The sequence below is a fragment of the Rhodococcus sp. IEGM 1370 genome (assembly GCF_033142325.1).
Classification (GTDB): domain Bacteria; phylum Actinomycetota; class Actinomycetes; order Mycobacteriales; family Mycobacteriaceae; genus Rhodococcoides.
Genome location: NZ_JAWLRY010000026.1, coordinates 1 through 56,382, shown reverse-complemented (window position 1 = coordinate 56,382; position 56,382 = coordinate 1). Strand labels below are relative to the sequence as shown.

Here is a 56,382-nt window from a genome sequence, read left to right as displayed (position 1 = left end):
CGCCAGAGCGCATCGATGGGAACGCGAACCTCTCCCATGGTGTCGTGCTCGATCCGGAACTGCTGTTCGTTCTCTGTCATTGACCTCTTGCCTCGGTAGGGGAGCGGAAACTTCGTCGAGCGGACGGTCAGAAGGACGGGATGGCGCCGGAGGTGTCGCCGTCGAAGTCGATGGTCGAGTACTCCTTGAGCTTGTTGAGCTGGTGGTACGCGTCGATCATGCGGACGGTGCCGGACTTCGAGCGCATCACGATGGACTGCGTGTGCGCGCCGCCGCCCGAGTATCGGACGCCCTGGAGCAGGTCGCCGTCGGTGACGCCGGTGGCGGTGAAGAAGACGTTCTCTCCCGAGACCAGGTCTTCGGTGGACAGGACGCGATCGAGATCGTGTCCTGCGTCGATCGCCTTCTGGCGTTCGTCGTCGTCGGTCGGAGCCAGCATGCCCTGGTGCGCGCCACCCATGCAGCGCATGGCGGCCGCGGCGATGATGCCCTCGGGAGTTCCACCGGTACCCATGAGGATGTCGATGGGGGAGGTGGGACGCGCGGCGGCGATGGCACCGGCGACGTCGCCGTCGGAGATCAGTCGAATGCGAGCGCCGGTGTCGCGCACCTGCTGGATCAGCTCGGCGTGACGGGGGCGGTCGAGGATGCACACCGTGACGTCGGAGGTGGATCCCTTCTTGATCTTGGCGACGCGGGCGATGTTCTCCGCGACCGGTGCGGTGATGTCGATGACGTCGGCGAAGTCGGGTCCGACGGCGATCTTCTTCATGTAGAAGACGGCGGACGGATCGAACATCGCGCCGCGCTCGGCGACGGCGAGAACCGAGATGGCGTTGGGCATGCCCTTGGCCATCAACGTGGTGCCGTCGACGGGGTCGACGGCGAAGTCGACCTCGGGGCCGTTGCCGTTGCCGACCTGTTCGCCGTTGTAGAGCATCGGCGCTTCGTCCTTCTCGCCCTCGCCGATGACGACGACGCCGCGCATCGAGACCGAGCTGACCAACTGACGCATGGCGTCGACTGCTGCTCCGTCGCCACCTTCCTTGTCGCCGCGACCGACCCAGCGACCCGAGGCGAGCGCACCGGCCTCGGTGACGCGTACGAGTTCGAGTGCGAGGTTGCGATCTGGCGCCATGGCGCGAGTGGACTCGGTGCTGGCCGTCATCGGTTTGTAGCCTCCTGGTTGGTGGGGTGTTACCCAGGCGCGATTATCTCACTTCTGTGATGCCTGCCGTGGGGTCGGGTGGTCTGTGAGGCACGCGCCGACCGAGCACTGCTGCGCAGAGGGGATACTGGTGGGGTGGCGAACAGCAAACCTCGGATTCTCAACAACAGTCGCGACATGGTGTGGTCGCTCATTCCGCTGGTCATCGCGTGTTTGTTGATTGCGGGCATCGCCAGTCAGTGCTCGCTGAGCCCCGGCGGGCCCCAGCAGGGGCCCATCCCCAACTTCGACGTGGACACCGCGTTGCAGTACGACGCGTCGGAAATCGGCTTTCCGGTGCGTAATCCGGCTGTTCCTGAGGATTGGACGCCCAACTCGGGCAGTCGTCCGACGATCTCCGGCGACAACGGCGGACCTGTGTCGACTGTCGGGTACATCACCGGATCGGGTGCGTATCTGCAGCTGACCCAGACCAGCGCCGTCGAGGAAGTGTTGGTTCCCTTCGTGGCCGGCGACGAGACGGTGTACGCGTCGGGCGCGCAGAACGTGTCGGGTCGAGATTGGGTCGTCTACGGCGAGGAAGGTTCGCGGAAGTACTGGGTCTCGGACTTCGGCGATGTGCGAATCCTGCTGGGCGGTACCGCGAACGACGCAGACTTCACCACGCTCGCCGAGGCCCTCGAGGTCGCCGAACCGCTGGAGCCCTAGCTGTCCTTCTCGGTGCTCGCGAGCGCGGTCTCGATCCGCTTGCGGGCTCCGGCGAGCTGCTCCTCACAGCGGGTGGCCAGCTGCTCTCCGCGCTCCCACAGGGCCAGGGAGGCGTCGAGATCGAGTCCGCCCTGCTCGAGGATCTTCACCACGCCCACCAGTTCGTCCCTGGCCTCTTCGTAGCCCAGTTCCGATACCGGCTTGTCTTCGTTCTCGCTCATACGTACTCCTTCTGTCATTTGACTCGCCCCATGACTGCGGCGGTGACGGCACCGTCGGCCACGCGCACTCTGATCTGTGTACCCGGTGGCGCGTCCTCGACCGAACGCAGAACCTCGGGATCCGAACCCGCAACCACCCGCTGTACGACGGCATAGCCCCGAGCAAGTGTGGCAGCAGGCCCCAGCGTCGACAGCCTGGCCCGCAGATGTTCGACGAGCGTGTCCTGGGTGGTGAGTTCGCGTTGCACGTCGCGTCGCGCCGCCTCCAGCAGACGTCGAACCTCCTCGCGGCGTTGCTCGAGCGAGGCCAACGGGTCCGCCAGTACCGGCCGGTGTCGGAGCATGTCCAGTCCGCGTGCCTCGCGCTCGACCCAATTGCGCAGCGCTGCAGCACTTCTCGACTTCAACTCCGAGACCAGAGCTTGTTCGGCGACGGCGTCGGGCACCACGAGTTTGGCGGCGTCGGTTGGGGTTGCGGCGCGCAGGTCCGCGACGTGATCGCTCAGTGGGCTGTCGGGCTCGTGGCCGATGGCACTGACGATCGGCGTGGTGGCGCGCGAGATGGCGCGGCACAGGGCCTCGTCCGAGAACGGCAGCAGATCCTCGACGCTTCCGCCGCCGCGGGCGAGGATGATGACATCGACGCTGGGGTCGTCGTCCAGATCTCTCAGCGCATCCAGAATCGCCGGCACCGACTGCGGCCCCTGGACCGGAGTGTTGCGAACCTCGAATCGCACCGCGGGCCAACGCCTCTGCGCGACGGTGAGCACGTCCTTCTCGGCTGCGCTGGCGCGCGCAGTGATCAGGCCGATGGTGCCCGGCAGAAACGGCAACGGGCGCTTGAGGCGTGGGTCGAACAACCCCTCCGCGGCGAGCAGCGCTCTGAGCCGCTCGATGCGGGCCAACAGTTCGCCGACGCCCACCGCGCGAATGTCCGTGGCGCGCAACGAAATGGTTCCGCGGCCGGTGAAGAACGACAGCTTGCCGTAGAGGATGACGCGCGCACCCTCGGTCAACGGAACCGGAGAGCGGTCGAGCAATTGCGGCGAGCACGTCACCGACAACGACATGTCGGCCGACGGATCACGCAGCGTCAGAAACGCCGTCCTCGTGCCGGGACGCGCATTGATCTGCGTGAGCTGGCCCTCCACCCAGATGGAGCCGAGCTTGTCGATCCAGCCCGCCACCTTCATGGCGACGGTACGCACCGGCCACGGCTGTTCGGCGGTGCTCGAGCCTGGCTGGGTGGGACCGGACTGGGTTGAGGGAGTGCTCACTTGGCCTTGGCGGTGGTGATGCGGTTGGCCAACATGGTCTGGAACGGTGCGCGGGCGAGCGTGTCGTTCTCGTAGTCCAGCAGAGTTTCGAGGTCTTCGATCGAGAGCGTGCGCAGGCGTGCGCGCAGCTGGGCAAGGGCGAGGGTGTCGAAGTCGATCATCTCGACGATCTCGGGCTTGTCGACGGAGGGGGCGCGCTTGGCCGAGGTGTCCTGCACCGGCTCGTCCAGCGGAGGCGTCGAGTACAGCGCGAAGCGGCCGTTCGCCGCGACCGGCTCGGCCACGGGGGCGTCGGGCACGTCGACGTCGTCGGTGACGACCGGGGCGTCGAAGACGTCGTCTTCGTCCTCGTCGAAGCTGGCCCAGGAGGGCTGCTCCTCGGTCGGGGTCCCGATCACCGGCAAGCTCGCGATGATCAGATCGCCCTTGATGGCCAACGCCGTCACCTGCTGCTGAAATCGCATCCCGCGGGCCAGCGCTTCGCTGACGACCGTCATCGGCAGCATCAGAGCGGAACCGGGAAGCTTGCGAGCCTCTTCCACGACGGTCACGGCGACGCCTGCAGCCACACGCGCTGCGAAGGGGACTCGAGTCATGCCCACCAGACTGCCCGAAACGGTGAACTTTGGGTAGCCGACAGGCTGTACGACCCGTTGCAGCCGGGGCCGGAGGACATGGAAACGAGGCAGGCGAGCTCGGTGCACGTATCCTGGGAGGTATGTCTTCGGCTGTTCCACTGAATCTTGGTATTGCACAGTCCGCCGGTACGGGTAAGTCCTCGTACGCGGGGGGTAAGCGAGTGCTGCTCGCGGAGCCGCGGGGCTATTGCGCGGGTGTCGATCGCGCGGTCGAGACCGTCGAGAAAGCGCTGGAGCAGCACGGTGCGCCGGTGTACGTGCGCAAGGAGATCGTGCACAACAAGCACGTGGTCGAGACGTTGTCCGATCGCGGCGCGGTGTTCGTGGAAGAGACCGACGAGGTGCCCGAGGGATCGCTGCTCGTGTTCTCCGCGCACGGCGTCTCACCCGCCGTGCACACTTCCGCGGCCGAGCGGAACCTGCGCACGATCGACGCCACCTGCCCGTTGGTGACCAAGGTGCACCAGGAAGCCAAGCGCTTCGCTCGCGACGACTACGACATCCTGCTCATCGGCCACGAGGGCCACGAGGAGGTCGAGGGCACCGCGGGCGAGGCACCCGAGCACATTCAGCTGGTGGACGGCCCCGACTCGGTCGCCAACGTCACCGTCCGTGACGAGAGCAAGGTCATCTGGCTGTCCCAGACCACGCTGAGCGTCGACGAGACCATGATGACGGTCGCCAAGTTGCGCGAGCGCTTCCCGACACTCCAGGACCCGCCGAGCGACGACATCTGCTACGCCACGCAGAACCGTCAGGTCGCGGTGAAGGCGATGGCACCGGAATGCGATCTGGTGATCGTCGTCGGTTCGAGGAACTCCTCTAACTCGGTGCGGTTGGTCGAGGTTGCCCTGGGCGCGGGTGCGCGGGCGAGCTACCTCGTCGACTACGCCAAGGAAATCGACCTGGCCTGGCTCGACGGGGTCGAGACGATCGGCATCACCTCGGGTGCATCCGTACCGGAGATCCTGGTGCAGGGCGTCATCGAACTGTTCGCCGAGCACGGCTACGCCGACGTACAGCCGGTCACCACGGCCAACGAGACCCTGGTGTTCTCCCTGCCTCGCGAGCTGCGCCCAGCCCGCTAGCAGCGGGAAAAGAGTTCACGCCCCGTACAGGAATTCCTGTACGGGGCGTTTCTCGTTCGGGCTAGTCGCTGTGACGGTCGCGGTAGCGAACCTTCGGCACCGGGTGCGGGGGAATGTCGTCCCGGCGCGGGTCAGGCAGAGAATGGCTGCCCTGGCTGTTTCCGGCGGTGTAGTCGGTGGCAGCGGGGCCGGCGGGGGCGCTCGTCCGAGGAGTCACGACCGGCCGAGCTCCGGTGCCGTACGGATCGGCAGCCTCTCGCGGAGCGTTGACCCGAGTCGATCGTTCGCGACGAGGTTCGGTCGAATACCGCGGCTCTGCCGAGTAGCGAGGCTCCGGCGCGTAACGCGACTCGGACGGTTGCGGCCGCCGGGCATCACGTGACTCTGCCTGCGGATACTGCGTTCGTGGATATTCGGGCTTCTGGTGCTCTGGCTTGTGGTCCTGACGCGGGGCGTCGGCGGAGTATCGAGTCTGCGGTGCCGAGGTCGGGGTAGCCGATCGCCGGGGGCTCACGGTGGGATCTGCCGCAGCACGAGAGCCGGTGCGAGGGGTCGAACGCGGGCGAGGATCAGTGCTTCTGCGACCGACGTACGGCCCGGGCACGATGTCGGTCGCCTCGGCCGCGGAGTCGGTGCTGCGATCGGCTGCGGCTGCTCGCCTGCGGGAGCGTTCGGGGCGCTCTTCCTGTGCCCGACGCTGTGCTCTGGTGGGCTTGTCGTCGCTGGGCTTCGGGCTGCGTCGCACAGCGGGGGCATGCGTGTTCTGCCGTTTGAGCACGATGCGCAAAACTCCGAGTCCGACGGCGACCAGGGTGCCGAGTAACATCAGCGGAAACCGGTTGACCAGCGGAATGGCCACGTTGAGGATGATGTCCTTGAGGCTGGTGCCTGCGTTGTCGGTGAAGTACTGGTACGACAGCGGCACGGCCACGAACAGGATCAGCGGGGCTTGCACCATCGCGGTGAACAGTCCGCGGAAGCGGACCAGGAGGACGCCGGCGATGCAGCCGAGGACGTACATGAACGCGAACGCACCGGTCAGTTCGGTACCGCGTGCGGCATCGATCAGGAATCCGAGAAAGGTCAGTCCCGCGGCGATCGCGACGGCACCCCATGCGGGAACGCCGGGCAGGGTCGCGAGGATGGATCGGTGATCCAGCGGTACCCCGGAGCGGGCACGTTGGGAGGTAGACACCCCCCGAGGTTAGCCGTTGTTCAGCCCACTGCATCGCTGACATGACCGAAGTCGTGCCGGTAGCGGGACGAATCGGACAGTTTGGGTCGCTCGTCCACTCGGGCGATGTCCACCGGATCGGCGTCGAACAGCTTGAGCTCGTGCAGCTTTCTCGCCGTCACGCTCACCCGGGTATCGACGGACCCGACGGTGGAATTGAAGGATTCCACGGCTTTGCCGAGGTGGGCACCGAGCTTGTCCAGGTGTGTCGAGACGACACCGATGCGCGTGTACAGCTCGCGTCCCAGTTGCTGGATGCGCGCAGCGTCCTCGGCCAGTGACTCCTGCTTCCACGTGTAGGCAACGGTTCGAAGTAGCGCGACCAGGGTGGTCGGGGTGGCCAGGATCACGTTCCGGCCGAAGGCGTACTCGAGCAGGCCAGTGTCCGAGGTCAGGGCCGCGTCGAGAAACGGGTCGCCGGGAACGAACAGCACGACGAACTCCGGCGTCGGCTCGAACGCCTGCCAGTACGCCTTGTCGGCCAGTTGGTCGATGTGGGTGCGCAGTTGCTTGGCGTGGCGTCGCAGATTCTTCTCCCGCGCGGCGGGATCCTCGTCCTGGGCGGCATCGAGGTACGCCGCGAACGGCACTTTGGCGTCGACGACGATCTGTCGACCGCCGGCGAGACGGACGATCATGTCGGGTCGGATGCCGTCCTTGCTCACCTGCGTGTCGAAATCGCAGTGCTTGACCATGCCCGCGAGCTCGACGACCCGCTCGAGCTGGATCTCGCCCCACCGGCCCCGGATCTGCGGTGCACGCAATGCCGTGACCAGCTGACCGGTCTGGGTGGACAGATGCATCGACGCCCGATGCATCCCGGTGACCTGCTCGGACAATCCCGCGTACGCCCGAATGCGATTGTGCTCGACCTGGCGCACGTGCTCGGAAAGCGCATCGACGGCGTCGTGCAGCGGCTCGACCAGGTGTGAGACCTGCTGGCCGATCACGGTCGAATTGCGTCGCGCAGAATCCTCGTTGACCGCGCTCAACGACTGCCGAAGCATGCCCTCGTGCTCGCGGAGCGCGGCCAGTTGGGCTTCGGCTCGAACGGCACGATCGCCCACCCGCGAGGCGTGCAACAACCAGCCGACGACCGCACCGATACCGAGAGCGACGAGCAGGCCGAACGCGGTGAGAATGTTCATGGACCAGATGATGCAGGACGGCACCGACAACTTCGGTTCGCGACGGCGTGCACCGCAGCTCACGTCCGACAGGCCGAGGCACCTCGAGGAGTTTGTCGGTGGTTCCCGATAGCGTCGAACGCATGAGAATTCTGCACACCTCGGACTGGCACATCGGTCGCACCTTTCACGGTGTCGACCTGTTGGCCGATCAGGGCGCTGTGCTGGAGTCCATCGCGGAACTGGTTGCGGCGCAATCGATCGATGTGGTGGTGGTGCCGGGCGATATCTACGATCGCGCTGTTCCCAGTGCCGATGCCGTCCTGGTCTGCAACCGCGGACTCGAGGCGATCAGAGCGGCAGGCGCGGTGATCGTCGCGACGTCGGGAAACCACGATTCACCCGCGCGGCTGGGCGCGGGTGCCGCGTTCGCCTCGGCGGGAGGGTTGCATCTGATGACGCGGGTGGGCGATGTCGCCACCCCGGTCGTCATCGAGGACGAGCACGGCTGCGTTGCGTTCTACGGCATTCCCTACCTCGAGCCCGAGACGACGCGGGCCGAGCTCGACGTTCCCACCGCGCGGACGCACGCAGAGGTTCTCAGCGCTGCCATGGATCGGATCCGGGGTGATCTCGCGACGAGAAACGAAGCGGGACAACATCATCGCTCGGTCGTACTCGCGCACGCGTTCATCGTCGGCGGTGAGGCGACCGGCTCGGAGCGGTCGATTTCCTCCGGCGGTATCGAAACTGCGCCTGCGTCGGCGTTCGACGGGGTCGACTACGTGGCGCTCGGGCACCTGCATTCGCCCCAGACCCTCACCGATCGAGTGCGGTACTCCGGTTCCCCTCTGCCCTATTCCTTCGGTGAGCGGTCGCATCGCAAGGCGGTATGGATTCTCGATCTCGACGCGAACGGGCTCGGCACCGTCGAGCGAGTCGACCTGCCGGTGGTACGCGGACTCGCCCGCATCGAAGGCACGGTCGAGCAATTGACAACGGACACAGCGCATTGCGAGTTCGAGGATCATTACGTCTCCGCCGTGCTCACCGACGAGGTACGCCCGGTCGACGCAATGCGCTTGTTGCAGCAGCGTTTCCCGCACGCGATCCACTTGGAATGGCGTCGCCCGGAGGGATCCGGCGAGCTTCGTTACCGCGACCGTGTGCGCGGCCGTAGCGATCTCGACATCGCCACCTCGTTCGTGACGGACATGCGCAGCGTGCCGACGGCAGCGGAGTCCGCACTCCTGGCTCGCGCGCTGGCCTCCGTGCATCGCGAGACCGAGGCCATCCGCGGGACGGCCACCACCGCCGACCGCGGTGCTGCATGAGACTGCATTCACTCGAGATCACCGCCTTCGGCCCCTTCGCGGGCACCGAGACGGTGGACTTCGACGCACTGGGAGCCGACGGGCTCTTCCTGTTGCACGGACAGACCGGAGCAGGCAAGACGACGGTGCTCGATGCCGTGGCGTTCGCGCTGTACGGAACAGTGCCCGGAGCTCGTCGCGAGGGCAAGCGATTGCTGTCCGATCACGCAGCCAAAGGCGCGGTGCCACAGGTCACGTTGGAGGCGACACTCGCTGGGCGACGCATCAGAATAGTGCGCAGTCCGGAGTTCCTGCGGCCCAAGCTCCGCAGCACGGGCACCACCAAGCAGCACGCCAAAGCCAGTCTCACCTGGCTCGACGGCCGCGGGCAGAACCTCACCCGGCTCAACGAGATCGGTGACGCCGTCAACGCGCTGCTCGGAATGAGTGCCGACCAGTTCTTCCAGGTGGTGCTGTTGCCGCAGGGTGAATTCGCGCGATTCCTCCGAGCCGACAGCGACGAACGCGGCAATCTGCTCGAAAGGCTCTTCGACACAGGCCGATTCGGAGATGTCGAAGAATGGTTCGCGCAGCGCCGCCGGGAGCTGGCCGCCGAACTCGCCGACGCTCACCACGCCATCGACATCATGCTCGGCCGGGTGTCGCAGGCATCGGGGATACCCGAGCCCGCGGGCGAGGACGGCGAGCAGCCGGACCCGCTCGAGTGGGCGGCCGACGTCCTGGCCGATGCCCGGCAGAATCGGACTCTCGCACAAGGTCGGGCGGTGCTGATCGACGCGGCAGCTCGGCGTGCGTCGGCAGCTCTGACGAAGGCCACCACCGTTCTCGATCTGCAGCGTCGTCGGGCTCTCGCCGAGGCGCAGCTCGTGCAGTATCGGGAGGGCGACACGGCGCGAGCTGCGCGCAGAACCGAGCTCGCCGATTCCGCTGCCGCCGGACCGATCGCGGCCACTGCCGCAGACCTCCGTCTCGCCCGCCGGACCACCGAGGCCGCGACCTCCTCACTCGCGGCGGCGGAGCGTGCGCTGCCGGCAACGGCGGAGGGGCGACGCTTTCACGCTGCGTTGCACTGGCCACCCGCGCCGGCGGATCCGTCGGACGAGCGCACGGTCGTTGCACAGTTCGTGCGTGACTGGACCACCGACGTCGCGCGGTTGCAGTCGCTGCTCGGTCTCGCTCGCGAGGCCGACCGACTCGACGGCACCCTCGTCGAATATCGTGCGCAGCAACGTACTACCGCAGCGGCGATCGAACGCACCGTGCAATCGCAGGCCTCGATGCCCGAGAAGATCGCAGCTGTCGAATCACGGATGGCACGAGCCGCCTCGGCTGTGGCGGAGTTGCCGGGCCTAGAGGAGCGCTGCAGTCGGGCCCGCGCGGCAGCCGAGTCCGCTCTCGAACTGGTACGCACACGCGCGACTCTGGCCGAGGCCGAACGTGCCCGCGACAGCGCTCGGGCAGCGCACAACACCGCCCGGGAGCACCTGCTCGATCTCCGTGAGAGACGCCTCGACGGGATGGCCGCCGAGCTGGCGGCCCGTCTGGAGGCGGGCGAGCCGTGCGTCGTGTGCGGATCGGAGGTGCACCCGCATCCTGCTGCAGCGTCGACGTCGACGGTGACCAAGGCACAGGAAGACAAGGCCGCTGCCGCAGAACGCAAGGCCGCTGGCGTGCTCGATCAGGCGGTCGCGGTTGTTGCTCGAGCGCAACGGGACGTGGATCTGCTGCACGACCGCACCGGTGGGGCCTCCGCTGCAGAGCTGGCCCAGACGCTCGATGCCGCAACCACCGCAGTGCAGGACGCCCGTGCGCGTGCCGCCGATGTAAAACCGGCATCCGCAGAGCTCGATCGCCTGCGGAGCGAGTCGGACGCGCTGACGGTCACGCTCCACGACCTGGTTGCCTCGCGGAGTGCCGTGGACGAGCGCATCGCGGCCACCGAGGAATCGCTGACGCAGATGCGTGCGTCGGTGGCCGAGGAAGTGGACGAGGGTGCGTCGCTGGCAGACCGAATCGCGGAGCGAGAAGCGTTGATCGACGGTGCCCGGCGTATTCAGGAAGCGCGCATCGCCTGGCTCGACGCCACTGCGCGGGCCGATGCGCTGGCAGCAGAACTGGACCGTGGGGTGGAGGCGTCGAACTTCGAGTCCGTCGACGCCGCCGCCGGGGCAGTGCTGACCGCAGACCGCGTCGAGCAGATCGAGACCGAGCTGCGTATCGCCGAGGAGACGCGTGCGCATGCCGAGCACGTGCTGCGCGAGCCCACCATCGTGGACGTGGCCGGTCGGCCGCCGGTGGATCTGGCCCCGCTGGAGCAGGCGTGCGCCGAGATGGACGACGAAGTCAGGGTCGCCGCTGCGGCGGTGGCGGAATGTCGAAGGCGCGCAGACGATCTGGAACGGTTGATCGCCGAATTGTTCACCGCGGCCCAGGCCATCGCGCCGCAACGTGCGGAATTCGACGAGCTCGCCAACCTGGCGGACGTGGTGGCAGGCCGGGGACAGAATGCACGCAAGATGTCGTTGCGTTCGTACGTCCTCGCGTCTCGACTCGAGGATGTCGCCGAGTCCGCATCCGCGCGGCTGCGTCGAATGTCTTCGGGACGATACGAATTCGTGCACTCCGACGAGGCAGGCGTCCGCGGCAAACGGGGCGGTCTCGGACTGGACATCAGGGACGACTACACCGGTGTGGTGCGCTCGGCCAAGACACTGTCGGGCGGTGAGGCATTTCTCGCGTCGCTCTCGCTCGCGTTGGGCCTCGCCGATGTCGTGGCTGCCGAATCCGGTGGCGTCGTCCTCGACACCATGTTCATCGACGAAGGATTCGGCACGCTCGACGCCGACACCCTCGAATCGGTGATGGCGGTTCTCGACGAACTACGTGCGGGCGGACGCGTCGTCGGCGTCGTCAGTCACGTCGACGAGATGCGTCAGCGCATTCCCAGTCGCCTCTACGTCAAGCGGGAGCGCACCGGATCCACGCTTCAGGTAGTGGCTTCCTGACCCGAGTCCTTCTTGTCGGAGTTCTTCTCCTCGTCGAGGCCGGCCTGCTCCTCGGTCAACCCGTCGGGCGGCGGGATTCTGTCCTCTAGCTCGTCCTGGTCCGGTTCGTTCGAGCGCGCATCGATCTGCTCGGACAGGTACCGGATCAGCACGGCCGCAACCGCCGCGGCCGGGACGGCCAGGAACGCGCCGATGATGCCGAACAGTGAGCTGCCTGCCGTCACGGCGAGCAGCACGATCGCCGGATGCAGGTTCATGCTGCGGCTCTGCAGAATGGGCTGCAGCACATTGCCTTCCAACTGCTGTACCGCGACGATGATGGCGAGCACGATCAGTGCAGTGGTCAGCCCGTTCGCAACCAGGGCCACCAGCACAGCGAGTGCGCCGGCGACGAACGCTCCGACGATCGGAATGAAGCCACCGATGAACGTCAGGGTCGCCAGCACCAGCGCCAGCGGAACGCCGAGAATGACCAGTCCGAGACCGATGAAGAATGCGTCGATGAAACTGACGATGGCCTGAGTTCGGATGAATCCGCCGAGGGTCGCCCACATCCGTGAGAGCACCTCGCCCAGATGAGTTCCGGCGCGGCCACCGGAGAACCCGTGCAACCACGGCAGGAACTTCGGTCCATCCTTGACGAAGAAGAACGTCAACACCAACACCAACGCCAGAGTGACCAACAGCGAGCCGGCGGCGGACACGCCGGTGAACACGCCGGTGGCGATGACCTCCCCGCTGTCCTGTAGCCGCGACACGATCGCCGACACGGCCGAGTCGATCTGGTCGTCGCCGATGTTCAGCGGCGGCCCCTTCAACCAGTCCTGAACCTGCGCGATACCGCCCGATGCCTGGTCGACCAACTCGGGAGCCTGCTCGGCGACCGACGGAACGATCAAGGTGATGATGCCGCCGATGACGACGAAGAACACCACGAGCGATACCGACGAGGCCAGGGCCGGAGGAAATCCCAGACGCATCATCAGCTTCGCCGGCGGCCACAGCACCGTCGCGACGATCACGGCGAGCAGGACCGGCAGCAGGATCACCCAGAACTGCCCGATCAGCCAACCCAACACCCACGCACCGGCTGCGATCGCAATGAGGATCAGCGACCACTTGGCCAGCCACATGCCACCGACCCCGATGAGGTCACCGCGATCATTGCCGGACGTCTTGGACTTCGACGGACTGCCGGGCACTGCCGATTCGGTCACTGTGGCTTCCTCACATTCGGCGGATGGCGGATCGTGAAGAACCATAACGTCTCGGTATGCCCAGCTGTATGTCACCGCCGTCCAAGGCGAGGCCTTTCAGGCCGCCTCGTGTGCCAACAGCCATTCCTTGACGGGCAGGCCCCAGCGAAAACCGCCGAGGGCCCCGCCGATTCGAACCACCCGATGGCACGGCACGAACAGTGCGGCAGCATTGCGAGCGCATGCCGACGCAGCACCACGGATGGCTGCCGGTCTACCCGACAGTTCTGCGAACTCGGAGTAGGTCACCGGCGCACCGGGTTCGACGGTGCGCAGAACTCCCCAGGCGTGCATGAGAAATTCGCCGGATCGTTGCGCGACGGCAACGGAGTCGATGACGGTCAGCTCACCGCGGTGATAGCTCTCGACGGCGCGCGTCACATCGCCGAGATCGGCCGCCGTGCGCACGCTGTCGGGGCGCATCGTCGGGTGGATCAGGACGCGGAGTTCTTCGACATCGGCGGTCCACCCGGATGCCAGGACGCGCTGATCGGCGTCGACGATGGCGCTGAACGGCCCGATCGGGGTGTCCTGGGTGGCGGCGGTGGCAGTCATGGCTGTCTTCTTTCCAATGCGGTGATCCACAGGTGCATCGAGACGTACGAACGCCACGGAGCCCAGCGGCCAGAATCGTTCAACGAGATGTCGAGTGCCTGAGCACCTTGTCTGACGACGAGATCGGTATCGAGCAGAACATCGGGATCGCCGAGCAGCCGCATCACGACGTATCGGGCGGTCCAGGGTCCGATTCCTTTGAGTGCGAGCAGTTCTCGCTCCAGTTCCGGGCCTTCTCGCGCGGGATGGAGCACGACGGTTCCCGACGCGATGGCGTCGGCGACGCGGATGACGGTCTGGACCCGGGCGGCAGGTCCGGTGAGTACCTCGTGGCCTCGTTCGGCGATGACGGCAGGTTCGGGAAACAGCCTGGTGACGGAGTCGTTGCCGAGATCGAGTGGTGCGCCGAGAGCGTCGACGAGTCTAGCGGTGTGAGTGGCCGCAGCCTTCAGCGAAATCTGTTGTCCGATCACGGTTCGCAGCAACATCTCTGCGCCGTCGACCACTCCCAGGGCGCGAATGCCCGGGTGGGCGTCGACGCTCGGTGCCAACTGTGGGTCTGCGCTCAGTGCGTCGTCGACGGCGAGTGGATCGGCATCGAGATCGAGCAGGTGTCGGATTCGGGCGACGGCAGGGGCGAGGTCTCGCATGTCCTGCAATGTTACTGCGGCGCTGACGAATCCATCCATCATCCGCAACGCCACGAGCCCGGCGGCGTGCGGCAGGCTCAGGGATCGCACGTATTCGCCGTCCTCGGCGAACGATTCGATGCCCTCGACCACGTGGCCACGCAGGAACCACTCGATCCAGCCGCGGTCCAGCGGCGGGCGGTACGGCAAGCGCAGGGTGACGGTTCCACCCGCGGTCGGTACGGCAGTGCGGTGCGCTTCTCGACGCAACGTCGACGGGTCGACGGCGAAGACTTCCCTGATGGTGTCGTTGAACTGCCGGACGCTGGAGAAGCCGGCCGCGAAGGCGACGTCGGCCATCGACATGTCGGTGGTCTGAATCAACGTGCGGGCGGTGTGGGCGCGGTGCGCGCGGGCAAGCGCGAGCGGTCCTGCACCGACCTCGGCCGTGAGCACGCGGGTCAGCTGCCGGGTCGAGTAGCCGAGTGTGCTGGCGAGGCCGTCGACGCCACCGCGTTCGACGGCTCCGTCGGAGATCAGCCGCATGGCGCGAGAACTGAGGTCCGAGTGGATGTTCCAGCGTGGGGAACCGGGGCTGGCGTCGGGCTGGCAGCGGCGGCAGGCGCGGTAGCCGGATTGTTGAGCCGCCGCTGCGGTGGCCAGGAACGAGACGTTGCCGGGCTTGGGTGTGCGGGCCGGGCAGGATGGTCGGCAGTAGATGCCGGTGGTGGAGACGGCGGTGAAGAACTGGCCGTCGAACCGTGCGTCACGCGAGGAGACCGCGCGATAGCACCGATCGAAGTCCAGTTCTTGCACCTGCCGTTCACTGCTCATGCACCTACTGTGTCAGCGCGGACGCGTCGGTGCTAGCGGAAATCGGACATCACCGTGTCAGCAGCATCGAGCTCCCGGGTTCCGGTCCGCCTCCGCGTGCCTGTCCTTCCAGTACTGCCGCACGGTCGGCGGTTCCTGATCCGGATGGTGGCGAGCCAGATGGGCGACGTAGCGGTCGTAATCGTGATCGCCCATCACCGAGGTGATCCACCACCACAGCCCGCGCATCTAGTGCGCCGATCCGGGTCGACGGACGGTGCCCGCCTCGATCAGCTCGTCCCATTCGGCCTGGATCTTCTTCTCGGCCGGGGTGAGCACGAAGCCGGTGGGGCCGAAGATCTTCGACGGCACCTCGGGCTCCTCGTTGTCGGGCAGATTGTCTCCTCGAACTGCCTTGATGCACACCCATACTCCGGCGATCACGACGACCAGGACCAATACCGCGAAGATGATCGACAGCGTGCCCTGAATGAAGGTGTTGCGGATGACGGCGTCGATCGCCTCGGGTGTCTTGGCGCTGCCGAACTCGCTCAGGCCCTGCGCCTTGGCGTCGCGAAACTGGGAATGCTGCGTCCAGTAGCCGATGGCCGGGACGGAGGAGAAGATCTTCTGGTACGACGCGGTCATCGTGACGATGAGGTCCCACGCCAGCGGAACCCCGGGAATCCAGGCCCACTTGTAGAGGCCGCGCTTGACGACGATGACCATCACCACCGTCAACGCGATGGCGGCAAGGAGCTGGTTGGCGATACCGAACAGCGGGAACAGGGTGTTGATGCCGCCCAGTGGATCGGTGACGCCCATGAGAAGGATTGCGCCCCAGGCCGCGACGACGATCAGCGAGCAGATCCAGGCACCGGGGCGCCAGGACGGATCCTTGAACTTCTTGGCCGAGGCTCCGGGCAGGTTGCCGATGCTGTCGGAGAGCATGAAGCGTGCGACGCGGGTGCCTGCATCGACCGTGGTGAGGATGAACAGTGCCTCGAACATGATCGCGAAGTGGTACCAGAACGACTTGAGCGATTCGCCGCCGAACACCTGGTGCAGTACCTCCGACATGCCGAACGCGAGAGTCGGTGCGCCGCCGGTGCGGGAGATGATCGACTCCTCGCCCACATCGGTTGCCGCCTGGCTCAATTCGGCCGGGGTGATGTCGCCGCCACTGAGCCCCAGTCCGTTGACGTACGTCGCCGCAGTTTCCGGAGTGCCACCGGTCAGCGTTGCCGGAGCATTCAACGCGAAGTAGATGTGCTGATCGAGAACACATGCGGTGATCAGCGCCATGATGGCGACGAACGACTCGGTGAGCATGCCGCCGTAGCCGATCATGCGCATCTGCTTTTCCTTCTCCAGCAGCTTCGGCGTGGTGCCGGAGGAGATCAGAGCGTGGAAGCCGGACAGCGCGCCGCAGGCGATGGTGATGAACAGGAACGGGAACAGCGAGCCCGCGAACGCCGGGCCGTTGCCCTCGGTGGCGAAGCTCGTCATCGCGGGCATCTGGATCTCGGGGCGCGCGATGAGGATGCCGACGGCCAGCAAGGCGATGGTGCCGACCTTCATGAACGTCGACAGGTAGTCGCGCGGGGCGAGTAGCAACCACACCGGCAGGATGCAGGCGAGCAGGCCGTAGCCGATCAGCAGCCAGGCGACGGTCACCTTGGAGAGGGTGAACCAGTCGGTGCCCCAGTCGGTCTCGGCAACCCAGCCGCCGGCGACGATGGCGAGTAGCAGCAGTACGACGCCGATGAGTGAGACCTCGGTGACGTTGCCCGGTCGCAGGAAGCGCAGGTAGACGCCCATGAACAGTGCGATCGGAATGGTCAGTGCGATGGAGAAGACGCCCCACGGGCTTTCGGCGAGCGCGTTGACGACGACGAGTGCAAGGACCGCGATGAGGATGATCATGATGACGAACACCGCAATCAGCGCGGCGGTACCGCCGACGACTCCGAGTTCGTCGCGGGCCATCTGTCCGAGGCTGCGGCCGTGGCGACGCGTCGAGATCCACAGCACCAGGAAATCCTGGACGGCACCGGCGAACACGACGCCGATGATGATCCACATGGTGCCGGGCAGGTAGCCCATCTGAGCGGCGAGGACGGGGCCGACGAGCGGGCCTGCTCCGGCGATCGCGGCGAAGTGGTGGCCGAACAGCACCCGACGATCCGTCGGCATGTAGTCCTTGCCGTTTTCCAGAATCTCGGCAGGAGTGGCGCGGTCGTCGCGTGGGAAGACGATCTTGCGTTCGATCAGCCTGGCGTAGAAGCGGAAAGCGAAGATGTACGTACACACCGCGGCGATGACGAACCAGACGGCGTTGGGATTCTCTCCGCGGACGATCGCGATGATCGTCCACGCAACACCGCCGAGTAGGCCGATGGCGACGAGCATCAGGCGCTTGATCGGGGTCATCGGATGTGACTCGACGACGCCGACCGGCGGTAGGTCGGGATCTGTCTTCAGCAATTCGACGTGTGGTTCGTCGGCCGCTTTCAGTGACATGTGTGGGGTCTCCAGGATCGCAGGTGTGACTGCGATCACCCTATGTGGGCCGCCGGTGTGCGTCCTCGAATCGACGCATCGCGGTGCGCCCGGCGGTCGCTGGAGTGCGACGAGCGGCAATCGCGGCGACGATGCCCGCGGTCAGCCGCCCAATGCGTCGTCGACGGCCCGGGCGCTGAGCACCTGATCGAGCACCAGCGCCGCACTGCCGATCACCCCGGAGAGGTCACCGTGGGTGGTGGCCTGGATGGTGAGGGCTTTGGTGGCCAGCGCGGTGGCGTTTCCGTAGACGGTCTCGCGGAGGCCGGCGACGAAGATGTCGTAGGCGTTCGCCATGTCGCCGCCGACGATCAGGACCTCGGGGTTGAGCAGGTTGACGGCACCGGCCAGGGTTTCACCGATGTGCCGTCCGCTGTCGCGAATGAGTCTGCGTGCTTCGGGGTCGCCGCTCACCGCGAGATCGACGACGCCGCGAACGTGGCCCACTGCGCGGCCCTGCTCGTTGAGTGCGCGCACCAGAGCCCAGCCGCCCGCGATGGCTTCGAGGCAGCCGCTGTCGCCGCACCTGCATGCGACGCCTGCCGCGGCAGCGGTCTTGGTGTGGCCGAATTCGCCTGCAGCGCCCAATGATCCGCGCTGCAATGCGCCGCCTGCGACGATTCCGGCACCGAGCCCGGTCGAGGCCTTGACGAGTAGGGCGTTCTGGAAGCGATCTCGATTGTCGCGGCGTTCGGCCAACACCATGGCGTTGGCGTCGTTGTCGAGGAAGACCGGAGCAGACGTGGTGTCGGCGAAGAACGGTGCCAGCGGCACTCCGTCCCAGCCGTGCATGATCGGCGAGTCCAGGCTGCACCCTCGGTCGGTGTCGGCGGTGCCGGGGATGGACAGTCCGACGCCGAGGATGCGGTGGTCGGTTCGGTGCGATTCGTCGAGCAATGCCTGCAAGCGCTTGGTGATCTGCGGCATCAGCTCGTCCGGGCCGACGCCGATTTCCTGATCGACGGTGTCGCTCGCGAGCAACTCGCCGCCGAGGGTGAACACGCCCAGTTGGGAGCGGCTGCGGCCGATCGCGGCGGCGAGCACGACTCCGGCGTCGATGTCGAAGGACAGTCTCGCCGGGGGCCTACCGCCGGTCGAGTGCGTGTCCTCGGTTTCGATGACCAGGCCGAGCTCGGTGAGCGCGGCGACGCGGGAGGCAACGGCCGATCGGGAGAGTCCGGTGATTCGGCCGAGTTCGGCACGAGTAGCTGCTTCTCCGTCGCGAATCAGAGCGAAAACCTCACCTGCCGTCGCAGGTGGAGCGCTCAGGCGCGGCATGGACATAGACGCCATTCAACCAACTGGCAACTTCTACGGCAACAGCCTAAGAAGTGTCACTTATGACTTTGAAAAGCATAAGTTGGGTTGCCGATGGACTTAACTGGCTTTAGGCTGAGTCGTGAGAGACCGAACATCGGAGATACTCATGGACACACTTCATCCGGTCCTGCGTCAGGTCACCGACCGCATCGCAGACCGCAGCCAGTCCGACCGCACCACATATCTCGCTCGAATCGCTGATGCCGGGGATCAGGGCCCGGCCCGTGGCCGACTCGCCTGCGCCAACATCGCCCACGGCTTCGCGGCCTCCGGCAAGGCCGACAAGCAAGCGCTGCGTGGCATGGTCAAGCCCAACATCGCGATCGTCTCCGCCTACAACGACATGCTCTCCGCGCACAAGCCGTTCGAGACCTACCCAGCCATGCTGAAGAAGTCGGTCATAGACGCCGGCGGCATCGCGCAGTTCGCCGGTGGGGTCCCCGCCATGTGCGACGGCATCACCCAGGGCCGTGACGGCATGCAGCTCTCGCTGTTCAGTCGCGACATCATCGCGATGTCGACCGCAATCGCGTTGTCTCACGACATGTTCGACGCCACCCTGATGCTCGGGGTGTGCGACAAGATCGTCCCCGGAATGCTCATCGGCGCACTGAGTTTCGGCCATCTGCCTGCGGTGTTCGTGCCCGCCGGGCCGATGACGTCCGGACTCCCCAACGGGGAGAAGGCAAAAGCGCGCCAGCTCTACGCCGAGGGCAAGGTGGGGCGCGAGGCTCTGCTCGACGCCGAGGCCGCGTCGTATCACAGTAGTGGTACCTGCACGTTCTTCGGAACAGCCAATTCCAATCAGTTGCTCATGGAGGTCATGGGCCTGCATCTGCCGGGATCGTCGTTCGTCAACCCCGGAACCGCGATGCGCGACGCGTTGACCCGCGAGGCCGCCCACGTCGTCACCGGTCTGACGTCGCTCGGCGACAATTACACGCCGGTGGGGGAGGTCGTCGACGTCAAGTCGATCGTCAACGGCTGCGTTGCACTGCTCGCCACCGGCGGCTCGACCAATCACACGATGCACCTCGTCGCCATCGCGAAAGCCGCGGGTATCACGTTGACCTGGCAGGACCTGTCCGATCTGTCGGCCGTCGTGCCGCTGATGGCCCGGATCTACCCGAACGGCAAGGCCGACGTGAATCACTTCCACGCGGCCGGTGGACTCGGGTTCGTCATCGGGTCTCTGCTCGACGCCGGGTTGATGCACGAGGATGTGAAAACCGTTGCCGGGCCGGGTCTGCGGCGCTACACGCAGGAGCCGAAGCTCGACGGCGACGGGGTGATGTGGCAGGACGGTACTCGGATGAGCCACGACGACACCGTGTTACGAGGCGCGAACGAGCCGTTCAGCGCCGACGGCGGACTGAAGATGCTGACCGGGCCGATCGGTAAGTGCGTCATCAAGACTTCTGCACTGGCACCCGAACATCGCGTGGTCACCGGACCGGCGCGAGTGTTCGATGATCAAGCCGACTTCCTCGAGGCATTCGAAGCAGGGCTACTCGACGGCGACTTCGTTGCCGTGCTGCGTTATCAGGGCCCGAAGGCCAACGGTATGCCCGAGTTGCACAAGCTCACCCCGGCTCTCGGAATTCTGCAGGACAAGGGACGTTCCGTCGCGCTGATCACGGACGGCCGAATGTCCGGTGCCTCCGGCAAAGTCGCTGCGGCAATTCACCTCACGCCCGAGGCCGCGAGTGGGGGACCGATCGCGAAAATTCTCGACGGTGACATCATCACCCTCGATTCCCTAGGTGGCACACTGTCGATCGACGTACCGCTCGACGAGTTCGAGGCACGGCCGGTCACCGGCCGAGCCTTGGACAAGGACGAGTGGTCCAGCACCGGTCGCGACCTGTTCTCGGGCATGCGTGCGCTCGTCGGCCCGGCCGACGAGGGTGCAATGTTCGTCATGCGCTGAGTCCCTGTAACTGAAGAAGAAGGTAAGAACGTGACTGCATCTCTGCTCGACCGCGTCCCCGTCATCCCCGTCGTCGTCATCGACGACCTCGATCATGCCGTTCCGATTGCCCGCGCCCTGGTGGCGGGCGGAGTGCCCGTCATCGAGCTGACCCTGCGGACACCGGTGGCCCTCGACGCCATCGAGCGCATCGCCGCCGAGGTTCCCGACATCCTCGTCGGTGCCGGCACCATCATCACCCCCGGTCAGGCCAAGCAGGCCGCCGATGCGGGCGCTCAGTTCCTGGTGTCGCCGGGCTGCACTTCGGGATTGACCAAAGCCATGCGAGACACCGGGCTACCCCACTTGCCCGGTGCCGCAACGGTATCCGAGGTGCTCACCCTCCTCGAAGCCGGCTACACCGAGCTCAAGTTCTTCCCGGCCGAGGCGTCGGGCGGGGCGAACTTCCTGAAGTCGATCCACTCGCCGATCCCGGCCGCACGCTTCTGCCCGACGGGTGGCATCTCGACCGCCAATGCGTCGACGTACCTGGCCCTGCCGAACGTCGGCTGCGTCGGGGGATCGTGGCTCACTCCGGGTTCGGCCGTGGCGCAGGAGGATTGGGACGCCGTCACTCGGTTGGCCGAGGCCACCTCGACGCTGAAGACCTCAGCTCAGTAGCGGTCTTCGGTACGCGCGTTCATCCGCGGGTGACCGAGATACCGCCGTCGACGTAGAGCGTTGTACCGTGCACCATCGCGGCGTCGTCGGAGACCAGGAACAACACACCGTTCGCGATGTCCTGTGGCGAAAGGACAGTGCCTGCAGGCGTTCCGGCCGTCATGGCGTCCAACACCTCCCGCGCATCCTCGTTGCCCGGCGTCAGCGTCGCACCGGGTGCGAGAGCGTTGACCCGCACGCCGCGTGGGCCGAACTCGGCGGCCCAACTGCGCGTGAGTTGTTCGTCGGCAGCCTTGGTTGCGGAGTACATCGCGGCGAACGGGCTCCCCATCGTGGCCATCCACGATCCGATGTTCACGATGACGCCGCTGCCGCGCTCGGCCATGGCCGGTGCCAGTTCACCGACGAGCACGTGCGGAGCTCGGACGTTGACGGCAAGCATGGCGTCGAGTTGCTCGTCGGCGAGATCTGCGGTTGCGGTGGCGGGATAGATGCCGGCGTTGTTGATCAGAATGTCCACGCGACCTTTCAGAGCGGCGGTGGCGGCCCCAGCGAAGTCGCGGATGTCCTGGTAGCTGCCGGAGAGGTCCACCGGCACGAAACTCGCGGTGCCGCCGGCCGCGGAGATTCGATCGACCACCGCCGAACCCTTCGCGGAGTCGCGGCCGCTGACGACGATCGATGCTCCGTGCGCGGCGAGAGTCGAGGCGATTGCGGCACCGATACCGCTGGTGGATCCGGTGATGACGGCGGTCCGTCCGGAAAGTCGCTGTGATGCAGAAGAAGTCATGACGTCATGTCTACGGGCGCTGAACACGGCCAACCAGGCGTCACTCGACCTAGGTCTGGCATGACCAGGCTGGCAACCATCGGTGTCGCTACTGTGGAATTCGTGAGCAACGACAGGTCCGCCCTCAGCGCGTTTCTGCGTGATCGGCGCGACCGCATCACCCCCACCGAGGCCGGACTGCGCACGTATCCCGGTGTCCGACGAGTGCCTGGACTGCGGCGGGAAGAACTCGCTGCGATGGCCGGAGTGAGCCCCGATTACTACAGCAAGCTCGAACAGGGTCGGCAGGCAAACGTGTCGATCGAGGTGCTGCGAGCGATCGCTCGGGCGCTGAAGTTGAACGAGGTGGAGTCGGCTCATCTGCTCGACCTTGCATCTCCCGCCGGATCCGTCGATGACGCCACTGAGCGACCGGATCCGGGATTGCTCCAGGTGATGAGGACGCTCGATCACGTTCCGGTGCTGCTACTCGGACGCTCGGGCACCATACTGGCCAGCAACGCATTGGTTCGATCAGTGCTGAGTTTGCCGTCGGCGGCCGGAGAATCGCTGTTCGACTATCTGTTTCGCAATCCCATCGCCCGCGAGCGAATCGTCAACTGGTCGCAGTTCGCGGCCGCCGCGGTCGCCAATCTGCGCCGCGAGCTCGCTCGTCGACCCGGGGACCGCGCGCTCACTGCGTTGATCGACGAATTGCGTTCCACGGAGCCTTTTTTCGAGCAATGGTGGAGCGACCACGAGGTTCGTGAATTCGAACGCGCAACCAAGATCATTCAGCATCCGTCGGCGGGGACCCTCGAATTCGGTATCGAATTTCTGACCTCGCCCAGCGAGCCGGGGCAGAGTCTCATCGTCTACACGGTCGAGGACGGGTCGAGCACCGCCAAGATCTTGCCGATCCTGGCGAGCTGGGACCCCAATTCGGCAATCACCACCTGAACTCGAGATCGACCGGATTCGATTCGGTGGAACCCAACGCGTCGGTACGGCGTCCTACTGGTTGTCCGTCATCGAACAATCGGGGGAAATGATCATGTCGAATCCGTACGAGCAGTCAGAGTTCCAGCAGCCCTATCCGGCAGCGCAGTCCTATGTGCAACCACCGACTCTGCCGTCGTCCAATGCGGGATGGGCCGTCGTCGCCATCATCTTCTTCTGGCCGTTGGCCATCCCGGCCTTCAATCACGCACTGAAGGTGCACCCGCTGTGGATGATGGGGGACGCTCAGGGCGCGCTCTATTCGTCGAATCGTGCCGGGTTCTTCGGCAAACTGTCGCTGGGGATATTCGTCGTCCTCATAGTCCTGTACTTCGCCTTCATTGCCTTGGTCGTCGCGAACTCGTACTAGGGCCAGGCACTTGACTTCGACGTAACTCAGGTTTCTCGCATCGCGGGCATGGACACAGAGTCCGATCCGGATCGTGCCCGCGCTGACGTGGTTGTGTCGCCGCCCAGGGTGCCCGGCCTCGTCGCTGGCCGGGCACTGTCCGAGCTGGTGGTGTCGTCAAAGTAGACTCCATAGACCGTGAGCCTCACCCTCGGAATCGTCGGACTGCCCAACGTCGGCAAGTCCACCCTCTTCAATGCACTGACCAACAACGATGTGCTGGCCGCGAACTATCCGTTCGCCACCATCGAGCCCAACGTCGGTGTGGTCGCGCTGCCGGATCCCCGGCTCGAGAAGCTGGCCGAGGTGTTCGGTTCGGAGAAGCTCGTGCCTGCGTTGGTGTCGTTCGTCGACATCGCCGGCATCGTCAAGGGTGCGTCCGAGGGCGCAGGACTGGGCAACAAGTTCCTCGCGAACATTCGTGAGGCCGACGCCATCTGCCAGGTCGTTCGTGTCTTCGCCGACGACGACGTGGTGCACGTCGACGGTCGCGTCGACCCGACCGCCGATATAGAGGTCATCGAAACCGAACTCGCGATCGCAGATCTGCAGACCCTCGAGAAGGCCATTCCGCGCCTCGAGAAAGAGGTGCGGATCAAGAAGGATCGCAAGCCTGCACTCGACGCGGCGCTGGCAGCGCAGGCTGTGCTGAACGACGGCAAGACGCTGTTCTCGGCCAAGGCGAAGCTGGACTTCGAGCTGCTCGGTGAATTCCAGCTGCTCACCACCAAGCCGTTCCTGTACGTCTTCAACGCCGACGAGTCCGTTCTCACCGACGATGCGAAGATCGGCGAACTCGCTCGCCTCGTCGCTCCCGCCGACGCCGTGTTCCTCGACGCGAAGATCGAGTCCGAATTGCTCGAACTCGACAAGGAATCGGCAGCGGAACTGCTCGAATCCGTCGGACAGACCGAGCCCGGTCTCGACGCTCTCGCCCGCGCAGGCTTCCACACCCTCGGCCTGCAGACCTACCTCACCGCAGGCCCGAAAGAGGCCCGTGCGTGGACCATTCATCGTGGTGACACTGCACCGCAGGCAGCGGGCGTCATTCACACCGACTTCGAGCGCGGATTCATCAAGGCCGAAATCGTCTCCTTCAACGACCTCGTCGCCGCGGGTTCCATGGCCTCGGCCAAGGCTGCGGGCAAGGTGCGCATCGAGGGCAAGGACTACATCATGTCCGACGGCGATGTCGTGGAGTTCCGCTTCAACGTCTAGTCGCGAATCTGCAGAATCGGTGGCGCAGTACGACCGCGTGTCGGATATTATTACCGCGGTGGTACGCGCCACCGACTGCGCTTCCACGTGGCAACCACGTGAATCATCGAGGAGAGGCCTGACCAGCTCAGGACATGTCCGGATGGGGTGCGGCGCAGAATTGCGCCATCTTCATTCCGCCGATGCCCGACATCGGTTGACGAAAGGACATGACATGTCGTCGAAGGACGAGAAGAATTTGGCTCAGGTGATCGAAAAGATCTCGAAGATGGACGAACCTCGGCGTTCGGTCATGCAACGTGTGCACGACATCATCGTGTTTGCGGCCCCCACGTTGAAGCCGCGGATCTGGTACGGAATGCCCGCCTACGCGAAGTCGGCGAGCACGCCGGCGCTTGTGACGCTGCGCAACGACGATCGATTGAATCTGGCCATCACCGAGAAGGCGGCATTTCACGCTGCCGGTGGCGCGGACGGGCAATTGATGCCGGCGGCGTGGTACTTCGAGACTGTGGACGACGCTACGGCGCAGCGTATCGCCGAGATTGTTCGTTCTGTCGTCGACTGAGCGAGCACGCTCGGTAGACCGAGGGTCCCGGCGGGACAACGAGGCTCACGGGACCCTCGCCGTGACGGAAGATCCAACAGGTCCGTGGTGGCGTGTTCTGCGAGTGGGCGTCGTCGTCTGCGCCGCCCACCGATGCTGACTACGCTCCGAATCAGACGATAGGAGAACGTGAATGGGTCTGCAGGAACTCGAGGCATTGGTGCACCGAACAGCCACTGCTGGGGAACCTTTCGAGCGTGGAGCCGACGAGGCGGAGCAGGCATATTTGTCTTCGCTTGCGGCCCGGCCGAGTACGAAGCTGATCTGTGAGGTCGGGTTCAATGCCGGCTTCTCGAGTTGGGCGTTTCTCGACGCATCGCCCGATACGACCGTCGTGTCCTTCGACCTGGCCGCGTACGCCTACAGTGCCGCCGCGAAAGCCCATATCGACGAACACTTTCCGGGCCGCCACACCCTGATTCAGGGTGACTCGCACACCACCATCGCGGCCTATGCGAAGGAACACCCGGACATGCGGTTCGACGTCATCTTCATCGACGGAGACCACTCGGTGGAGGGTGCTCGCGCAGACCTCGACGATCTACGTGCGCTCGCTACCGCAGAATCGGTCGTGATCATGGACGACATCACCCCGTGGCTCTGGTTCGGCGAAGGCCCCACTCAGGCCTGGCAGGAAGCGGTCGACGAGGGTCGGATTCTGCACACGCAGTACTTCCGCGACGGAGAACCTGTCGAGGCCGTGACACCTCCGGCCGCTCGCGCCTGGGCCGAGGGCCGCTACCCCTTCTGAACCTCCCCGCGGTGTCGACCAGCGTTCACCCGCGACAGTCGGACACGGCCTGCCGAACCAACTCGGCAGCCTCGTCGGAGTTCGATGCGTAGTGGACATTGTCGAAGCGGTGCAGGTAGGCGTCGTAGATGCCGGATACCTTCTTGTTCGCGTTGTCCATCGCCACGACACGTTTGCCCATCATTGCGGCCAGTACGGCAGCGTGCAGCCGATCGGTGAGCACGACAGGAGCTAGGTTCAGAATGCGTTGGGCCACACGAAGGTTGAGCTTCGCAGTCTGCTCGTACGAGCGTAGGAGAGCGGGGTAGAGCAGCCGATTCGTTCTGGGGAAACGTTGCGCAATCAGAGTCGGCAGCATCACCGCCGTCGAGATCGCCAGATCCGTTCCGCGTAGGCCCCAGTCGTAGTGCACGGACGAGGCGTCGATGTTCACCGCCGCGTGGCCGAGGCTTTCCGAATCGGCGCGCAGGAGTTTCACGACGTCCACTGCAGTGCCTTCGGCGCTTCGAGCGATGTCGGCACCGAACGCCATGTCCGGACAGTATTCGACGCGGTTGTTCGGGAAATGAGCGAGCGCCAACTCGTACGAACGTTTTTCACGCAGCATGAGGGTCAGATCCGGGTGCTGTGCGTACAGGGCTGCGGTCCTCGCAAGGGCGTCGGTGTCGGCAAAGTCGATGCTCTGGGGAAGACAGACGATCTTGTTGCGAGGAAACCGCGCAACGATCGCTTCACGGAATTTCTGGTCGATCGGCCACCGGTCACCGAAATTTCCCCCGCCTTGCAGAAACAGGGTTCCGTCACCGATTCGTTCTTCGAGAAGAGCATCGTTGTGAGTGAAGGGATCCGACACGTAGTCGACATGCACGTTCAATCGCTTCAAATACTCGACCTCGCCGGCGTAGATGAGTGAGTCGCCGGCGTTGTAATGATTCGGAAAATCCAAGTGAGCCACGCGATCGCCCGGTGCCGCATGAGTCCGCAGGACGGCGAGAGTCTCCTCGCGTATCGCGTCGATGGTCCCGCGGGTCATCGGACGCTCGGCCGCTGTCGTCTGACGAGCGTCGTCACTCGAATCCGCAGTGCGCCATAGTGAATCCCGATGTAGTGAGCCCACAGACCGACGGGCATCGGTCTCAGTAATTTCGGTAGCCACGGATTACGAACTGTCGCAAGATAAAAGATCGACACTGCATGTACGGGGATCCGGACGAACGACGACGGGTGCGGGCAGCCCGCCGCACGGTGCTTCGTCGACAGTTGATAGGACGTGTGCCCATAGGCGCGCCCTTGCACGAACGATCGGCGGACAGTGGTTCTGATGCGGTAGGCGACCAACGCATCGGCGGCATGTCCGAGCGTCAATCCCGCTTGCTGAATCCTCCACGAGTAATCGACGTCCTCGGCACCGCCGATGAGGTCCTCGTCGAAGTCACCGACCTTGTCGAAAACTTCACGCCACATTGCGAAGTTGCTGCCCGGCGCGTAGGGCAGATAGGCAGTGGGGAACAGAGCGCCGGGTGGCGGTACATTTCGCCACTCCGCCACGTCTGCCGAATTGAGGGATTCGATTTCGAGTGCGCCGCCCACGGCGTCGAAGCTGTCGAGCGCACGCACCATCGCAGTCAGCCACGTCGGATGAGCGACGTCGTCATGGTCGACGACGGCCACGATGTCACCGCGTGCGGCTTTCACGCCGACGTTTCTGGCGTACGAAACTCCACGCTTGGCGGAGGCGTCGACCCTACGCATCGACAGAGGCAGAGAGAGTTCTTCGAGGTGTGCGCGCAGGCCGTCGGTCGAGCCGTTGTCGCTGATTATGAGCTCGACATCGCCCGTGTAGTCCTGTCCGGCGATGGCCTCGAGCTGCTCGTCCAGATCGGGCAAACCGTTGTACACGGGGAGGACGATGGAAACCAGACTGATCGGCACGGTCTGACCCTACCGCGAATTCGAGCGCTGATCGGTCGCGTGCATTGCTGACCAGGCGCAGGTCGGCTACTTCTTCCCACGAAGTTTCTTCTCCAGCGGTGTCGGGAAGGAAGGGACCACCGGGGTGCCGTCGAGCAGGGTGGTGAGTCGTTCGACCTCGGCTGCAACTGCTTTCGATGCCGTCGATCCGACGTCCTCGAGCAATTCGGTGACCACCTCGCCGGAACCGGTCACCGCCCAGCCGCCGACGATGCGGCCCCCGGACCAGATGGTCGGGCCGATGTTGCCGAAGGTGTCGAACAACGGGGCCTTGTGTTCGCCGAGATACCAGGTGCGGTGCTTCCAACCCATCGGCGTCGGATCGAGTGCAGGTAACAGCATGACGTCCGTGCCGGACGGCTTGTCGAAGTTAGTGCTGGGCAACATAATTCCGTCGCCCTCGGTCAGTTCGAGTGCCACGGTGTCGAGACCCGAGACCGCCCCGCGAGTCTGCGTCTTGTTCCAGCCCGTCCACCACTGCAGATCGTCGAGGGTTGCAGGTCCGAACACCTCGAGCCAGCGTCGTGCCAGGTCCGTCCTCGCCTCGGTCTCGTCGAGATCGGGAATCCCGTCCGGCCACCAATGATCGATCGGTGCCCATGCGTGCCGTCGGGAAGTCCACGCGCCCCGTGGTTCGACGCGCACCAATTTTCCCTCGGCGGCCATCATCACCAGCACCTCGGAGGTGACGTACCGCCTGACGTCGTACACCTTGTCGGTGGTCGGCAGCAGCGCGGTCTTGAGGCCGGGCACGGCTGCCGAGAGCTCGGCTCCGGTGGCGGTCCCCATCGATCGCAACGCCGATTCAGTCTCGGCTTCGGTTGCGGCGAGCCATGATTCGACGTCGGGAATCACCGGTTCGGTGGGCAACGTGGAGACTTGCTTGATCAGTCGCGCTCGCATGGTGCGCGAAACCCCGAGGCTCGCCGCAGCGTGAATCATCGGAACGTCGTCGTGAGCGACGACGAACATCGTGCGCCGCATCGCCATCAATCGCACCAGGCTCCGGCGCTCGTACATCGCATCACGAACATCCGAGAGTCCCAGTGTTCGGGCGCGGGCCAGCACCGACAGATACACCGTCGCCGGATCGGTCGCATGCAACGCGAGAAGTGACGACACCACAGCTTCGGCGGTCGAGGCATGGGCGAAGTGCTGCGCGACGAGCCGGTGTCGGCGCTGAGCGTCGGTGATCTTCACGCGATCAGTGTGACGGCATGTGTGGCGCAGGGCCGACGAATCCGGTGAGAAGAGCGTCGGCGATGTCGATCATCCCGTGTGCGCGGGCATCGGCGGCTGCACCGACGTGGTCGTATTCGACCAGCTCGAACGAGACTGTCCAGCTGCCACGGTCGTGGTCGTCGAGTACCGCGTAGCGTGCATGCGGAGACCCGGATTCCATGACGTGCGGGTAAGGCTGATCGTCGTCGTACGCGGGGGTGCCGACGCTTCCTGGATTGACCACGAGTGTGCCGCTGGGGAGAGTCCACTGTCGCTGCAAGTGGGTGTGTCCGCAGGCGATGACAGCTCTGTCGGTGAAACCTGCTGACCGGTCGAGGATTTCGTCTTCGGTTGCCTCGCGAGAGCCGTCGGGGTCCACCGAGTGCAGAAAGTACTGCTGATCATCGGTGGGTGTTCCGTGCACTGCGAGGATTCCGTGATCGAGGTCGAGTGAGAACGGCAGCGAGCCCAGCCACTGTCGATGCTCGTCGTCGAGTCGATCATGGGCGTGCCGATCCCAACTGCCCATGGAATCGGGATGCTGTTCGAGCAGATAGCGATCGTGATTGCCTGCGATAGTGGGGAAGTCCAGCGCCATCAACCGATCCGCAGTTCGACGCGGATGCAGGCCGCCGGAAAGTAGATCGCCGAGATTGATCACCGACTCGACGCGATGGCGTTCGATGTCTTCGAGGACGGCGTCGAGCGCCGCGATGTTGCCGTGAATATCGGCTATGAGAGCTACTCGCACGACCACAGAATCGCAGCGTGGGCAGTCGACTGCAACACGGCAGCCCCTGGCGCGATCGTTGCGACCTAGAACTGCGTGGTGGCGCATTGCTATTCGACCTGCGAGACTGCGCTGACGGGAACCGATGGGGAAGTAGGTGACGGTCGCATGGTGGCTGCGGTGTGTGTCATCACCTTCGCTGTGCTGCTTCACGTCGTCGCAGCTCGAATTGTCGCTCGTGAGAACTACGGCCGTAGATTGCCCACTGCGAACGGCTCGTATCCGGTCAGACCTGCCCGACGCGCCCGACGCGCCCAGACTGCGGGTTGGATACTGAGCCTTGTCGGTGCGCTACAGCTCGGCAAGCATTTCTGGCTGACCGAGCCGTGGCTGGCCGTGAGCGTCGTGGTCGCGGTTCTCGTCCTGGTCAACGGCCTGCCGAGTCTCCTGGTGACCGTGCTGCACAACGGCAATCTGCGATCACAACCACAGGGCTGAAACCGTTACGACGCGAATACCTTGCCCGGGTTCAGGATTCCGTGGGGATCGAGCGCCTTTTTCACCGCGCGGTGCATGTCCAACACCACCGGATCGAGTTCTTGCACCAGACCGTCCATCTTGAGCAGTCCGACTCCATGCTCGCCGGTGACGGTGCCACCGAGTTCCAATGCCGCGTCGATGATTTCGGCGAAGGCGGCCTGAGCCCGCTCCCGAGCCGGGAGGTCGTCGTGCGGCGTGATGAGCAATGGGTGCAGGTTTCCGTCGCCTGCGTGGGCGATGTTGGCGATCGTCGTCTCGTAACGCAGGCCGATCTGCTCTATGCGTGAGAGCATCTCGGGCACATGCTTCTTCGGCACGCAGACATCCTCGGTCAATACCGGCCCCAGGCGCTCCATCGCGGGATACGCCAACCGTCGGGCAGCGAACAGCGCGTCGGCCTCCTCCTGATCCGTCGAGACCGCGGACCACGTGGCCCCGGCCTCCTCGAAGCACGAGAGCATCTTCTCGGCTTCCTGGTCTCCGATGAGTCCGGGATCGTCGATCCGTCCGAGCAACACCACATTCGCCTCCACCGATAGCCCCATGTTCTTCCAGGCGTCGACAGCGATGAGGCACTGCTTGTCGATCAGCTCCAACGCGGATGGCGTCAATCCGGCGGCGGCCACCGCAGCGACGGCACGCCCGGCGTCGACGATCGAATCGAAGTAGCCGGCGACGGTCCGCTGCGGATCCTGGAGCGGACGGAGCTTGAGCGTCACCTCCGTGATGATGCCGAGCGTGCCTTCCGATCCGACCATCAGGCCCGCAAGATCGTATCCGGCAACACCTTTGGCGGTCTTACGTCCGAGCCTCACCAATTCTCCGGTGCCGGTGACCACCTGCATGCCCATGACGTAATCGCGGGTGACGCCGTACTTCACACAGCACAGTCCGCCGGCGTTGGTGGCGACGTTGCCGCCGATGGTCGACCATGGAGCGCTCGCCGGATCCGGCGGGTACCAGAGACCCTGTTCGGCAACCGCTGCCCGCAAATGGTCGTTGACCATCCCTGGCTCGACGACGGCGTAGCGCTCGAGCGGGTCGATCTCCTTGATCGCATCCATGCCGTCGAGGGCGAGCACGACGCATCCCTCGGTGGCGTTCGCACCACCGGACAGTCCGGTGCCCGCCCCGCGAGTGACAATGGGCGCGCCGTGAGCGAGGCATGCGCGAACGACGGCCTGCACTTCCTCAGCGGTGCGGGGCCGAACGACCGCGATCGGGACCGAATACGGTGCCCACTCTGCCTCGTCGTGCTGGTACGACGCGATGACGTCGGGATCGACAACGATCCGATCCGTGGGGAGCGAGTTCGACAACCGATCGACGAGCGACATATCTCGACTGTAGCTATGCGATGTCCGATAGCGTCGGGTCATGGCAGTCGACTTTTCGTGGTCACAGTTTCTGTGGATTGTCTTCGTTTTCGTCGGGGTGCCGTCGACGTTCTGGGCGCTTGTTCTGTGGGCCGTCTTCGCGAAGCGTCGAGAAGGAAGGGGAACCGGTCCGCTCGGCTTGTGGGCCACCGGATCGACTGCTGCCGCATCGGGTTTCGTAGCGTGTGCAGGGTGGCTGAGTTGGTCTGCCGACTACCGAGGCGAAGTGCGTGGCCCTGGTCTCCCGGCCCCGAACGAGTTCCCAACATGGCAAGTCGCTGCGTGCGGTGCGACGGTCGTGTTGCTGTGCCTGCTGGCAGCGCACCTGTCACGATGGCCGAAGACCGGTGGACACGTATCTGCGTTGGGCATGACGGCGGGCTTCTCGACGGCGTTCTGCGTCGAAGCGAGTACCGATGTCACCGGGCAGTCGGGTGTGGGTGTCATTCTGTGCATGCTCGGCTGGGGATTCAGCTTGACCCTGCTGATCCTCATTCGAAACGCGGTCGTTGGGCGGAAACAGCCTGCACGAGAGCCGTGAACGACGTCAGATCTCGATACCGGTTGCCTCGACCACGCTGGCCCACAAGGCATCTCGCACGCGAGGTGAATCACCCCGCCACGACGGGTAGTGCGTCGGACGCGGGGCTCGGTCGTGCCAGAACGTGCCGGTACTGGTCAACGCCTGGTCGGATGCGACGAGCCAGACGATGGTGTCGGCCCCGTCGTCGGCACTGCGCAGAATCGGCTTCATCACCGAACCGAACAGTGGCATCGATCCGGTGACGCCGGGTGTCGCCGCCCAACCGGGATGCATGCTGTGCACCACCGGATCGTCTTCGAGTGAGAACCGCTCGGCCAGTTGCTCGGTCACCACCACCTGCATGCGCTTGGTCCTGGCGTACGCCGTCATACCGGAGTACTTGCCGTTCTCGTACTCGAAATCGGCGGACTGCAGCGGCACCGGGTACATGCCGCCGCTGGAGACGAACACGACCCGCGATCCGGCGTCGAACAGCTCGCGCAGTCCCACCGTCAGCGCGACCGGCCCCAGAACGTGGGTGGCGAAAGCAGATTCGTGACCTTGCGCGGACAGCTGCCGCCCATCCGGCATGACCCCGGCGCAGTGCACGAGCGCGTGCACCGCGGTGAGTTCGGACGCCAATGTCGCGATCAACTCGGCAACGGAATCGAGATTGCTGATGTCGCACTCACGCACCACGAGCGAGGCGTCGGGCACCTCGGCTCGGATGGCGGCGGCCGCGCACTCCAGCCGATCGGCAGACCTGCCGACCAGGTGCACCCGAGCCCCCAACCTGGCCAGTTCCTTCGCCGTGGCTGCGCCCAAGCCGGACGACGCACCGGTCACCACCATGTCGATGGGGGAGGGGAACGGCGCCGGATCCGCGGCCCAGAATCGGCGACGCACCGTGGCACCGATGCGGGAGTATCCGGGAACGACTGCTCTGTCGAGGATCGTGTCCAGCGTGCGGGTCAGCAATGACATGGGCCTCTGATACCCCGCGGTAACCGGATGTATGCGCGCCCGCACGCTGGGGTCGATGCCAGAATGTGTCCATGGTTCACCCCGCCGTCTCCGACGACACCCGAGGCATCCTCGCCGAACTTCCCGCCCACCGACGCGAGACGTTCGAGTTGCGTCTCGAGCAGTGGTTTCCCGATCTGCACGACGCGGTCACCGCCGTGTACCCCGATCCCGATGCCGTGGCGGCCACCCTCGTGGAGATCGCTGCGCGCGCCTATGCCGCCCGCCCGGAGGATCTGCACCGGCTCGATCAGCGTCGTTTGCTCGAACCGGACTGGTTTCAGCAGCCGGACATGTTCGGTTACGCCTGTTACGTCGACCGGTACGGCCGAACCCTGCGCGGGGTGGGCGAGCGGCTCGACCATCTGACCGAACTAGGTGTCACCTACCTGCACCTGATGCCGCTGCTGCAACCGCGGCCCGGCGACAACGACGGCGGCTACGCGGTGATGGACTACCGAGCGGTGCGCGAGGATCTCGGTACCAACGAAGACTTACGGGCACTCGCGGAGACGCTACGCGGCCGCGGCATCAGTCTAGTAGTCGATCTGGTGCTCAATCACGTTGCTCGCGAACACGAATGGGCAGAGAAGGCGCGCGCAGGCGATCCGAAGTATCGAGACTACTTCCTGATCTATCCCGATCGCACCACCCCGGACTCGTACGAGCGCACTCTCCCCGAGGTGTTTCCCGATTTCGCGCCCGGCAGCTTCACCTTCGACGGCACACTCGGCGAGTGGGTGTGGACCACGTTCAACGAATGGCAGTGGGATCTGAACTGGGCCAATCCCGCTGTGCTGCAGGAGTTCGCGAGTATCGTGCTGCACCTGGCAAACCTCGGAGTGGAAGTGCTGCGCCTCGATGCGATCGCATTCCTGTGGAAGCGGCTGGGAACCAACTGCCAGAACCAGCCCGAGGTGCACGCGGTCACCCAGGCCTTGCGCGCCACCGCTCGACTCGCTGCTCCGGCCACGTTGTTCAAGGCCGAGGCGATCGTCGGACCCCGGGATCTGCTGCCGTACCTGGGTCAGGGGCGGCACACCGGCCGAGTCTCGGACATCGCGTACCACAACTCGCTGATGGTGCAGGTGTGGTCGATGTTGGCAACGGGCAGTACAGCATTGGCGCGACACGCTTTGGCGTCGTTGCCCCCGACGCCGCCGAGTGGCACCTGGGTGACCTACGTTCGCTGCCACGACGACATCGGCTGGGCCATCGACGACGGCGACGCGGCGTCTCTCGGACTCTCGGGCGCAGGGCATCGCCATTTCCTGGCCGACTGGTACTCCGGGGAATTCGACGGCTCCTGGGCCGAAGGCCTTGTATTCCAGTACAATCCGGACACCGGCGACCGCCGGATCAGCGGAACCGCAGCAGCGCTGACCGGTCTGGGCCCGTCCCGCCTGGATCCCGACGGCGCGTTCGGACGAATCTTCCTGGCGCACGCCGTTATTGCCGGATGGGGCGGAATTCCTGTCGTCTGGAGCGGCGACGAGCTCGGGTCCCCGGGCGATCCGAACTGGGCCGAGGAACCAGCTCATGCCGAGGACAACCGGTGGGTGCATCGGCCGCGCGTGACCGACGCCGATCGCGCCGGCCGATTCCAGCAGGGGAGCGACGCGCAACGAGTGTTCGACGGGATCGCGCGGATCGCGAAGGTGCGCGCCGGACTACCGATGTTGCACGCCGAGGCACCGGTGGACGTACAGAGTGAGTCGGACGACGGTCTGCTCGTGGTGCGCAGACGGCATCCCAGCGGCACCCTCGTCGCCCTCTACAACGTCACCGCCGAACACCGGTCGTTCCCGCACGCGCAGCTGATCGAACTCGGAATTCCGGCCCCGGTCGAGGTTCTCTCACAGCACGATCTGCAGGTCGACGACGCCGGTTCGGTGTGGTTGCCGCCGTATGCGGCGTGGTGGATCGTCGACAGCCCGCTGCGTTAGGAGAGGCGGAGCCGTGACCGGGCTGTTACCCTCCCCGAGACGGTCGGATGGATACGAACAAGGGGACAATGTTCATGCTGCATGGTCGGATACGAAGTCTGGTGCTCGCTGTAGTGGCGGTGTTGGTCGCCACGATGGCAACGGTGCTGATGGGGACCGGTGTGGCGAGGGCCGACTCCGAGCTCGTCTACGTCTACTCGCCGTCGATGGACAAGAACATTCCGGTCAAGGTGCTCAAAGCTGCGGGTGGGGGCCCGGCACCCACCCTGTATCTGCTCGACGGCCTGCGCGCGCCCGAGAACGACAACGGCTGGCTCATCGAGACCGACGTCGAGAGCTTCTTCGCCGACAAGCACGTCAACGTGGCCATCCCGTTCGGCGGTGGCGGCACCTTCTACTCCGACTGGCAGCGTGACGACCCCAAGCTCGGACGCGTGAAGTGGGAAACCTTCCTCACCCAGGAGCTGCCTCCGTTCATGGCCGATCGCTTCGGCAGCGACAACGTCAACAACGCGGTGGCCGGACTGTCGATGAGCGGAACCTCGGCGCTCAACCTGGCCGCCCATCACCCCGACTTCTACAAGGCGGTCGCCTCGTTCAGCGGTTACCCGACCGCCAGCAGCCCCGGATTCGCGCAGGGCATTGCCGTCGCCGTCGGCGAGATGGGCGGCAACGCTCGCAACATGTGGGGTACCTGGCCGTCTGCGGACTGGATCCGCAACGACCCGTCGCTCAACGTCGGTGCGCTGCGCAACACGGCAGTCTTCGTCTCCTCGGGAAGTGGTTCACCGGCAACGGACCCTGTGTTCAACCCGGCGAGCAGCAGCTTCGACCCGGTCAGGTTCGCGCAGATGGTGCCGCTCGAAACAGCCGCAGGCATGAGCAGCCGGGCATTCGTTCCGCTGCTGCAGGCCGCAGGCGGTCGACCCAACGTCAAGATCACCGGTACCGGCGTGCACTGGTGGAACCACTGGGAGCAGCACCTGCACGACGCATGGTTCGAGACAATCGCCCCTGCCGTTGGAGGCTGACAGCTACTCTTTCCGCCATGACGCCACCGCGGATCACCGTCGACTACACGGTGCTCGATTGCCCGGATCCAGCAGCGCTTGCCCGCTTCTACAGCACAATTCTCGGCTGGGAGCATGCCGGCGACGACGGTGACTGGGTGGTGATTCACGGCCCGGGCGAGTTGCGGTTGGCGTTCCAGCGTGCGCCGGAGTTCACTCCGATCGACTGGCCGAACGACGGGATCAAGATCCACCTGGACCTCGTGGTCGACGACATGGAACAGGCCAGGGACTTCGTCGTCGACGCCGGGGCCGAACTCATCGACCACGCGCAGCCCTCGTTCTGGGTGTACCGCGATCCCGCGGGGCACATCTTCTGCCTGTGCAAAAGAAAATGAAGGAACTGTCATGGTCAGCGAAACCCACCCGGTACTCGTCGAGCGATCGGCCCTCGTCCGGGCGGACGCCGCCACCGTGCACGCTCTGATCGACAACTTTCACCATTGGAAGCAATGGTCGCCCTACGAGGGACTCGACCCTGGTTTGCAGCGCACCTACACCGGTCCCGACGCCGGAGTGGGGGCGTCGTACTCGTGGTCGGGTAACCGCAAGGCCGGCGCGGGGACGATGACCATCACCGAGTCGATTCCCGAAGAACTGATCGTGCTCGACCTCGCGTTCACCGAGCCGTTCAAGAATCGGAACGTCACGGCGTTCCTGCTCGAGCCCGTCGCCGATGGAACCCGAGTGACCTGGCGTATGTCGGGAAAACAGAACAAGCTCTTCGCTCTGATCGGAAAAGTGTTCTCGATGGACAAGCTCGTCGGACCGGATTTCGAGAAGGGGCTCAGGCAGCTCGCCGTTGTGGCCGAGAAGGGCTGACTCGGTTCTCCCGTAGGTCCGCCTGCTCGCCGAGCCAGCGGGCGAGAACCTGGCAGCCGGTGAGGCCGTCTGCATAATCCTCGCGCGCATACGCGATGTGTCGGCCACCGCCGGGGTTCGACCACTCGAATCGACGCCAGCGCATCGACTGCGGCAGATACCCGCCCAATTCTGCGGCCGCCGTGCGGAGGCGTCGAACATCCTTAGCCCACTGCGAGGGTCGAAGGCGCGTCCGGGTCGCGTTTTGGAAGCTGTTGCTGCGCAGTAGTTTCAGTAATTCACGCAGCCAGATTTTCGGGGTGCGAAACGACATCCATCGGGTCAGGTCGGCAACGTCGCGAATGAGACTGTCGTCGCTTGCGTTGCAGATCATGTCGGATTTCAGACCGATCCACTGAACCGGAATCGACTCGGGCAGAGCCGGACCCGCGCCGGCGACGCCACGTCCGGTGCAGCCGTCGACGGCACCCACCGGCTGCTGAGGATCCGACACCAGACCAGCGGCAACGATGCGGCTGCCGTCGATCGTCCCGTCGTGGACGAGACCGAGGACCTCGCGCACCACCGTCGCTCCCTGGGAGTATCCGATCAACGCAATCGGCCCGGCAGTGCTCTCGAGTGTGCGGCGTAGACGCCGGACACCGATGTCTGCGCTGTGCCGAAAGCAGAGTCCACCGAGCGCGACCGGACCGTACGACGCCGGATAGCCGACCCAGCGGTCGACGAAGCGGTCGTCGAGCTCGCGGGTGACGCAGGCCAGCAGGCCCGTCACTCGCGTCCGGTGGTCGGACGGATGTGATTCACCGGTACCTCCGACGGCGAGTACGGTGACCGTTTCGTGGCTCATGGCTGTCAGTCTGGTCGGGGAACCTGAGCCCGACGCCCGACAAATGCTGAGAACTGTCTGGCAGTTCGGTCCCGGTCAGGTCAGAGCAGTGCGGACCTTGTCGAGGGCGTCGCGAAGGAGAGCCTCGTACAGATCCGGGTCGGGTACGGCTGCGCTGTTCGACGTGATTCCGATGGTGACGGTATCGCCGATGCCGTGGACTCCGTGGGTCAGGCTCATGGCGGGGGACAGGGCCGGAAAACCTGCGGTGAATCGGACGCGGCCGCCGCCGAGCGTCAGGTCTGCAGCACCGCGCGAAACACTGGACACGACGGTGTTCCCGGTGACCATCGGAGGGGCTGCGGTCGGATCGAACTGCGCGACGCCCCATTCGGCCAGAAACGCCGGCACGTGTGCTTCGACGTCGTCCTGTGAGGCGCGGGCTGCCCGTGACAGCGGATGATTCGCGCGAGCTCGGCGCGCAGCCAGATCGGCGGCGACGAGCTGACTGCGAGTACGAATGTCCGGTTCGGCGGGAAACAGTCCGACGCCGACGTTGCCGAAATTGTTTCGCGCGTCGGCTCGCTCATCCCTGGCGACGGTGACCTCGGCGGCCAGATCCGGACCGTCGCCGAGAAGCCGTTGCAGTGCAACGGATACTGCAGTCAGCACGAACGTGGTGACGGTGGTCCCGCCGGACTGCAGCTCGGTTTTCGGAAGCACGATGGTCCGCACCGACGTCCGGCCGGTGGGCGGCACGTCGAGGTCGGTCGGAGCGCGCGAATGTGCGGGCGGGGGAATGTCGCCCGAATCGGTACCTCGCCCGAGGCTCAGCGCGTCGCGTCGGGCGCGGACACCGCCGCGAACCATCTGCGCCAGCCGAAGCGGAAGAGTTGCGGCGGCAACGATTGTGGATGCCGACTCGAACGCCGCACGAGGCTTTACTTGGACGCACGCCGGTGGGAGTGGATGCGTTCCGAACAGGTCGCGAGCAGCGCGAGCGGCCAGTGTTCCGTCGGCCGCCGCGTGCGAAAGCTGCAGCACGGCAACGAGGGCCGTGCCGCCGGGAGCATCGACGATGTTCGGATACAGGTGCAGGTGCCACACGGACACTCGGGGGTCGACCTGACGTGCGAACGATGCGGCGATCGCATCTAGGCACTCCGACCACGTGCTCGTTTTTCGGTGCACGGAGATCGCGTCGGAGCGCGGGCCCGCCTCGGTCCAACGGGGATAGTCGAGGCCGCACGCGACGTCGCTGATGCGTCGACTCAGGACCTCGATGCGGCTGCTGCGCTCGTGCAATCGGGCCACCTCGGAATCGAGGTCTCCCGATTCGCTGGCGAAGCAGTACAGCAGAAACTGGTCACTCGGAATCTTCGACGCCATCCAGTACGCACGCGCGTCGGTCGGATGCAGGCGGGTCGATCCGGGGCGGTTGTGGGCGGCTCGAACGCGGGGCACTCGTCGAGCCTATGCGTCCCTGTGTGAACCGGAAATCCACAGACTGGCCGGTCCCATTCTGTGAACTGTCACCAGGATGGGCCGAGGACTTCTTCGATTGCCTGGAGGTCTACCGGCACCATGGGCGCTAGCCTGATCCAATGCATCGACCAGCACTGTGGCCGCGACGCCGCGGCGGCACCCAACGGCGGGTGTCGTGACGCCCAGAGTTGCCTCGGGTTATCGGGCTGGACTGCGTTCCTCGACCAACGCCGCCGCATCGGCCGACTTCGTCACCGACATCTCCTACACCGAGTACGGCTCCGCGGCCTGCACCCTCGGGGTCGCGGCGGACAACACCGTGTTCGTCGCGCCCGCCTTCACCGTAGACGGCATCGGGGTACTGCGCTCGTCCGATTTCGGAAAGTCATGGCGCGCATCGGTTCCCGAGGGCGTGCAACGGAGTCGGAATCGGCCGTATCTGTATTTCGACGACGTCGACGAGCGTCTGTTCCTGCACGCCGGACGATTCGACGCGGTGCCGCCCCATCAGTTGCGAACGGGCTTCACCCTGGGAGTCAGTGACGATCGGGGCGAAACCTGGCGCACGCGCACAGTGGCATCGAAAGCCAGGATGGATGCCAAAGTGTTTGCCGGTCCGAGCAATTCACGGACCGGAAGGGTTACGTACCTGTCCGCGCCCACGCCGTTCGCAGTACGTGTGAGGCCACTGATCAACGTCACCCGTCAGGTCATCTGGCGGTCCTTCGACGGCGGGGTGAAGTGGGAGGTAGCCGGTGGTTTCGACATCGATTCGAAGAACATCCCCGGATTGCCGAGTCGGGAGTACGTCTCGTTCGGTAAGGGTGTCGTCGGTCCGGACGGCACCGTCTACATCGGTGGCCGCTACGGTCGACGGTTCGCTGTGGCGGTCAGTCGCGACGAGGGCCTGACGTGGGACGTTCGGATGGTTCCGGGATCGGCGCTGGCGAAGTACCGCAACGCAGTGCATTTTCTGCTGCTCGGTTCGCGCTATCTGCTGCCGGAGTCGATGGCCGTCGATGATGACGGAAACGTGTACGCGGTGTGGCCGGACCGCGACGGATTGCTGCATGCTGCCTGGTCCTCGGACGGCGCGGTGAATTGGTCGAGGCCGGTGGTGGTGTCGGCACCGGGAGTGCGCGACGCCCGCTTCGGCGCAATCACCGCCACCGGGTCCGGGCGGGTGGGCATCGCATACTACGGACGCGAGAAGGGGCGTGCCTTCCACGGCTTCATCGCGCAGTGCCGCGACTTCCGTACCGGCAGCCCGGTGTTCGTCGGCGGTAAGTACAACGAACCCGATGCACCGCTGTTTCCCTACGGATTCTGCAGTGGCGTTGCGAGTTTCGGTTTGGGCCGTTCACTCAACGAGATAGTCCGCGTGCATTTCGCCCCCAACGGTGACCTCGTGACCGGGGCCGCGATGCAGATGCGGGGACGAAACAGGCAACGCCCCTGGGCGGCGCGCTCGCAACACACCGAGATGCAGGCGGTCCTGGGACGGCTGGGTCGAATCGTCAGGGCATAGACGAAAGGCCCTGCAGCAGAGCGCTGCAGGGCCCTTCGTGGTCTTGCTTACCTACTAGGCGACGTTGATCATGCCGACTGTGGGGAAGAAGAAGCAGCTCTTGTCCGAACCGTCGAGGGCCTTGTGGTTCACCGTGCCGAACACCGCGGCCAGAACGGTTCCCGATCCGGTTTCGACGGGTACGGCGCGGGCACCGGCGGCAGGCAGCGAGTCGATCGCTCCGATGACGAACGGCCGAACGATGTCCTTCGCGGCGTCGGGCACACCGGAATTGGTGAGGATCGAATCGGCGAGAGTGGTTGCCAGGCCGCCGAAGTCGGCGAATCCGCCCTGCAGGGTGTTGACGTTGAACCAGGCGACCTGCATCCCGGTCTTGTTCTCGGAATCGTTCACGATTCCGGCCGGGACGAACGCGAACATCGTCTCGCCCTTGTCGACTGCATTGAGCTCGGGAATCTGGATGGACGGCAGGAACGGCAACGTGGGGATGGCGGGCGCGGTCAGCTGCGGCCACGGTCCTGCCGCTCCGCCTGCGACACCGGGAACGATGCCGAGGGGCGAGCTCGCCGTTGCGGAGCAGTTGATGGCTGCGGTGGGGTAGAAGAACGGCGTGATGCCGAAGTCGGTGAGGGCTTTGTTGGCTGCATTCAGTGCGGCGAAGGGATCGACGTTCGCATCCTCGGCGACCGGGGTGCGTGAGTCGGCGATCGCGGTCGCGGCGTCGAGCGAGGCACCACCCTGTCCCTGCAGTGCGGCGATCGCCTGCGCCAGCGGATCGGCCGATGCCGGATCCGCTGCGGCAGTGGCGGGAACAGCGAGCAATGCCGCGCAGGAGAGCGCGAGCGCGCCCGCCAGACGGCTGAGGCGACGAGACATGTGTGACTCCTGTGACTGATGTGGCTTATGTTGCGGTTGCGCTGATATCACCACACATCATCTCGACGTCACAAGCTCAGAAAGATTCCGTTGTTCAATCGAGACGGTCCCAACGAGCCGGGCTGTGAGTGCCGTCACCCCACGTCGATGCCGAAGTCGCGCACGATTCCCTCCAGCCCCGAGGCGTAGCCCTGGCCGATGGCGCGAAATTTCCATTCGGCCCCGCGTCGGTACAACTCGCCGAACACCATCGCGGTTTCGGTGGAGGCGTCTTCGCTGAGGTCGAAACGGGCGAGTTCGCGCCCATCGGACTTGTCGACCACGCGAATGAAGGCGTTGACGACCTGACCGAAATTCTGGCCCAGGGCGTCGGCGTTGTGAATGGACACCGGGAAGACGATGGAGTCCACTTCCGGGGTCAGGGCAGCCAGGTCGACATCGATGCTCTCGTCGTCACCTTCGCCCTCGCCGGTCCGGTTGTCGCCGGTGTGCTCGATGGCACCGTCGGGGGAGCGCAGGTTGTTGTAGAAGACGAAGTAGCTGTCGCTCAGTGCCTTCTTCGTGGTGCGAAGTCCAATGGCGCTGGCGTCGAGATCGAAGTCACCGCCGGTGGTGGCGCGGACATCCCAGCCGAGTCCCACGCTCACCGCCGTCAGATTCGGTGCTTCTTTGGTCAGCGAGACATTTCCACCCTTGGCAAGCGTTACGCCCATGTCCATCCACTCCTCAGCGCGTTCGTCCGTGCGTCGTCCCCTCCACCATATTCATGTTCGTTATCTGGGTGCGCGAGGTGCTCGTGTGAAGCTGGAGGGGAACGGGGTGGGTGTGAGCAGTGGGGCTGGCGGTACCGATGGGATTGTGGTGGGATACGACAAACGATGGAAGATAGCAGTGGTTGTGCGATTTCTCGGATAGGCGCGCCGCCGCGATCGAACGACGATGGAGATTTGTGTGCAGGTTTCGCGACGTGAACTGTTCAAGTACGCCGCCGCGGGGTCCGCGGCCGCCGTCGGATTGGTTGCGTTGGGTTCGGCGACCGCGCACGCCGACGCCGGGCTCGGCACACTCGTCGACTACTCGGGTGGGGTGCCATCGGCATCCGCGATCAAGAATGCCGGTCACCTCGGAGCTGTCCGCTACGTTTCCGATCGGCGACCGGATGCGAACTGGATGATCGGGAAGCCGATGCGCAAGTCCGAGGCCGATGCCTTGACATCTGCAGGCCTGGAAGTGGTCTCGAACTATCAATTCGGCAAGGGGACCACGTCCGACTGGCGTGGCGGGTACGCAGCGGGCGTGAAGCACGCGGAGCGAGGCCTCGAGCTCCACCTCGCCGCCGGAGGTCCGGCAGACCGCCCGATCTACGCGTCGATCGACGACAACCCCACCGCAGTGGAGTTCGCAACCCTGATCGCGCCGTACATCCTGGGCTGGCAGTCGGTGATCGGAGCCGAGAACACGGGGATCTACGCCAATTCACCGACCATCGAATTGGCCTCGGTCGCCGGCCTCGGCCGGTGGTATTGGCAGCACAATTGGGGAACGCCGAAGGGCTTCGTTCATCCCGACGCGCACATTCATCAGATCCGAATCGACAAGGATTTCGTAGGCGGAGTCAAAGTCGACATCAACAATATTCTGAAGGCCGATTACGGGCAGTGGTCGAAATCTGCCGCTGACATTCTCTGAAATACCAACGATGTAATTCATCCGACAATCTCCGAATGCAGCACGGCATTCGGAGAACCCATGCATATTCTTTCCGAATTCACCCCACAAACAGTTCGCCCCCGGCTTCTCACGGAAGCCGGGGGCGAACTGCGTCAGTAGTGCAGATACGAGCTACGGGACGTAGACCGTACCGATGGTGGGCAGGAAGGTGCAGCTGCGCGGTGCTACCGCCGGGTCTTCCTTCGACTGCGTGGTGATCGAACCGGAGACGACCGAGAGAACGCGTCCGGGGCCGGTGTCGGCGATCGCGGACAGCGTCGCCGGACCGTCGGTGTTGATCATGGATGCGCCGGTGAGATCCTGGGTGCCCGAGCGACGGTTGTCGATGTTGAGCCAGGTCACCGTCAGAGGAGCTGCCTGCTCGGCGGCGATCGGGGCGGTGCCGAGAGCGGTGAAGACGAAGCCGGCCTGGCCTGCGCCGGGTCCGGGAGGCGGCAGGGTGGCTGGGCCGGGTACGGCCAAGGCGGTTCCGACGGAATCGGCGGTGTCGGAGATGCATCCCACGCCGAGCGTCGGGTACAGGAACTGGGCGATGACGGGTCCGTCGGCCGGCAGTTCCGGTCCGCCGCCGCCGGAGCCGTCCAGGAACGTGATGACCCGTTCGAGCAGGGACTTGACCTGGTCCGGCAGCTGCGCCGTCTCGAGCAGCGCGCGGGCCTGACCCAGCAGGTCGGCGGCCGGGGCGGCACCCACGTCGGCAGGTCCGGCTGCGGCACCGACGATGGCCGGTGCGAACGAGGCGAGTGCCTCCACCTCGGCCAGGTTGGGCATCGGCTCACCGGGGGCGGGAAGGAACTGAGCAATCAGAGCAGCGGGATCGGCCGGTGCTGCGGGCAGATCTGCCGGTGCCATCGGCACCAACGGCTGTGCGGATGCGCTGGTCGGCACGACTAGTGCGGCGGCTGCGGCTACGGCGAAAGCTGTAACTACGCGACGCGTTCCGCGGGTACGAAGCACGGTGATATTCCCCATTCTGATCATGACGCGGGCCCACGGCGACAGCCGGTGCTCGAGGGGTCACTCTATGTAGCGCAATCCCCGATGTACAGCTGTTGTCGATCGAGCCCTCCCCCGTCGCATCTATGCCAGGGCAGTCTATTGGTCACACGCTGCGAATTCTCCGCAGACGCACACGATAACCTGTTACTGAAGTTGTCAGTGTGAAAGGTGATGCAAATGTTACTCGGGCACATCGGTGGTTGGGGCGTATGAGCTGAGCCCTATAAGCTCGACGATCGATACACGGCATCGATACCGAACGGAACCGCACGCACAGTGAACCGACTTGTTCGGCTGGCCCCCGTTCTGCTCGCGGTCTCGGTGATCAGCCGATTCGTCTGGGCCTTCGCGACGCCCAACGGAATGAACCTCGTGGACCTCCACGTCTACGTCGACGGCTCCGCGACACTTCTCGGCGGCAATCTGTACGACTACACGTACTCGGTGCAGACCCCGGACTTCCCGCTCCCGTTCACGTACCCGCCTTTCGCCGCGCTCGTGTTCTTTCCGCTGCACTATCTCCCGTTCACGCTGGTCGGAGTGCTCTGGCAGGCCGCGACCATGATCGCGCTGTTCGCCGTGGTGAAGCTGACGCTGTCGATGGTTCTCGGCGACGATCGCGCCGCCGAGCCGCACTGGGTGCGTATCGCGATGCTGTGGACCGCGCTGGGTCTGTGGTCCGAACCCGTGCGAACGACGCTGGACTACGGCCAGGTCAACGTGTTCCTGGTGCTGCTGGCGATTGTCGCGGTACGCAGCAGCAGGTGGTGGGTGGCAGGCGGGCTGGTCGGGTTCGCTGCCGGAATCAAGCTGACCCCGGCCATCACCGGCCTGTACTTCCTGGCCACTCGGCGGTGGAAGGCAGCGGCGTTCTCGGCAGTGGCCTTCGCCCTCACCGTCGCGGTCAGCTACGCGGCACTCGGACACCAGGCGGCCACCTACTTCACCACGCTGCTCGGGGATGCCGACCGAATCGGCCCCGTCGGCTCGGTCTGGAATCAGTCCCTGCGGGGCGCGCTCAGCCGGATCGCGGGGGAGGACGTCGGGCAGGGGCCGGTGTGGATCGCCGCCGCCGTACTCGCGACAGGACTTGCGATCGCGGCATGGCGGGCGATCGGACGCGAGGACCATCTGGGCACGCTGGTGATCGTGCAGCTCCTCGGTCTGCTGATCTCGCCCATCTCGTGGTCCCATCACTGGATCTGGGTGATCCCGATGGTGATCTGGCTGGTGCACGGGCCGCTACGCGACGTCGCCGGGTCGAAGATCGTCGCGGGCTACTGGTTGGTGACGGTCACCGTGGGGGTCCCGTGGCTGCTCAGTTTCTTCCAGGAATCGATCTGGACCATTCCCCGCCCCGGCCTCGAGGCGTGGGCCGGTGCTGTCGACGTCGTCGGAGCGGCCCTGTTCCTGGGCTGGGTGGTCTATGCAGGACGCATCAGTTCGCGATCAGCCCGTCGATCCGACGCGCCAGATCCACATCCTTCTGTGTGAGCCCGCCGGCGGAGTGGGTCGAGAGCGTGAACGTGAGCGTCCGCCATCTGATGTCGATGTCGGGGTGATGGTCCGCCTCTTCCGCGGCCTCGGCCACGCGGTTCACCGCCTCGATCGCCGCTGGAAACGACGCCAGTTCGACGGTGCGCGTCAGCGATTTCCCGTCCACGGTCCATTCGGCGAGTCGGGCGTCCTCGATGTCACGGTCGGTCAGCAGTTCGGTCATAGAAAGATGGTGGCATGTCCGGTACCCCCGCCGCTGTGGTTGTCGCAGCCGCATTGACGCAGCAGGGCAGACTGCTGCTCGCTCGACGAACTCGTCCGCCCGAGCTGGCCGGCCGGTGGGAACTGCCCGGCGGCAAGGTGGAGCCGGGGGAGTCGGAGGACGCGGCCCTGGTGCGCGAGCTGCGTGAGGAACTGGGCGTGGAGTGCTCGATCGGCGCGGCGCTCTCCGGCGACGTCGACCTGCCCGGCGGTCTCGTGCTCCGCGCCTACCGGGCCTGCCTCATCTCGGGAGTTCCTGCAGCACTTGAACATTCGGCTCTACGGTGGGTGGACGCAGAAACCCTGCCGACGATGGATCTGGTCGATGCCGACCGACTCTGGATGCCCGAGTTGCAGGAAATTCTGCTCACTTCGCCCGAGCGGTCTTCAGACCTTTCTTGAGGTCTTTCTTGGTCGCCCCCGCGGATTCCAGCTTCTTCATTCGCATGATCACGACGGGGCATTTGATGCAACGAACCTTCTTGCGGCAGCATTTTTTCTTGGGCTTCATCCCCGAGACATCTGCGGCCTTTATCTTGCCCATGAGCACCAAGACTAATGGGTGGCGCAGGTCACAGACCTGAGGGTGGCGCGGGGCACTGCCGGACTACGGGTAAACTCGATCAGTCGCGAGAACCTCGCGGTGCAGCGCGCTTCTCTAGCGACATAAGCCCGCTAGCGAACAAGAGCCCGCATTCGACTCCAGGAGAATTTTTCGCGTGAGCGCCCCAAGCAGTGCAGACAACATCGACAGCACCACCACTTTCCGCAACGTCGCCATCGTTGCACACGTCGACCACGGCAAGACCACCCTGGTCGACGCCATGCTTCGACAGTCCGGCGCGTTCGAGGAACGTGCCGAAGCGATCGACCGCGTCATGGACTCGGGTGACCTCGAAAAAGAAAAAGGCATCACGATCCTGGCCAAGAACACGGCCGTCCACAAGCGCAATGCCGACGGCACCATCACCGTCATCAACGTGATCGACACCCCCGGCCACGCCGACTTCGGCGGAGAGGTCGAGCGCGGCCTGTCCATGGTCGACGGTGTCGTCCTCCTCGTCGACGCATCCGAGGGCCCGCTTCCGCAGACCCGCTTCGTGCTCCGCAAGGCGCTCGCCGCCTCGCTGCCGGTGATCCTGGTCGTGAACAAGACCGACCGTCCCGACGCGCGTATCGAAGAGGTCGTCTCGGAGAGCCACGATCTGCTCCTCGACCTCGCGTCCGACCTGGACGACGAGGCATCCGAAGCTGCCGAGCTGGCGCTGGACCTTCCGGTTCTCTACGCCTCCGGCCGTGAAGGCAAGGCATCGAAGGTTCAGCCCGAGAACGGCCACGCCCCCGACGCCGAGAACCTCGACGAGCTCTTCGAGGTCCTGCTCAGCTACGTCCCCGCGCCCAAGGGCAACGTCGACGCTCCACTGCAGGCGCACGTCACCAACCTCGACGCGTCGGCCTTCCTCGGCCGTCTCGCCCTGGTCCGTATCCACAACGGACAGCTCTCCAAGGGCCAGACCGTGAGCTGGATGCGTGAGGTCGACGGCGAGCCCGTCGTCCAGAAGGCCAAGATCACCGAGCTGCTCAACACCATCGGAGTCGAGCGCGTGCCCGGCGAGAAGGGTGTTGCAGGAGACATCGTCGCCGTCGCAGGCTTCCCGGACATCATGATCGGCGACACCCTCGCCGACCTCGAGAACCCGGTTGCTCTGCCGCGCATCACCGTCGACCAGCCGGCCATCTCGGTCACCATCGGCACCAACACGAGCCCGCTCGTCGGACGCGTCAGCGGCCACAAGCTGACCTCGCGCATGGTCAAGAGCCGTCTGGACCAAGAGCTCATCGGTAACGTCTCGCTCAAGGTCCTCGACATCGGTCGCCCCGATGCCTGGGAGGTCCAGGGTCGTGGCGAGCTCGCTCTCGCCATCCTCGTCGAGCAGATGCGTCGTGAGGGCTTCGAGCTCACCGTCGGCAAGCCCCAGGTGGTCACCCAGACGGTCGACGGCAAACTGCACGAGCCCTTCGAAGAGCTCATGGTCGACACACCGGAGGAGTACCTCGGTGCCGTCACTCAGCTGCTCGCTGCACGCAAGGGCAAGATGGTCCAGATGACGAACCACGGCGCAGGCTGGGTTCGCATGGAATTCATCGTTCCTTCGCGTGGCCTGATCGGTTTCCGCACCGAGTTCCTCACGGACACTCGCGGTACCGGTATCGCCAACGCCGTCTTCCACGGGTACGCACCGTGGGCCGGTGAGATCCGCGCGCGCCACACCGGCTCGCTCGTGTCGGACCGTCACGGCACCGTCACTCCGTTCGCGATGATCCAGCTGGCCGATCGCGGCACGTTCTTCGTCGAGCCGGGCGCAGACACCTACGAGGGCATGGTCGTGGGCATCAACCCGCGTCAGGAAGACCTCGACATCAACGTCACCCGTGAGAAGAAGCTGACCAACATGCGTCAGTCCTCCGCAGACGTCATGGAGACGCTGGCCAAGCCCAAGAAGCTGGACCTGGAAATGGCCATGGAGTTCTGTGCAGGCGACGAGTGCGTCGAGGTGACCCCCGAGGTCGTGCGCGTCCGCAAGGTGCACCTCGATTCCAACGAGCGCGCTCGTGAGCGTTCGCGGAGCAAGACCCGCGACAAGGCTGCTCTGTAAGACTCACTTCGTGCGGCAGAAGCGACGTGTCACCCTTGTGGGGCGCGTCGCTTCTGTCGCACAAGGTAGCCGACTACGAAGGAGATCCTCGTTGCGCAAGGTGCTGATGCCGACGGTTCTGGTTTCTGCCATCGCTCTGGTACTCACCGCGTGCACTGCGGATCCCCCGCCCCCGATCGAGAGCATCGAGACCACGGTCAGCACCACGATGGTGCCGGCGAAGACCGGTGACCCGGTCGTCGTCGCCATCGACGATGTCGGCATCGGCTTCAACCCCCATCTTCTGGCAGATCAGTCGCCTGCCACTGCCGCGGTCGGTTCACTGGTACTGCCCAGCCCGTTCCGTCCCTCGCGCGACCCGGACACCGGGGTGACGACCTGGGAACCGGACCTGTCGTTGTTGATCTCGGCCGAGGTGACGTCGCAATCGCCGTTCACCATTCGCTATCAGCTGCGCAACGAGGCCCAGTGGTCCGACAGCGCACCGATCGCCGCCGAGGATTTCCGCTACCTGTGGCAGCAGATGACCACTCAACCCGGCGTCGTCGATCCGGCCGGGTACGCCTTGATCGACGACGTCGCATCCTCGGGCGGTGGCAAGACGGTCGACGTGACGCTCTCGTCGCCGTATCCGGCCTGGCAGCGGCTCTTCGCGGATCTGGTGCCCTCGCATCTGCTCAAGGACTCACCCGGCGGTTTTCAGGGCGGCCTGACGGACAATGTGCCGGTCTCCGGTTCTCGGTTCAACATCAAGACCGTCGACCGGGGGCGGGACGAGATTCTGCTCGAACGCAACGACCGATTCTGGGGCGAGCCCGCATCACCCGACCAGATCCTCATCCGCCGCGGGGGCACCTCCGCGCAGCTGGCCGATTCACTGCGGTCCAGTGACGCTCAGATCGCCCAGGTTCGTGGCGACTCGGCCTTGAGAGCCCAACTCTCGGCAATTCCCGGCGTGCGTACCGACACCATCCGGCAATCCCGAGTGCTGTCGATGACAGTCAACGGGAGAGCGTCGAACATGTCGAATTCGATTGTGCGACAGGGGATACTGGGTCTGCTCGACCCCGATCTGCTGGCGACGGTCGGAGCCGGCGGTGGCGCGACGGATCGCCGGGCAGCAGCGCAGCTGTCCTCGCCGTCCGACCCCGGATACACCGCGACGGCACCGGCCCCCATCGGCAGAACAGCTGCTCTCCAACTGCTCGAACGGGCCGGGTTCGTACCGACACCCGATGCCGTGGTCACATCGACCCCGAACCCGAGCGCACCGACCACCGCCGCTCCGACGACGAGTCCCGACCCGACCTCCACGAGCGCTCCGGGCCCGAGTGTCACCAAGCTTGCGGACCCGACCGGCACAGCGTTGCGGTTCGTGATCGGTGCCGTCGAGAACGACGACATCGCGCTCGCGGTCGCCGGAACGGCCGCAGACGAACTCGTCGGCGCAGGCATCGATGCGACCGTGACCCCACTTCCCGCCGACGAGCTGTACTCGACGGCGTTGACCGACGGAACCGTCGACGCGGTGGTCGGATGGACCAGCGCGGGAGTCGACCCCGCCACGGCCCTCGCCTCCCGGTTCGGCTGCGTCGACGAGCCCGCCGACAGCAGCGGCGACGGCGTCGAGATACCGCGAAATCTGTCCGGCCTGTGTGTTCCGGAACTGCAACCGACGATCGACAGGGCACTGGTGAGCGGTCTCGAGTCCTCCGTGGCCACCAACGACATCGAGCCGAGGCTGTGGTCGCTGGCGTCGACGCTGCCGATCATGCAGGACGCATCCGTGGTGGCCGCCGTACCCGGCATCACCGGCGTCTCGCTGACCGGCCCGGTCGAGGTCGGGATCTTCGCCGACGCGCCGCAGTGGATGCGGACGCCCCGGTGACTCGCATCGATCGCCCCGCCGTCATCGTGTTCGACGTGAACGAGACGTTGTCCGACATGTCCACGATGCCGGCACGGTTCGCCGACGTGGGCGCTCCGCCGCACTTGTTCGCGACGTGGTTCGCGGGCCTGCTCCGGGACGGCTTCGCGTTGGCAGCAGCGGATGCTGCCCAGCCCTTCGCCGTCATCGGTTCCGGTTCGCTTCGTACGCTGCTGTTCGACACCGCCTCGAACCCGGATCTGGACGCCGCGGTGGACCACATCATGGGTGGTTTCGCGGAGCTCGACGTTCATTCCGATGTCGTCGAGGGAGTGACCGCCCTGGCAGCACTCGGCATCCGGCTGATCACTCTGAGCAACGGTTCGGTCCAGGTGGCACAGACCCTGCTGGACAAGGCCGGAGTGCGCGAGAATTTCGAGTCGTTGCTGTCGGTGGAAGCCGCCGGTCGATGGAAGCCGCACGCGGACTCCTACCGCTACGCACTCGAACAGTGCGGCGCGAAGCCGGAGGACGCCATGCTCGTCGCGGTTCATCCCTGGGACATCGACGGCGCGCACCGTGCAGGCTTGGCGACCGCCTGGATCCATCGCGACGGCGGGCCCTACCCGGATTACCTTGCTGCGCCCGACGTGACGGCACGATCGCTGCCGCATCTGGCGCAGCTGCTCGGCCGATGACAGCAGTGATGCCGATGCCGGCAGTGATACGGACGACAGAACGAACGGCGAGTAACCAGCGATGACAGGGCAGGCAATGACGGATCAGGCGATGACGGAGCCACAGCGGTTGCTCCTGGTGCACGCGCATCCGGACGACGAAACCATCACCACCGGCGGCACCATCGCGCATTACGTCCGCGCCGGGGCCGAGGTCACGGTGCTCACCTGCTCGCTCGGCGAGGAGGGAGAAGTGATCGGTGAGACGTGGGCCGATCTGGTGGTCGATCGCGCTGATCAGCTCGGCGGCTACCGGATCCTGGAATTGCACCGCGCGCTCGCTGCCCTGGGCTGCAACCCGCCGCGATTTCTCGGTGGAGCCGGACGCTGGCGGGATTCCGGGATGGCGGGGACGTCGGCGGCTCGCAAACCGCGCGCGTTCGTCAACGCGGACCGTGACGAGGCCCTCGGAGCGCTCGTGTCGGTCATGCGTGAGCTCCGGCCGCAGGTCGTCGTCGGTTACGACCCCGAGGGCGGGTACGGCCACCCCGATCACCAGCAGGTGCACTCACTGGTGACCGAGGCCGTCGAGATCTGCGGAACCGGGGTCTACCCCGATGCCGGATCACCGTGGGAGGTGTCGAAGGTCTACTGGACCGTCACCGGACACGATCAACTGCAGTCGGGTCTCGCCGCGATCGACGAGCTTCCGGCCGGATGGCGACTGCCGGTCGACGGTGAGCTGCCCAGCGTCCCGGAAAGCACGATCACCACCAGCATCGACATTCGGGGCGTGCTCGACGCCAAGCGAGAAGCACTGCGCGCACATGCGACTCAGGTGACCGTCGCGCCGTCGGGCAACGAGTACGCACTGTCCAACGACATCGCCCAGCCGATATTGCTCGACGAGCAGTACGTGCTCGTGCGGGGCGAGCCCGGCGGCGATGCGACGGGCAGGGAGACGGACCTTTTCGCAGGCGTACTAGGCTGTGCTTCGCATCACTGAATGACCACAGGGTCGATCTCACCACAGCAGGGGCGGAACACACATGTACAACTGGGTAGTGCAGGACGCCATCGTCGCGTTCGTCGATTCTCTCAAGCCGCAGTTCGGCGCACAGGCAGATCTGTACCAGTACGTTCTGGGTCAGATCGCCATGGGCGCGAGCAATCTGCTCACCTCGCTCGGGTACCCGCCGGTTTCCTGAGTGCCGGCGCACTGAAACAACCAGGGTCAAGGCAGTATTGGGCGCATGATCTCGAAAGCTGCATCCAATACTGTCGCCCTGGTGTCCTGGGCGACGGTCGCAGTGCTGGTGTTCGACGGCTTTCTGTCCGGAATTCTGTCGGTCTTCTTTCTCCCGACCTACCTCGGTTCGGTGCAGTTCCCCGTCAGTGCACTGCTCGGCGGAGTTGCCAACGTCGCGTTGATCCTGGCGGCGCGCAAGGTCGCCGAGCGGCCGCTCTGGGTGGCGTCACCCTTGATCGGATGGTTCGCCGCGGTTCTGCTGTGCATGTTCGGCGGGCCCGGCGGCGACGTTCTCCTGCTCGCCGATTGGCGCACCATGCTGCTGATCGTTGCCGGAGCGGGCCCCGCGGGAGTGCTGCTGTTCATGTTCCGGATGAAGGCGATCACAGCAAGCGTGCATGCCGACCCGCATCCCGCAGTACGTCCTCGATCATCGTCGGAGTCAACAATCCGGTGAAGGTGTTTCGCTGGCTGACGTGATAGCTGGCGAACACGGTGATCGACCCCAGATCGAGCTTGGCTCCATGGCCGAACTTCGGTGCAGGCCTTGGTATCTCCCATCCGTTGGCCGCCAGTATGGGCAACAGGGACTGCCAGCCGAAGGCGCCGAGAACGAGCACCGACCGTAGCGTCGGGCGCAGCAACCGCAATTCGTCGTCCAGCCAGGGCCTGCATGCGTCTCGCTCGGCGGGAGTCGGCTTGTTCTGCGGCGGAGCGCAGTGCACCGGTGCCGCAATGCGAACTCCGTTGAGCGCCAACCCGTCTCCGATATGCGTCGCGGTGGGTTGGTTGGCCAAACCGGCCGCATGCATCGCGCGATAGAGAAGGTCCCCGCTTCGGTCTCCGGTGAACATCCGGCCGGTGCGGTTGCCACCGTGCGCTGCCGGGGCGAGCCCGACGATCAGCATGGCCGCGTCGGCGGGTCCGAAACTGGGAACCGCTCTACCCCAATATGTTTCGTTCGCAAAAGCGGCTCGCTTCTCGAGCGCGACCTGCTCGCGCCACTGCACCAGACGCGGGCAGGCGCGGCATTCCGACACTGCGAGGTCGAGCTCCTCGATGCTCTGCGGCCGCGTCATGTCAGGTTCGGTGCAGCCAGATGTCTCCGGCACCAGGGGTGACGGCGTCGATCATCGCCCACGCGTTCTCGATGGGGATGTCGATCACCTCGTAGTGACCTACGCCGGCCGGAGTAGCGGCGACGATGGTGGCCACCCCGGCGCGACGCTGGAAGAACGTCTGCCGCACCGTCCAGCCGATGATGCCTGCGGCCTCGAGGCTGTGCCGACTCCTGTCGAGCGAGCCGTGTCGGGTGATGAGCCAACCGGGCAGTACCGCGTGGCCGAGGCCACGGAAGCGATCGTGCGCGAGCCCGAAGGCGGCGACGAACAATATTCCGAGCGCGATCCAAGCGAGTATCGGGATGGGCGCGCCGAAGTACTGCGCGATTCCCAGGCCGGCCGCGATGACCAACACCGGCAGCACCGCCCGGGTGTAGCGGCGACGCCGCGCCGCGGGTCCGTGCTGCAGCAGGGGGCGGTCGGCACCGCCGTGCAAACCGGCGTCGCCGAGGACCGTGGTCATCATGCGGAGTGCTTCGGCGCGCGGGGCCTGGGGGAGCAGCAGGGACGATTCCTTCTTCTCGGCGCTGACGCCGGTCATGATGGCGTCGAGCCTGGCGCCTTTCACCGCGCGCAGCAGCAGTGGTTCGGACAGTGACGTGCCGCGCAGCCGCTTGCGATCGAGTGTCGACTGGCGGGTCCGCAGCAGTCCATGACTGACGTGGAGCGTGCGCCCCTGATCGGTGACCGTCAGATTGGCGTAGGTCAACAGGTAACGAATGCACGCGAAGATGCTCGACACGACCAGCAGCGCAATCAGAGCCACGACCACGAACAACGCGATTCCCAGTTGCTCTGCGGAATCGATGCTGTTGGAGACCACCGAAGACTCGGCCAATGTTCGCCCGAGTCCGTACTGGAACAGCACACCGACGGCCGCGGCGATGGTGACGATGCCGGTGATGGAGAACGGTGCGAACCGCACCCACGAGAACTGCCAGTGAGCGATCTCCACTTCGGGTTCCGGAGCCGCCGTTGGCATCCCGTCGGACGTCGGTATCTGTCCCGAGACCCGCTGCAGCAGATCCCCACGAAGCGCAGGCACCAGCGACGTGTCGAGTGCGTTGAGCTCGAAGGCCTCGCCGTTGCCTGCTTGTCGGCCGGTGCCGATACGCAGGATGGACAGCCCCAGCACCCGGTGCAGAACGTTGGCCTCCACATCGACCGACCGAATCCTGTTGCGCGGAATGGACAGAACTTTCTTCTGCAGCACCCCACTGCGCAGCTGCACGTGCACCGGACCGATCCGGTAACTGGTGGTGAACCACCGCAGGATCGCGAACACCACGACGACCACGAGAATGCCGAGACTCCAGTAGTGGTTGCCGCTCTGGCTGCCGACGAAGAACGAGATCAGCAATACGGGCAGGAGCTTGATGCCCTCGTTCACCGGATGTACCAACAACATTCGCTTGTCCAGGCGCAGCCACGGCTGCTCCTCCTCGACGGCCAGCAGTTCTGCCTGATCCTGCGGGTCACCGACGGTCACGTTGCGTCTCCGACGGTACGGCCGGCGATGTCGGTGAGTCGCGCGACCGTCTTGTCCGCGACTTCCTGGTCGAGCGCCGTGATCTTCACCGCGCCGGCAGAGGACGCCGTCGTGACCGTGACCGTGGCCAACCCCAGCAGGCGATCGAGAGGTCCGCGCTCGGTGTCGACGGTCTGTACCCGCGAGATCGGTGCGATGCGTCGCTCCTGGCTCAGCCAGCCGGTGCGGGTGTAGACCGCGGTGTCGCTGATCTCCCAGCGATGCACGCGATACCGCCACTGGGGCACGATCGCGATGTGCAGCACAGCGAGCACCACCGAGGCGACGAGGACGGCCACATGCGGCCAGGTCGTCCAATTGGAGTCGACGATTGCCCACACGATCTGGGCGACGAAGATCGGTACCCACAGCAGACCGGCACTCAGAGCCCAGAGCAGACGTGCGCGCGGAGACGGTTGCCACTGTGGATCGGTCATCGTTGTCACGGGTACAAACCTATGGGTGTCGTTTGGTATCCACCACCCCGGAGCCTGCGGAATGACCTAGCCTCGATATTTCTCCACGGTGATGTGCCGGCCTGAGCCGGTCGAGATTGCGCTTCGAACCCCGTTGGCGCACG

Annotated in this window: 56 protein-coding genes (1 of these 56 only partly in view); 27 read left to right on the top strand and 29 right to left on the bottom strand. The window is 65.3% G+C overall.

Annotated features, from left to right (window positions below):
* Both R4P47_RS22775 and glpX read right to left on the bottom strand, forming a co-directional pair.
* A protein-coding gene (locus R4P47_RS22775; protein WP_094641182.1) for a class II fumarate hydratase crosses the window boundary here: on the bottom strand, positions 1–80 show its start. 1,321 nt of this gene lie to the left of the window's left edge; 80 of the gene's 1,401 nt are visible here — the first part of the coding sequence; the start codon lies at positions 78–80; the stop codon falls past the left edge of the window.
* A 47-nt stretch (positions 81–127) separates the two neighbouring features.
* Positions 128–1,168, bottom strand: coding sequence for a class II fructose-bisphosphatase (glpX, locus tag R4P47_RS22770; protein ID WP_068052852.1), 1,041 nt, complete (start codon positions 1,166–1,168; stop codon positions 128–130).
* 135 nt (positions 1,169–1,303) lie between these two features.
* Between glpX and R4P47_RS22765 the strand changes: the two genes are divergently transcribed.
* Positions 1,304–1,876, top strand: a complete 573-nt coding sequence (locus R4P47_RS22765; RefSeq protein ID WP_094641183.1) for a DUF4245 domain-containing protein — start codon at positions 1,304–1,306, stop codon at positions 1,874–1,876.
* Here the strand turns inward: R4P47_RS22765 and R4P47_RS22760 are convergent.
* From R4P47_RS22760 to R4P47_RS22750, 3 genes are read right to left on the bottom strand one after another with little or no spacing between them, the layout of a single operon-like run.
* The gene (locus R4P47_RS22760; RefSeq protein WP_068052858.1) at positions 1,873–2,097 is read right to left on the bottom strand and encodes an exodeoxyribonuclease VII small subunit; all 225 of its coding nucleotides are present in this window, start codon (positions 2,095–2,097) and stop codon (positions 1,873–1,875) included. The two genes, R4P47_RS22765 and R4P47_RS22760, sit on opposite strands and share 4 nt — an antisense overlap.
* 14 nt (positions 2,098–2,111) lie before the next feature.
* Positions 2,112–3,374, bottom strand: coding sequence for an exodeoxyribonuclease VII large subunit (gene xseA / locus R4P47_RS22755; RefSeq protein ID WP_411567379.1), 1,263 nt, complete (start codon positions 3,372–3,374; stop codon positions 2,112–2,114).
* Entirely contained in the window at positions 3,371–3,970 is a 600-nt protein-coding gene (locus R4P47_RS22750; protein ID WP_317785834.1) for a lipid droplet-associated protein, read from the bottom strand. Before R4P47_RS22750 ends, xseA begins: the two co-directional genes overlap by 4 nt.
* A 122-nt stretch (positions 3,971–4,092) precedes the next feature.
* Here R4P47_RS22750 and R4P47_RS22745 point away from each other — a divergent pair, with 122 nt between their 5' ends.
* Complete coding sequence (locus R4P47_RS22745) at positions 4,093–5,100, top strand: 4-hydroxy-3-methylbut-2-enyl diphosphate reductase (RefSeq protein WP_317785833.1); 1,008 nt, start codon at positions 4,093–4,095, stop codon at positions 5,098–5,100.
* 61 nt (positions 5,101–5,161) lie between these two features.
* Here R4P47_RS22745 and R4P47_RS22740 read toward each other — a convergent pair whose 3' ends face one another.
* Together R4P47_RS22740 and R4P47_RS22735 are read right to left on the bottom strand one after the other, a co-directional pair.
* On the bottom strand, positions 5,162–6,295 hold the full coding sequence (locus R4P47_RS22740) for a DUF6542 domain-containing protein (RefSeq protein WP_317785832.1): 1,134 nt from the start codon (positions 6,293–6,295) through the stop codon (positions 5,162–5,164).
* Between the two features lie 20 nt (positions 6,296–6,315).
* Entirely contained in the window at positions 6,316–7,482 is a 1,167-nt protein-coding gene (locus tag R4P47_RS22735; protein ID WP_317785831.1) for a DNA recombination protein RmuC, read from the bottom strand.
* Positions 7,483–7,604: 122 nt separating this feature from the next.
* Here R4P47_RS22735 and R4P47_RS22730 point away from each other — a divergent pair, with 122 nt between their 5' ends.
* Entirely contained in the window at positions 7,605–8,795 is a 1,191-nt protein-coding gene (locus R4P47_RS22730) for an exonuclease SbcCD subunit D (protein WP_317785830.1), read from the top strand.
* Positions 8,792–11,800, top strand: a complete 3,009-nt coding sequence (locus R4P47_RS22725; protein WP_317548479.1) for an SMC family ATPase — start codon at positions 8,792–8,794, stop codon at positions 11,798–11,800. Before R4P47_RS22730 ends, R4P47_RS22725 begins: the two co-directional genes overlap by 4 nt.
* Here the strand turns inward: R4P47_RS22725 and R4P47_RS22720 are convergent.
* The 6 genes from R4P47_RS22720 to R4P47_RS22695 all read right to left on the bottom strand — a co-directional run bounded on the left by R4P47_RS22720 (position 11,782) and on the right by R4P47_RS22695 (position 18,899).
* On the bottom strand, positions 11,782–13,062 hold the full coding sequence (locus R4P47_RS22720; protein ID WP_411567378.1) for an AI-2E family transporter: 1,281 nt from the start codon (positions 13,060–13,062) through the stop codon (positions 11,782–11,784). The genes R4P47_RS22725 and R4P47_RS22720 overlap by 19 nt on opposite strands.
* Before the next feature lie 51 nt (positions 13,063–13,113).
* Complete coding sequence (locus R4P47_RS22715; RefSeq protein WP_317785828.1) at positions 13,114–13,611, bottom strand: methylated-DNA--[protein]-cysteine S-methyltransferase; 498 nt, start codon at positions 13,609–13,611, stop codon at positions 13,114–13,116.
* Positions 13,608–15,074 carry a DNA-3-methyladenine glycosylase 2 family protein gene (locus R4P47_RS22710; RefSeq protein WP_317785827.1) on the bottom strand — a complete coding sequence of 489 codons (1,467 nt, stop codon included), beginning with the start codon at positions 15,072–15,074 and terminating at the stop codon, positions 13,608–13,610. The genes R4P47_RS22715 and R4P47_RS22710 overlap by 4 nt, the downstream gene beginning before the upstream one ends.
* Before the next feature lie 57 nt (positions 15,075–15,131).
* Positions 15,132–15,302: a YbdD/YjiX family protein gene (locus tag R4P47_RS22705; protein ID WP_094641195.1), complete on the bottom strand. Its 171-nt coding sequence runs from the start codon at positions 15,300–15,302 to the stop codon at positions 15,132–15,134.
* Positions 15,303–17,576: a carbon starvation CstA family protein gene (locus R4P47_RS22700; RefSeq protein WP_317548481.1), complete on the bottom strand. Its 2,274-nt coding sequence runs from the start codon at positions 17,574–17,576 to the stop codon at positions 15,303–15,305. It abuts the gene before it with no gap.
* A gap of 141 nt (positions 17,577–17,717) precedes the next feature.
* Positions 17,718–18,899: an ROK family transcriptional regulator gene (locus tag R4P47_RS22695; RefSeq protein ID WP_317785826.1), complete on the bottom strand. Its 1,182-nt coding sequence runs from the start codon at positions 18,897–18,899 to the stop codon at positions 17,718–17,720.
* Positions 18,900–19,041: 142 nt separating this feature from the next.
* On the opposite strand from R4P47_RS22695, the gene edd reads away from it, so the two are divergent.
* Positions 19,042–20,865: a phosphogluconate dehydratase gene (edd, locus tag R4P47_RS22690; RefSeq protein ID WP_317785825.1), complete on the top strand. Its 1,824-nt coding sequence runs from the start codon at positions 19,042–19,044 to the stop codon at positions 20,863–20,865.
* Positions 20,866–20,895: 30 nt separating this feature from the next.
* On the top strand, positions 20,896–21,525 hold the full coding sequence (gene eda / locus R4P47_RS22685) for a bifunctional 4-hydroxy-2-oxoglutarate aldolase/2-dehydro-3-deoxy-phosphogluconate aldolase (protein ID WP_317785824.1): 630 nt from the start codon (positions 20,896–20,898) through the stop codon (positions 21,523–21,525).
* Between the two features lie 19 nt (positions 21,526–21,544).
* On the opposite strand, the gene R4P47_RS22680 is transcribed toward eda, so the two are convergent.
* The gene (locus R4P47_RS22680) at positions 21,545–22,315 is read right to left on the bottom strand and encodes an SDR family NAD(P)-dependent oxidoreductase (protein ID WP_300520661.1); all 771 of its coding nucleotides are present in this window, start codon (positions 22,313–22,315) and stop codon (positions 21,545–21,547) included.
* A 102-nt stretch (positions 22,316–22,417) separates the two neighbouring features.
* Between R4P47_RS22680 and R4P47_RS22675 the strand changes: the two genes are divergently transcribed.
* The 5 genes from R4P47_RS22675 (at position 22,418) to R4P47_RS22655 (ending at position 26,278) form a co-directional block, all read left to right on the top strand.
* Complete coding sequence (locus R4P47_RS22675) at positions 22,418–23,254, top strand: helix-turn-helix transcriptional regulator (RefSeq protein WP_317785823.1); 837 nt, start codon at positions 22,418–22,420, stop codon at positions 23,252–23,254.
* Between the two features lie 88 nt (positions 23,255–23,342).
* Positions 23,343–23,663 carry a CD225/dispanin family protein gene (locus R4P47_RS22670; RefSeq protein ID WP_300520657.1) on the top strand — a complete coding sequence of 107 codons (321 nt, stop codon included), beginning with the start codon at positions 23,343–23,345 and terminating at the stop codon, positions 23,661–23,663.
* Positions 23,664–23,840: 177 nt separating this feature from the next.
* On the top strand, positions 23,841–24,920 hold the full coding sequence (gene ychF / locus R4P47_RS22665) for a redox-regulated ATPase YchF (protein ID WP_317785822.1): 1,080 nt from the start codon (positions 23,841–23,843) through the stop codon (positions 24,918–24,920).
* 19 nt (positions 24,921–24,939) lie between these two features.
* Positions 24,940–25,488 (top strand): DUF1801 domain-containing protein, encoded by a 549-nt coding sequence (locus tag R4P47_RS22660; RefSeq protein ID WP_317785821.1) that lies wholly within the window; start codon positions 24,940–24,942, stop codon positions 25,486–25,488.
* Between the two features lie 172 nt (positions 25,489–25,660).
* Positions 25,661–26,278, top strand: coding sequence for a class I SAM-dependent methyltransferase (locus R4P47_RS22655; protein ID WP_317785820.1), 618 nt, complete (start codon positions 25,661–25,663; stop codon positions 26,276–26,278).
* 25 nt (positions 26,279–26,303) lie between these two features.
* Here the strand turns inward: R4P47_RS22655 and R4P47_RS22650 are convergent, their stop codons facing one another.
* The 4 genes from R4P47_RS22650 to R4P47_RS22635 all read right to left on the bottom strand — a co-directional run bounded on the left by R4P47_RS22650 (position 26,304) and on the right by R4P47_RS22635 (position 30,221).
* Positions 26,304–27,311, bottom strand: coding sequence for a polysaccharide pyruvyl transferase family protein (locus R4P47_RS22650; protein WP_317785819.1), 1,008 nt, complete (start codon positions 27,309–27,311; stop codon positions 26,304–26,306).
* Positions 27,308–28,210, bottom strand: coding sequence for a glycosyltransferase (locus R4P47_RS22645; RefSeq protein ID WP_317785818.1), 903 nt, complete (start codon positions 28,208–28,210; stop codon positions 27,308–27,310). The genes R4P47_RS22650 and R4P47_RS22645 overlap by 4 nt, the downstream gene beginning before the upstream one ends.
* Before the next feature lie 66 nt (positions 28,211–28,276).
* Positions 28,277–29,449, bottom strand: a complete 1,173-nt coding sequence (locus R4P47_RS22640) for a winged helix DNA-binding domain-containing protein (protein WP_317785817.1) — start codon at positions 29,447–29,449, stop codon at positions 28,277–28,279.
* A 4-nt stretch (positions 29,450–29,453) separates the two neighbouring features.
* Positions 29,454–30,221 (bottom strand): metallophosphoesterase family protein, encoded by a 768-nt coding sequence (locus R4P47_RS22635; protein WP_317785816.1) that lies wholly within the window; start codon positions 30,219–30,221, stop codon positions 29,454–29,456.
* A 147-nt stretch (positions 30,222–30,368) separates the two neighbouring features.
* Here R4P47_RS22635 and R4P47_RS22630 point away from each other — a divergent pair, with 147 nt between their 5' ends.
* Positions 30,369–30,698 carry a hypothetical protein gene (locus R4P47_RS22630; RefSeq protein WP_317785815.1) on the top strand — a complete coding sequence of 110 codons (330 nt, stop codon included), beginning with the start codon at positions 30,369–30,371 and terminating at the stop codon, positions 30,696–30,698.
* Positions 30,699–30,703: 5 nt separating this feature from the next.
* Here the strand turns inward: R4P47_RS22630 and R4P47_RS22625 are convergent, their stop codons facing one another.
* Positions 30,704–32,077 carry an FAD-binding oxidoreductase gene (locus tag R4P47_RS22625; RefSeq protein WP_317785814.1) on the bottom strand — a complete coding sequence of 458 codons (1,374 nt, stop codon included), beginning with the start codon at positions 32,075–32,077 and terminating at the stop codon, positions 30,704–30,706.
* A gap of 40 nt (positions 32,078–32,117) precedes the next feature.
* Here R4P47_RS22625 and R4P47_RS22620 point away from each other — a divergent pair, with 40 nt between their 5' ends.
* Complete coding sequence (locus tag R4P47_RS22620) at positions 32,118–32,657, top strand: hypothetical protein (protein WP_317785813.1); 540 nt, start codon at positions 32,118–32,120, stop codon at positions 32,655–32,657.
* A 6-nt stretch (positions 32,658–32,663) separates the two neighbouring features.
* Here R4P47_RS22620 and R4P47_RS22615 read toward each other — a convergent pair whose 3' ends face one another.
* Positions 32,664–33,623, bottom strand: coding sequence for an SDR family NAD(P)-dependent oxidoreductase (locus tag R4P47_RS22615; protein WP_317785812.1), 960 nt, complete (start codon positions 33,621–33,623; stop codon positions 32,664–32,666).
* Positions 33,624–33,694: 71 nt separating this feature from the next.
* Between R4P47_RS22615 and R4P47_RS22610 the strand changes: the two genes are divergently transcribed.
* The 4 genes from R4P47_RS22610 to R4P47_RS22595 all read left to right on the top strand — a co-directional run bounded on the left by R4P47_RS22610 (position 33,695) and on the right by R4P47_RS22595 (position 37,500).
* A complete protein-coding gene (locus tag R4P47_RS22610) occupies positions 33,695–35,608 on the top strand; it encodes an alpha-amylase family protein (RefSeq protein WP_317785811.1) in 1,914 nt (637 codons plus the stop codon).
* 74 nt (positions 35,609–35,682) lie between these two features.
* Positions 35,683–36,639 carry an alpha/beta hydrolase family protein gene (locus R4P47_RS22605; RefSeq protein ID WP_317785841.1) on the top strand — a complete coding sequence of 319 codons (957 nt, stop codon included), beginning with the start codon at positions 35,683–35,685 and terminating at the stop codon, positions 36,637–36,639.
* 17 nt (positions 36,640–36,656) lie between these two features.
* The gene (locus R4P47_RS22600; RefSeq protein ID WP_149407573.1) at positions 36,657–37,016 is read left to right on the top strand and encodes a VOC family protein; all 360 of its coding nucleotides are present in this window, start codon (positions 36,657–36,659) and stop codon (positions 37,014–37,016) included.
* A 10-nt stretch (positions 37,017–37,026) separates the two neighbouring features.
* On the top strand, positions 37,027–37,500 hold the full coding sequence (locus tag R4P47_RS22595) for an SRPBCC family protein (protein WP_317785810.1): 474 nt from the start codon (positions 37,027–37,029) through the stop codon (positions 37,498–37,500).
* On the opposite strand, the gene R4P47_RS22590 is transcribed toward R4P47_RS22595, so the two are convergent.
* Positions 37,466–38,347, bottom strand: a complete 882-nt coding sequence (locus R4P47_RS22590) for a PE-PPE domain-containing protein (RefSeq protein WP_317785809.1) — start codon at positions 38,345–38,347, stop codon at positions 37,466–37,468. The two genes, R4P47_RS22595 and R4P47_RS22590, sit on opposite strands and share 35 nt — an antisense overlap.
* Positions 38,348–38,422: 75 nt before the next feature.
* Positions 38,423–39,790: a WS/DGAT domain-containing protein gene (locus R4P47_RS22585; RefSeq protein ID WP_317785808.1), complete on the bottom strand. Its 1,368-nt coding sequence runs from the start codon at positions 39,788–39,790 to the stop codon at positions 38,423–38,425.
* A gap of 196 nt (positions 39,791–39,986) precedes the next feature.
* On the opposite strand from R4P47_RS22585, the gene R4P47_RS22580 reads away from it, so the two are divergent.
* Positions 39,987–41,339, top strand: coding sequence for a sialidase family protein (locus R4P47_RS22580; protein WP_317785807.1), 1,353 nt, complete (start codon positions 39,987–39,989; stop codon positions 41,337–41,339).
* A 54-nt stretch (positions 41,340–41,393) separates the two neighbouring features.
* Here R4P47_RS22580 and R4P47_RS22575 read toward each other — a convergent pair whose 3' ends face one another.
* Together R4P47_RS22575 and R4P47_RS22570 are read right to left on the bottom strand one after the other, a co-directional pair.
* Positions 41,394–42,215, bottom strand: coding sequence for a hypothetical protein (locus R4P47_RS22575; protein WP_317785806.1), 822 nt, complete (start codon positions 42,213–42,215; stop codon positions 41,394–41,396).
* A 134-nt stretch (positions 42,216–42,349) separates the two neighbouring features.
* Entirely contained in the window at positions 42,350–42,928 is a 579-nt protein-coding gene (locus tag R4P47_RS22570; protein ID WP_068052993.1) for a TerD family protein, read from the bottom strand.
* Positions 42,929–43,154: 226 nt separating this feature from the next.
* On the opposite strand from R4P47_RS22570, the gene R4P47_RS22565 reads away from it, so the two are divergent.
* Positions 43,155–43,904: a DUF1906 domain-containing protein gene (locus tag R4P47_RS22565; RefSeq protein ID WP_317785805.1), complete on the top strand. Its 750-nt coding sequence runs from the start codon at positions 43,155–43,157 to the stop codon at positions 43,902–43,904.
* Positions 43,905–44,057: 153 nt separating this feature from the next.
* Here R4P47_RS22565 and R4P47_RS22560 read toward each other — a convergent pair whose 3' ends face one another.
* Entirely contained in the window at positions 44,058–44,918 is an 861-nt protein-coding gene (locus R4P47_RS22560; RefSeq protein ID WP_317785804.1) for a hypothetical protein, read from the bottom strand.
* Positions 44,919–45,221: 303 nt separating this feature from the next.
* Between R4P47_RS22560 and R4P47_RS22555 the strand changes: the two genes are divergently transcribed.
* The gene (locus tag R4P47_RS22555) at positions 45,222–46,439 is read left to right on the top strand and encodes a mannosyltransferase (protein WP_411567377.1); all 1,218 of its coding nucleotides are present in this window, start codon (positions 45,222–45,224) and stop codon (positions 46,437–46,439) included.
* Here the strand turns inward: R4P47_RS22555 and R4P47_RS22550 are convergent.
* Positions 46,384–46,665: a 4a-hydroxytetrahydrobiopterin dehydratase gene (locus R4P47_RS22550; RefSeq protein ID WP_317785803.1), complete on the bottom strand. Its 282-nt coding sequence runs from the start codon at positions 46,663–46,665 to the stop codon at positions 46,384–46,386. The two genes, R4P47_RS22555 and R4P47_RS22550, sit on opposite strands and share 56 nt — an antisense overlap.
* A gap of 14 nt (positions 46,666–46,679) precedes the next feature.
* Between R4P47_RS22550 and R4P47_RS22545 the strand changes: the two genes are divergently transcribed.
* The 7 genes from R4P47_RS22545 to R4P47_RS22515 all read left to right on the top strand — a co-directional run bounded on the left by R4P47_RS22545 (position 46,680) and on the right by R4P47_RS22515 (position 53,610).
* Positions 46,680–47,105: a (deoxy)nucleoside triphosphate pyrophosphohydrolase gene (locus R4P47_RS22545; protein WP_317785802.1), complete on the top strand. Its 426-nt coding sequence runs from the start codon at positions 46,680–46,682 to the stop codon at positions 47,103–47,105.
* A 317-nt stretch (positions 47,106–47,422) separates the two neighbouring features.
* On the top strand, positions 47,423–49,360 hold the full coding sequence (typA, locus tag R4P47_RS22540) for a translational GTPase TypA (protein ID WP_068052974.1): 1,938 nt from the start codon (positions 47,423–47,425) through the stop codon (positions 49,358–49,360).
* Between the two features lie 106 nt (positions 49,361–49,466).
* Positions 49,467–51,248, top strand: a complete 1,782-nt coding sequence (locus tag R4P47_RS22535; RefSeq protein ID WP_317785839.1) for an ABC transporter family substrate-binding protein — start codon at positions 49,467–49,469, stop codon at positions 51,246–51,248.
* Positions 51,245–51,925: a haloacid dehalogenase type II gene (locus tag R4P47_RS22530; RefSeq protein ID WP_317785801.1), complete on the top strand. Its 681-nt coding sequence runs from the start codon at positions 51,245–51,247 to the stop codon at positions 51,923–51,925. Before R4P47_RS22535 ends, R4P47_RS22530 begins: the two co-directional genes overlap by 4 nt.
* Before the next feature lie 91 nt (positions 51,926–52,016).
* Positions 52,017–52,910, top strand: a complete 894-nt coding sequence (mshB, locus tag R4P47_RS22525) for an N-acetyl-1-D-myo-inositol-2-amino-2-deoxy-alpha-D-glucopyranoside deacetylase (RefSeq protein WP_317785800.1) — start codon at positions 52,017–52,019, stop codon at positions 52,908–52,910.
* Positions 52,911–52,953: 43 nt separating this feature from the next.
* Positions 52,954–53,112: a hypothetical protein gene (locus tag R4P47_RS22520; protein ID WP_008714214.1), complete on the top strand. Its 159-nt coding sequence runs from the start codon at positions 52,954–52,956 to the stop codon at positions 53,110–53,112.
* 45 nt (positions 53,113–53,157) lie between these two features.
* Positions 53,158–53,610: a hypothetical protein gene (locus R4P47_RS22515; protein ID WP_149407585.1), complete on the top strand. Its 453-nt coding sequence runs from the start codon at positions 53,158–53,160 to the stop codon at positions 53,608–53,610.
* On the opposite strand, the gene R4P47_RS22510 is transcribed toward R4P47_RS22515, so the two are convergent.
* The 3 genes from R4P47_RS22510 to R4P47_RS22500 all read right to left on the bottom strand — a co-directional run bounded on the left by R4P47_RS22510 (position 53,537) and on the right by R4P47_RS22500 (position 56,239).
* On the bottom strand, positions 53,537–54,232 hold the full coding sequence (locus R4P47_RS22510; protein WP_317785799.1) for a uracil-DNA glycosylase: 696 nt from the start codon (positions 54,230–54,232) through the stop codon (positions 53,537–53,539). The genes R4P47_RS22515 and R4P47_RS22510 overlap by 74 nt on opposite strands.
* A 1-nt stretch (position 54,233) precedes the next feature.
* Positions 54,234–55,682 (bottom strand): PH domain-containing protein, encoded by a 1,449-nt coding sequence (locus tag R4P47_RS22505; RefSeq protein WP_317785838.1) that lies wholly within the window; start codon positions 55,680–55,682, stop codon positions 54,234–54,236.
* 77 nt (positions 55,683–55,759) lie between these two features.
* A complete protein-coding gene (locus tag R4P47_RS22500) occupies positions 55,760–56,239 on the bottom strand; it encodes a PH domain-containing protein (protein ID WP_068052988.1) in 480 nt (159 codons plus the stop codon).
* Positions 56,240–56,382 lie beyond the last annotated feature (143 nt).

Bases quoted from the DNA above. Each gene is read 5' to 3' on its own strand.
- glpX (WP_068052852.1), bottom strand. From the start codon at position 1,168: ATGACGGCCAGCACCGAGTCCACTCGCGCCATGGCGCCAGATCGCAAC.
- R4P47_RS22760 (WP_068052858.1), bottom strand. From the start codon at position 2,097: ATGAGCGAGAACGAAGACAAGCCGGTATCGGAACTGGGCTACGAAGAG.
- R4P47_RS22750 (WP_317785834.1), bottom strand. From the start codon at position 3,970: ATGACTCGAGTCCCCTTCGCAGCGCGTGTGGCTGCAGGCGTCGCCGTG.
- R4P47_RS22745 (WP_317785833.1), top strand. From the start codon at position 4,093: ATGTCTTCGGCTGTTCCACTGAATCTTGGTATTGCACAGTCCGCCGGT.
- R4P47_RS22735 (WP_317785831.1), bottom strand. From the start codon at position 7,482: ATGAACATTCTCACCGCGTTCGGCCTGCTCGTCGCTCTCGGTATCGGT.
- R4P47_RS22730 (WP_317785830.1), top strand. From the start codon at position 7,605: ATGAGAATTCTGCACACCTCGGACTGGCACATCGGTCGCACCTTTCAC.
- R4P47_RS22725 (WP_317548479.1), top strand. From the start codon at position 8,792: ATGAGACTGCATTCACTCGAGATCACCGCCTTCGGCCCCTTCGCGGGC.
- R4P47_RS22720 (WP_411567378.1), bottom strand. From the start codon at position 13,062: ATGGTTCTTCACGATCCGCCATCCGCCGAATGTGAGGAAGCCACAGTG.
- R4P47_RS22715 (WP_317785828.1), bottom strand. From the start codon at position 13,611: ATGACTGCCACCGCCGCCACCCAGGACACCCCGATCGGGCCGTTCAGC.
- R4P47_RS22710 (WP_317785827.1), bottom strand. From the start codon at position 15,074: ATGAGCAGTGAACGGCAGGTGCAAGAACTGGACTTCGATCGGTGCTAT.
- R4P47_RS22705 (WP_094641195.1), bottom strand. From the start codon at position 15,302: ATGCGCGGGCTGTGGTGGTGGATCACCTCGGTGATGGGCGATCACGAT.
- R4P47_RS22700 (WP_317548481.1), bottom strand. From the start codon at position 17,576: ATGTCACTGAAAGCGGCCGACGAACCACACGTCGAATTGCTGAAGACA.
- R4P47_RS22695 (WP_317785826.1), bottom strand. From the start codon at position 18,899: ATGTCCATGCCGCGCCTGAGCGCTCCACCTGCGACGGCAGGTGAGGTT.
- edd (WP_317785825.1), top strand. From the start codon at position 19,042: ATGGACACACTTCATCCGGTCCTGCGTCAGGTCACCGACCGCATCGCA.
- R4P47_RS22680 (WP_300520661.1), bottom strand. From the start codon at position 22,315: ATGACTTCTTCTGCATCACAGCGACTTTCCGGACGGACCGCCGTCATC.
- R4P47_RS22670 (WP_300520657.1), top strand. From the start codon at position 23,343: ATGATCATGTCGAATCCGTACGAGCAGTCAGAGTTCCAGCAGCCCTAT.
- R4P47_RS22655 (WP_317785820.1), top strand. From the start codon at position 25,661: ATGGGTCTGCAGGAACTCGAGGCATTGGTGCACCGAACAGCCACTGCT.
- R4P47_RS22650 (WP_317785819.1), bottom strand. From the start codon at position 27,311: ATGACCCGCGGGACCATCGACGCGATACGCGAGGAGACTCTCGCCGTC.
- R4P47_RS22630 (WP_317785815.1), top strand. From the start codon at position 30,369: ATGGTGGCTGCGGTGTGTGTCATCACCTTCGCTGTGCTGCTTCACGTC.
- R4P47_RS22625 (WP_317785814.1), bottom strand. From the start codon at position 32,077: ATGTCGCTCGTCGATCGGTTGTCGAACTCGCTCCCCACGGATCGGATC.
- R4P47_RS22620 (WP_317785813.1), top strand. From the start codon at position 32,118: ATGGCAGTCGACTTTTCGTGGTCACAGTTTCTGTGGATTGTCTTCGTT.
- R4P47_RS22615 (WP_317785812.1), bottom strand. From the start codon at position 33,623: ATGTCATTGCTGACCCGCACGCTGGACACGATCCTCGACAGAGCAGTC.
- R4P47_RS22610 (WP_317785811.1), top strand. From the start codon at position 33,695: ATGGTTCACCCCGCCGTCTCCGACGACACCCGAGGCATCCTCGCCGAA.
- R4P47_RS22605 (WP_317785841.1), top strand. From the start codon at position 35,683: ATGCTGCATGGTCGGATACGAAGTCTGGTGCTCGCTGTAGTGGCGGTG.
- R4P47_RS22600 (WP_149407573.1), top strand. From the start codon at position 36,657: ATGACGCCACCGCGGATCACCGTCGACTACACGGTGCTCGATTGCCCG.
- R4P47_RS22595 (WP_317785810.1), top strand. From the start codon at position 37,027: ATGGTCAGCGAAACCCACCCGGTACTCGTCGAGCGATCGGCCCTCGTC.
- R4P47_RS22590 (WP_317785809.1), bottom strand. From the start codon at position 38,347: ATGAGCCACGAAACGGTCACCGTACTCGCCGTCGGAGGTACCGGTGAA.
- R4P47_RS22575 (WP_317785806.1), bottom strand. From the start codon at position 42,215: ATGTCTCGTCGCCTCAGCCGTCTGGCGGGCGCGCTCGCGCTCTCCTGC.
- R4P47_RS22570 (WP_068052993.1), bottom strand. From the start codon at position 42,928: ATGGGCGTAACGCTTGCCAAGGGTGGAAATGTCTCGCTGACCAAAGAA.
- R4P47_RS22565 (WP_317785805.1), top strand. From the start codon at position 43,155: ATGGAGATTTGTGTGCAGGTTTCGCGACGTGAACTGTTCAAGTACGCC.
- R4P47_RS22560 (WP_317785804.1), bottom strand. From the start codon at position 44,918: ATGGGGAATATCACCGTGCTTCGTACCCGCGGAACGCGTCGCGTAGTT.
- R4P47_RS22550 (WP_317785803.1), bottom strand. From the start codon at position 46,665: ATGACCGAACTGCTGACCGACCGTGACATCGAGGACGCCCGACTCGCC.
- R4P47_RS22545 (WP_317785802.1), top strand. From the start codon at position 46,680: ATGTCCGGTACCCCCGCCGCTGTGGTTGTCGCAGCCGCATTGACGCAG.
- R4P47_RS22535 (WP_317785839.1), top strand. From the start codon at position 49,467: ATGCCGACGGTTCTGGTTTCTGCCATCGCTCTGGTACTCACCGCGTGC.
- mshB (WP_317785800.1), top strand. From the start codon at position 52,017: ATGACGGAGCCACAGCGGTTGCTCCTGGTGCACGCGCATCCGGACGAC.
- R4P47_RS22520 (WP_008714214.1), top strand. From the start codon at position 52,954: ATGTACAACTGGGTAGTGCAGGACGCCATCGTCGCGTTCGTCGATTCT.
- R4P47_RS22515 (WP_149407585.1), top strand. From the start codon at position 53,158: ATGATCTCGAAAGCTGCATCCAATACTGTCGCCCTGGTGTCCTGGGCG.
- R4P47_RS22510 (WP_317785799.1), bottom strand. From the start codon at position 54,232: ATGACGCGGCCGCAGAGCATCGAGGAGCTCGACCTCGCAGTGTCGGAA.
- R4P47_RS22505 (WP_317785838.1), bottom strand. From the start codon at position 55,682: ATGTTGTTGGTACATCCGGTGAACGAGGGCATCAAGCTCCTGCCCGTA.
- R4P47_RS22500 (WP_068052988.1), bottom strand. From the start codon at position 56,239: ATGACCGATCCACAGTGGCAACCGTCTCCGCGCGCACGTCTGCTCTGG.